The organism is Sandarakinorhabdus sp. DWP1-3-1 (assembly GCF_049896705.1).
In the GTDB taxonomy this organism is placed as follows: domain Bacteria; phylum Pseudomonadota; class Alphaproteobacteria; order Sphingomonadales; family Sphingomonadaceae; genus Sandarakinorhabdus.
In genome coordinates this window covers 219,365-275,404 of sequence record NZ_JAFCUV010000002.1, presented here as the reverse complement: position 1 = coordinate 275,404, position 56,040 = coordinate 219,365, and the positions used below count along the sequence as shown (strand labels likewise).

Annotated in this window: 56 protein-coding genes (2 of these 56 only partly in view); 41 read left to right on the top strand and 15 right to left on the bottom strand. The window is 67.3% G+C overall.

Annotated elements, in window-relative coordinates:
• From topA to plsY, 3 genes are all read right to left on the bottom strand, one after another.
• Window positions 1-1,154, bottom strand: partial view of a type I DNA topoisomerase gene (gene topA / locus ACP7AI_RS10695; RefSeq protein WP_426167145.1) — the 5' portion only. 1,450 nt of this gene lie to the left of the window's left edge; the window shows 1,154 of its 2,604 coding nt (coding positions 1-1,154); it begins with the start codon at window positions 1,152-1,154; its stop codon lies off the left edge, out of view.
• Between the two features lie 85 nt (window positions 1,155-1,239).
• The gene (dprA, locus tag ACP7AI_RS10690; protein ID WP_426167143.1) at window positions 1,240-2,340 is read right to left on the bottom strand and encodes a DNA-processing protein DprA; all 1,101 of its coding nucleotides are present in this window, start codon (window positions 2,338-2,340) and stop codon (window positions 1,240-1,242) included.
• Between the two features lie 7 nt (window positions 2,341-2,347).
• Window positions 2,348-2,929, bottom strand: coding sequence for a glycerol-3-phosphate 1-O-acyltransferase PlsY (plsY, locus tag ACP7AI_RS10685; protein ID WP_426167141.1), 582 nt, complete (start codon window positions 2,927-2,929; stop codon window positions 2,348-2,350).
• Between the two features lie 88 nt (window positions 2,930-3,017).
• Here plsY and ACP7AI_RS10680 point away from each other — a divergent pair, with 88 nt between their 5' ends.
• The 16 genes from ACP7AI_RS10680 (at window position 3,018) to hmgA (ending at window position 21,204) form a co-directional block, all read left to right on the top strand.
• Complete coding sequence (locus ACP7AI_RS10680; protein WP_426167139.1) at window positions 3,018-4,625, top strand: amidohydrolase family protein; 1,608 nt, start codon at window positions 3,018-3,020, stop codon at window positions 4,623-4,625.
• 78 nt (window positions 4,626-4,703) lie between these two features.
• A complete protein-coding gene (locus ACP7AI_RS10675) occupies window positions 4,704-5,516 on the top strand; it encodes a class I SAM-dependent methyltransferase (RefSeq protein ID WP_426167137.1) in 813 nt (270 codons plus the stop codon).
• A gap of 50 nt (window positions 5,517-5,566) precedes the next feature.
• Entirely contained in the window at window positions 5,567-7,225 is a 1,659-nt protein-coding gene (locus tag ACP7AI_RS10670; protein WP_426167135.1) for an NAD+ synthase, read from the top strand.
• 309 nt (window positions 7,226-7,534) lie between these two features.
• Complete coding sequence (locus ACP7AI_RS10665; RefSeq protein WP_426167133.1) at window positions 7,535-9,784, top strand: hypothetical protein; 2,250 nt, start codon at window positions 7,535-7,537, stop codon at window positions 9,782-9,784.
• A gap of 57 nt (window positions 9,785-9,841) precedes the next feature.
• Window positions 9,842-11,173 carry a glutamate--tRNA ligase gene (locus tag ACP7AI_RS10660; protein WP_426167131.1) on the top strand — a complete coding sequence of 444 codons (1,332 nt, stop codon included), beginning with the start codon at window positions 9,842-9,844 and terminating at the stop codon, window positions 11,171-11,173.
• 109 nt (window positions 11,174-11,282) lie between these two features.
• Entirely contained in the window at window positions 11,283-11,945 is a 663-nt protein-coding gene (locus ACP7AI_RS10655; RefSeq protein ID WP_426167129.1) for a TonB family protein, read from the top strand.
• A 110-nt stretch (window positions 11,946-12,055) separates the two neighbouring features.
• Complete coding sequence (locus tag ACP7AI_RS10650) at window positions 12,056-12,454, top strand: hypothetical protein (RefSeq protein ID WP_426167127.1); 399 nt, start codon at window positions 12,056-12,058, stop codon at window positions 12,452-12,454.
• Window positions 12,455-12,487: 33 nt separating this feature from the next.
• On the top strand, window positions 12,488-13,435 hold the full coding sequence (gene ribD / locus ACP7AI_RS10645; RefSeq protein WP_426168309.1) for a bifunctional diaminohydroxyphosphoribosylaminopyrimidine deaminase/5-amino-6-(5-phosphoribosylamino)uracil reductase RibD: 948 nt from the start codon (window positions 12,488-12,490) through the stop codon (window positions 13,433-13,435).
• Window positions 13,436-13,444: 9 nt separating this feature from the next.
• Window positions 13,445-14,053, top strand: a complete 609-nt coding sequence (locus ACP7AI_RS10640; RefSeq protein ID WP_426167125.1) for a riboflavin synthase — start codon at window positions 13,445-13,447, stop codon at window positions 14,051-14,053.
• A gap of 66 nt (window positions 14,054-14,119) precedes the next feature.
• On the top strand, window positions 14,120-15,418 hold the full coding sequence (ribB, locus tag ACP7AI_RS10635) for a 3,4-dihydroxy-2-butanone-4-phosphate synthase (RefSeq protein ID WP_426167123.1): 1,299 nt from the start codon (window positions 14,120-14,122) through the stop codon (window positions 15,416-15,418).
• 116 nt (window positions 15,419-15,534) lie between these two features.
• The gene (gene ribH, locus ACP7AI_RS10630; protein WP_426167121.1) at window positions 15,535-15,954 is read left to right on the top strand and encodes a 6,7-dimethyl-8-ribityllumazine synthase; all 420 of its coding nucleotides are present in this window, start codon (window positions 15,535-15,537) and stop codon (window positions 15,952-15,954) included.
• Window positions 15,955-16,046: 92 nt separating this feature from the next.
• The gene (locus ACP7AI_RS10625; RefSeq protein WP_426167119.1) at window positions 16,047-17,924 is read left to right on the top strand and encodes an AI-2E family transporter; all 1,878 of its coding nucleotides are present in this window, start codon (window positions 16,047-16,049) and stop codon (window positions 17,922-17,924) included.
• Window positions 17,925-17,934: 10 nt separating this feature from the next.
• Complete coding sequence (locus ACP7AI_RS10620) at window positions 17,935-18,414, top strand: MarR family winged helix-turn-helix transcriptional regulator (protein ID WP_426167117.1); 480 nt, start codon at window positions 17,935-17,937, stop codon at window positions 18,412-18,414.
• A gap of 38 nt (window positions 18,415-18,452) precedes the next feature.
• Window positions 18,453-19,547 carry a 4-hydroxyphenylpyruvate dioxygenase gene (hppD, locus tag ACP7AI_RS10615; protein ID WP_426167115.1) on the top strand — a complete coding sequence of 365 codons (1,095 nt, stop codon included), beginning with the start codon at window positions 18,453-18,455 and terminating at the stop codon, window positions 19,545-19,547.
• A 15-nt stretch (window positions 19,548-19,562) separates the two neighbouring features.
• Window positions 19,563-19,934, top strand: a complete 372-nt coding sequence (locus ACP7AI_RS10610) for a DUF1801 domain-containing protein (RefSeq protein WP_426167113.1) — start codon at window positions 19,563-19,565, stop codon at window positions 19,932-19,934.
• Between the two features lie 16 nt (window positions 19,935-19,950).
• Window positions 19,951-21,204, top strand: a complete 1,254-nt coding sequence (gene hmgA / locus ACP7AI_RS10605) for a homogentisate 1,2-dioxygenase (protein ID WP_426168306.1) — start codon at window positions 19,951-19,953, stop codon at window positions 21,202-21,204.
• Here hmgA and ACP7AI_RS10600 read toward each other — a convergent pair.
• Window positions 21,201-23,465 carry a patatin-like phospholipase family protein gene (locus ACP7AI_RS10600; RefSeq protein WP_426167111.1) on the bottom strand — a complete coding sequence of 755 codons (2,265 nt, stop codon included), beginning with the start codon at window positions 23,463-23,465 and terminating at the stop codon, window positions 21,201-21,203. The genes hmgA and ACP7AI_RS10600 overlap by 4 nt on opposite strands.
• A gap of 120 nt (window positions 23,466-23,585) precedes the next feature.
• Here ACP7AI_RS10600 and ACP7AI_RS10595 point away from each other — a divergent pair, with 120 nt between their 5' ends.
• The 6 genes from ACP7AI_RS10595 to ACP7AI_RS10570 are packed head-to-tail and all read left to right on the top strand — an operon-like array spanning window position 23,586 to window position 30,073.
• The gene (locus tag ACP7AI_RS10595; protein ID WP_426167109.1) at window positions 23,586-24,251 is read left to right on the top strand and encodes a pyrimidine 5'-nucleotidase; all 666 of its coding nucleotides are present in this window, start codon (window positions 23,586-23,588) and stop codon (window positions 24,249-24,251) included.
• Window positions 24,248-25,084, top strand: a complete 837-nt coding sequence (locus tag ACP7AI_RS10590) for a 2,3,4,5-tetrahydropyridine-2,6-dicarboxylate N-succinyltransferase (RefSeq protein WP_426167107.1) — start codon at window positions 24,248-24,250, stop codon at window positions 25,082-25,084. The genes ACP7AI_RS10595 and ACP7AI_RS10590 overlap by 4 nt, the downstream gene beginning before the upstream one ends.
• Window positions 25,085-25,133: 49 nt before the next feature.
• Complete coding sequence (locus tag ACP7AI_RS10585; protein WP_426167105.1) at window positions 25,134-26,555, top strand: M20/M25/M40 family metallo-hydrolase; 1,422 nt, start codon at window positions 25,134-25,136, stop codon at window positions 26,553-26,555.
• Window positions 26,552-27,976 carry a M20/M25/M40 family metallo-hydrolase gene (locus ACP7AI_RS10580; RefSeq protein WP_426167103.1) on the top strand — a complete coding sequence of 475 codons (1,425 nt, stop codon included), beginning with the start codon at window positions 26,552-26,554 and terminating at the stop codon, window positions 27,974-27,976. The genes ACP7AI_RS10585 and ACP7AI_RS10580 overlap by 4 nt, the downstream gene beginning before the upstream one ends.
• Window positions 27,973-29,379, top strand: coding sequence for a M20/M25/M40 family metallo-hydrolase (locus ACP7AI_RS10575; protein ID WP_426167101.1), 1,407 nt, complete (start codon window positions 27,973-27,975; stop codon window positions 29,377-29,379). The genes ACP7AI_RS10580 and ACP7AI_RS10575 overlap by 4 nt, the downstream gene beginning before the upstream one ends.
• Before the next feature lie 46 nt (window positions 29,380-29,425).
• Window positions 29,426-30,073, top strand: a complete 648-nt coding sequence (locus tag ACP7AI_RS10570) for a YjbE family putative metal transport protein (RefSeq protein WP_426167099.1) — start codon at window positions 29,426-29,428, stop codon at window positions 30,071-30,073.
• A 10-nt stretch (window positions 30,074-30,083) separates the two neighbouring features.
• Here the strand turns inward: ACP7AI_RS10570 and ACP7AI_RS10565 are convergent, their stop codons facing one another.
• Both ACP7AI_RS10565 and ACP7AI_RS10560 read right to left on the bottom strand, forming a co-directional pair.
• The gene (locus ACP7AI_RS10565) at window positions 30,084-31,049 is read right to left on the bottom strand and encodes a quinone oxidoreductase family protein (protein WP_426167097.1); all 966 of its coding nucleotides are present in this window, start codon (window positions 31,047-31,049) and stop codon (window positions 30,084-30,086) included.
• 1 nt (window position 31,050) lies between these two features.
• Window positions 31,051-31,737, bottom strand: a complete 687-nt coding sequence (locus ACP7AI_RS10560) for a dienelactone hydrolase family protein (RefSeq protein ID WP_426167095.1) — start codon at window positions 31,735-31,737, stop codon at window positions 31,051-31,053.
• A gap of 91 nt (window positions 31,738-31,828) precedes the next feature.
• On the opposite strand from ACP7AI_RS10560, the gene ACP7AI_RS10555 reads away from it, so the two are divergent.
• From ACP7AI_RS10555 to ACP7AI_RS10530, 6 genes are all read left to right on the top strand, one after another.
• Window positions 31,829-32,065, top strand: coding sequence for a DUF6489 family protein (locus ACP7AI_RS10555; protein WP_426167093.1), 237 nt, complete (start codon window positions 31,829-31,831; stop codon window positions 32,063-32,065).
• Window positions 32,066-32,087: 22 nt separating this feature from the next.
• On the top strand, window positions 32,088-33,386 hold the full coding sequence (gene mnmE / locus ACP7AI_RS10550; protein ID WP_426167091.1) for a tRNA uridine-5-carboxymethylaminomethyl(34) synthesis GTPase MnmE: 1,299 nt from the start codon (window positions 32,088-32,090) through the stop codon (window positions 33,384-33,386).
• A 79-nt stretch (window positions 33,387-33,465) separates the two neighbouring features.
• Entirely contained in the window at window positions 33,466-35,304 is a 1,839-nt protein-coding gene (mnmG, locus tag ACP7AI_RS10545; RefSeq protein WP_426167089.1) for a tRNA uridine-5-carboxymethylaminomethyl(34) synthesis enzyme MnmG, read from the top strand.
• Window positions 35,301-35,918, top strand: a complete 618-nt coding sequence (rsmG, locus tag ACP7AI_RS10540) for a 16S rRNA (guanine(527)-N(7))-methyltransferase RsmG (RefSeq protein WP_426167087.1) — start codon at window positions 35,301-35,303, stop codon at window positions 35,916-35,918. The genes mnmG and rsmG overlap by 4 nt, the downstream gene beginning before the upstream one ends.
• A complete protein-coding gene (locus tag ACP7AI_RS10535) occupies window positions 35,915-36,691 on the top strand; it encodes a ParA family protein (protein ID WP_426167085.1) in 777 nt (258 codons plus the stop codon). Before rsmG ends, ACP7AI_RS10535 begins: the two co-directional genes overlap by 4 nt.
• The gene (locus tag ACP7AI_RS10530; protein ID WP_426167083.1) at window positions 36,692-37,561 is read left to right on the top strand and encodes a ParB/RepB/Spo0J family partition protein; all 870 of its coding nucleotides are present in this window, start codon (window positions 36,692-36,694) and stop codon (window positions 37,559-37,561) included.
• Here ACP7AI_RS10530 and holA read toward each other — a convergent pair.
• From holA to ACP7AI_RS10510, 4 genes are read right to left on the bottom strand one after another with little or no spacing between them, the layout of a single operon-like run.
• On the bottom strand, window positions 37,558-38,529 hold the full coding sequence (holA, locus tag ACP7AI_RS10525) for a DNA polymerase III subunit delta (protein WP_426168304.1): 972 nt from the start codon (window positions 38,527-38,529) through the stop codon (window positions 37,558-37,560). The two genes, ACP7AI_RS10530 and holA, sit on opposite strands and share 4 nt — an antisense overlap.
• A 50-nt stretch (window positions 38,530-38,579) precedes the next feature.
• Window positions 38,580-39,095, bottom strand: coding sequence for an LPS assembly lipoprotein LptE (lptE, locus tag ACP7AI_RS10520; protein ID WP_426167081.1), 516 nt, complete (start codon window positions 39,093-39,095; stop codon window positions 38,580-38,582).
• Window positions 39,085-41,619 (bottom strand): leucine--tRNA ligase, encoded by a 2,535-nt coding sequence (gene leuS / locus ACP7AI_RS10515; protein WP_426167079.1) that lies wholly within the window; start codon window positions 41,617-41,619, stop codon window positions 39,085-39,087. Before leuS ends, lptE begins: the two co-directional genes overlap by 11 nt.
• Window positions 41,620-41,630: 11 nt before the next feature.
• On the bottom strand, window positions 41,631-42,047 hold the full coding sequence (locus tag ACP7AI_RS10510; protein ID WP_426168302.1) for a DUF3576 domain-containing protein: 417 nt from the start codon (window positions 42,045-42,047) through the stop codon (window positions 41,631-41,633).
• 235 nt (window positions 42,048-42,282) lie between these two features.
• Between ACP7AI_RS10510 and ACP7AI_RS10505 the strand changes: the two genes are divergently transcribed.
• Both ACP7AI_RS10505 and ACP7AI_RS10500 read left to right on the top strand, forming a co-directional pair.
• Window positions 42,283-43,083 carry a hypothetical protein gene (locus ACP7AI_RS10505; protein ID WP_426167077.1) on the top strand — a complete coding sequence of 267 codons (801 nt, stop codon included), beginning with the start codon at window positions 42,283-42,285 and terminating at the stop codon, window positions 43,081-43,083.
• A gap of 2 nt (window positions 43,084-43,085) precedes the next feature.
• Entirely contained in the window at window positions 43,086-43,754 is a 669-nt protein-coding gene (locus ACP7AI_RS10500) for a YggS family pyridoxal phosphate-dependent enzyme (RefSeq protein WP_426167075.1), read from the top strand.
• Between the two features lie 32 nt (window positions 43,755-43,786).
• Here the strand turns inward: ACP7AI_RS10500 and ACP7AI_RS10495 are convergent, their stop codons facing one another.
• Genes ACP7AI_RS10495 through hemC form a run of 3 tightly spaced genes read right to left on the bottom strand, consistent with a single transcriptional unit; the run spans window position 43,787 to window position 46,496 of the window.
• Complete coding sequence (locus ACP7AI_RS10495; RefSeq protein WP_426167073.1) at window positions 43,787-44,890, bottom strand: hypothetical protein; 1,104 nt, start codon at window positions 44,888-44,890, stop codon at window positions 43,787-43,789.
• A gap of 20 nt (window positions 44,891-44,910) precedes the next feature.
• Complete coding sequence (locus ACP7AI_RS10490) at window positions 44,911-45,567, bottom strand: uroporphyrinogen-III synthase (protein WP_426167071.1); 657 nt, start codon at window positions 45,565-45,567, stop codon at window positions 44,911-44,913.
• A 5-nt stretch (window positions 45,568-45,572) separates the two neighbouring features.
• Window positions 45,573-46,496, bottom strand: coding sequence for a hydroxymethylbilane synthase (hemC, locus tag ACP7AI_RS10485; RefSeq protein WP_426167069.1), 924 nt, complete (start codon window positions 46,494-46,496; stop codon window positions 45,573-45,575).
• 100 nt (window positions 46,497-46,596) lie between these two features.
• On the opposite strand from hemC, the gene hisB reads away from it, so the two are divergent.
• From hisB to ACP7AI_RS10450, 7 genes are all read left to right on the top strand, one after another.
• A complete protein-coding gene (gene hisB, locus ACP7AI_RS10480; RefSeq protein ID WP_426167067.1) occupies window positions 46,597-47,211 on the top strand; it encodes an imidazoleglycerol-phosphate dehydratase HisB in 615 nt (204 codons plus the stop codon).
• Window positions 47,204-47,815, top strand: a complete 612-nt coding sequence (gene hisH, locus ACP7AI_RS10475; protein WP_426167065.1) for an imidazole glycerol phosphate synthase subunit HisH — start codon at window positions 47,204-47,206, stop codon at window positions 47,813-47,815. Before hisB ends, hisH begins: the two co-directional genes overlap by 8 nt.
• Complete coding sequence (hisA, locus tag ACP7AI_RS10470) at window positions 47,812-48,528, top strand: 1-(5-phosphoribosyl)-5-[(5-phosphoribosylamino)methylideneamino]imidazole-4-carboxamide isomerase (protein ID WP_426167063.1); 717 nt, start codon at window positions 47,812-47,814, stop codon at window positions 48,526-48,528. The genes hisH and hisA overlap by 4 nt, the downstream gene beginning before the upstream one ends.
• On the top strand, window positions 48,525-49,286 hold the full coding sequence (gene hisF / locus ACP7AI_RS10465; protein ID WP_426167061.1) for an imidazole glycerol phosphate synthase subunit HisF: 762 nt from the start codon (window positions 48,525-48,527) through the stop codon (window positions 49,284-49,286). The genes hisA and hisF overlap by 4 nt, the downstream gene beginning before the upstream one ends.
• A complete protein-coding gene (locus ACP7AI_RS10460; RefSeq protein WP_426167059.1) occupies window positions 49,283-49,603 on the top strand; it encodes a phosphoribosyl-ATP diphosphatase in 321 nt (106 codons plus the stop codon). Before hisF ends, ACP7AI_RS10460 begins: the two co-directional genes overlap by 4 nt.
• 70 nt (window positions 49,604-49,673) lie before the next feature.
• Entirely contained in the window at window positions 49,674-50,408 is a 735-nt protein-coding gene (locus ACP7AI_RS10455; RefSeq protein WP_426167057.1) for a histidine phosphatase family protein, read from the top strand.
• Window positions 50,405-51,292, top strand: coding sequence for an NAD(P)H-hydrate dehydratase (locus ACP7AI_RS10450; RefSeq protein ID WP_426167055.1), 888 nt, complete (start codon window positions 50,405-50,407; stop codon window positions 51,290-51,292). The genes ACP7AI_RS10455 and ACP7AI_RS10450 overlap by 4 nt, the downstream gene beginning before the upstream one ends.
• On the opposite strand, the gene ACP7AI_RS10445 is transcribed toward ACP7AI_RS10450, so the two are convergent.
• Together ACP7AI_RS10445 and hemE are read right to left on the bottom strand one after the other, a co-directional pair.
• Window positions 51,289-51,735 carry a CopD family protein gene (locus tag ACP7AI_RS10445; RefSeq protein ID WP_426167053.1) on the bottom strand — a complete coding sequence of 149 codons (447 nt, stop codon included), beginning with the start codon at window positions 51,733-51,735 and terminating at the stop codon, window positions 51,289-51,291. The genes ACP7AI_RS10450 and ACP7AI_RS10445 overlap by 4 nt on opposite strands.
• Window positions 51,735-52,778: a uroporphyrinogen decarboxylase gene (hemE, locus tag ACP7AI_RS10440; protein ID WP_426167051.1), complete on the bottom strand. Its 1,044-nt coding sequence runs from the start codon at window positions 52,776-52,778 to the stop codon at window positions 51,735-51,737. The genes ACP7AI_RS10445 and hemE overlap by 1 nt, the downstream gene beginning before the upstream one ends.
• Window positions 52,779-53,172: 394 nt before the next feature.
• On the opposite strand from hemE, the gene ACP7AI_RS10435 reads away from it, so the two are divergent.
• The 4 genes in view from ACP7AI_RS10435 to coaE are tightly spaced (each overlapping or abutting the next) and all read left to right on the top strand, a layout consistent with a single transcriptional unit that may run on beyond the window.
• A complete protein-coding gene (locus ACP7AI_RS10435; RefSeq protein ID WP_426167049.1) occupies window positions 53,173-54,039 on the top strand; it encodes a pyruvate, water dikinase regulatory protein in 867 nt (288 codons plus the stop codon).
• Window positions 54,036-54,629: a Maf family protein gene (locus tag ACP7AI_RS10430; protein ID WP_426167047.1), complete on the top strand. Its 594-nt coding sequence runs from the start codon at window positions 54,036-54,038 to the stop codon at window positions 54,627-54,629. The genes ACP7AI_RS10435 and ACP7AI_RS10430 overlap by 4 nt, the downstream gene beginning before the upstream one ends.
• Window positions 54,626-55,498 (top strand): shikimate dehydrogenase family protein, encoded by an 873-nt coding sequence (locus tag ACP7AI_RS10425; RefSeq protein WP_426167045.1) that lies wholly within the window; start codon window positions 54,626-54,628, stop codon window positions 55,496-55,498. Before ACP7AI_RS10430 ends, ACP7AI_RS10425 begins: the two co-directional genes overlap by 4 nt.
• A protein-coding gene (coaE, locus tag ACP7AI_RS10420) for a dephospho-CoA kinase (RefSeq protein WP_426167043.1) crosses the window boundary here: on the top strand, window positions 55,495-56,040 show its 5' portion. The gene runs 39 nt beyond the window's last position; the window shows 546 of its 585 coding nt (coding positions 1-546); the start codon lies at window positions 55,495-55,497; the stop codon falls past the right edge of the window. Before ACP7AI_RS10425 ends, coaE begins: the two co-directional genes overlap by 4 nt.

Here is a 56,040-nt window from a genome sequence, read left to right as displayed (position 1 = left end):
AAACGCGCGCTGGCCATCTGGCTGGCGACGGTGCGCTTCCAGATCAGCGCATACAGCTTGTCGGCATCGCCGGCGGGCGTGCGCGAGGGCCGCGCGAACAGATCGGTCGGGCGGATCGCCTCATGCGCTTCCTGGGCATTCTTGGCCTTGGTGGCGTAATGGCGCGGCTTGTCCGGCAGCACATCGGGGCCGTTGCCATAGTCCTTGGCGATGACCTCGCGCACGGCGGTGATCGCCTCGCCGGCGATCTGCACGCCGTCGGTCCGCATATAGGTGATGCGGCCTTCCTCGTAGAGCCCTTGCGCCACCCGCATCGTGTGGCTGGCGGTGAAGCCGAGCTTGCGCGCCGCCTCCTGCTGCAGCGTGCTGGTCGTGAACGGCGCATAGGGGTTGCGGGTCGCCGGCTTGGTCTCGACCGCCGAAACGGTGAACTTGCCATTGGCGACGGCATCCTTGGCCCTCAACGCCTGCTGCTCGTTGGACAGGTCGAAGCGATCGAGCTTCTTGCCGTTGAAGAAACTCAGCCGCGCCGGAAAGCTCGTGCTGTTCGGCGCCGTCATCTGGGCGTCGACCGTCCAGTATTCGCGGGCGTCATGCGCCTCGATCTCGCGCTCGCGCTCGACGATCAGGCGCAGCGCCACCGATTGCACGCGGCCCGCGCTTTTTGCCCCAGGCAGCTTGCGCCACAGCACCGGCGACAGGGTGAAGCCGACCAGATAGTCGAGCGCCCGCCGCGCCCGATAGGCATCGATCAGCGCGGTATCGAGTTCGCGCGGCCGCGCCATCGCGGCGGTCACCGCGCTCTTGGTGATCTCGTTGAAGGTGACCCGGCTGGCGCCGCCCTTGGGCAGCGCCTTCTTGCCCTTCAGCCATTCGAGCAGATGCCAGGAAATCGCCTCGCCCTCGCGATCGGGATCGGTGGCGAGAATGACATTGTCGGCACGCTTGGCGGCGTCGGAAATCGCCTTCAGCTGCTTGGCGCGGTCGCCCGACACCTCCCACAGCATCGCGAAATCATGGTCGGGATCGACCGAGCCATCCTTGGGCGGCAGGTCGCGAATATGGCCAAAGCTGGCCAGGACCTCATAGTCCGACCCCAGATACTTGTTGATGGTTTTTGCCTTTGCAGGCGATTCGACGATGACGAGCTGCATGGCGGCCTGGCTGATCCCTTGTGTGTACGCGCGAGGGTGACGGGGCAGCAACGAGGCCGTCAAGCCGCATCGTCGGGTGCGACTTTCAGGCGAGGCCGACCCGGCCACCGGCGTGACGGACCAGGCCGCCGCCCAATTCCAGGTCGAGCAGCACCGTTGCCACCAGCGGTGCCGGCAGCCCGGACAGGCGCACGATCTCGTCGATGGCGACCGGCGTCGGCGACAACAGCGCAGCGACGGCGTCGCGTTCGGCGTCCCCGGCATCGGCGGGCAGGTCGTCGTACAGCGGTGCCGCCTCCGCCGCCTTGAAGCGCAGGCCGAGTTGCGGCCCGCCGCCGAACGCCGACAGCGCCTCGATGACATCGGCGGCGCCTTGCACCAGCGTCGCGCCCTCGCGGATCAGCAGATTGCACCCCTGCGCCCGCGGATCGAGCGGCGAGCCCGGAATGGCCATGACCTCGCGCCCGGCTTCGGCCGCGATGCGCGCGGTGATCAGGGAGCCGGACTTGGGGGCACCCTCCACCACCAATGTGCCCGCCGCCAGCCCAGCAATGATGCGGTTGCGGCGCGGGAAATGCCGGGCCTGCGGCTCCACGCCCGGCATTTGTTCGGCAACGATCAGGCCTTTTTCGGCGATTTCGGCCATCAGCGCGGCGTTTTCGGGCGGGTAGACGACATCGACGCCGCCGGCGACGACGGCGATCGTGCCGCCCGCCATGGCCCCCTGGTGCGCCGCCGCGTCGATGCCGCGCGCCAGCCCCGACACAACGACAAGGTCGTGATCCGCCAGTTCGGCCGCGAGCGTGCGTGCGAAGCGTGTGCCGGCGGCGCTGGCGTTGCGCGCGCCGACGATGGCGACGGCCGGCCGCTCCAGCAGGCCCAGGTCACCGCGCGCCGACAGCACCGGCGGCGCCGTTTCCTGCGACGCCAGCAGCGCCGGATAGGCGGCCGTCCCGATAAAGATCATTGTCGCGCCGATGGCGTCGAGCGCCGCCAGCTCGGCTTCGGCCGCCCCGGCGCCGGCGACGACCAGCGCGCGGCCACCCTTGCGGGCGAGATCCGGTAGCATTCGCAATGCCGTGTCCGCATCGCCGAAGCGCGCGATCAGCTGGCGATAGGTCACCGGCCCGATGCTGTCGGTCCGGATCAGCCGCAGGCGTGCGACGGCGTCGACAGGAAGCGTCATCCGGCGATCACTTCTGGCCGATCCGGCCTTCGGTGCCCGCCCGCAGCCGGGCGATGTTCTCGCGGTGCCTGGCGATCAGCACGATGGCCAATGCAGCCAATGCCAGCCCCCAGGCCGCGCCGCCCAGCGCCCAGCCGGCCCCCGCCGCGACCAGCGCCGACATCATGCCGCCGACCGATGAATAGCGCGTCGCCAATGCCGCCCCCAGCCAGCCGAGCACTGCCGCCAGGCCCGCCAGGGGCACCGCAGCGAGCGCGATGCCGAGCAGGGTCGCCACCCCCTTGCCGCCGCGAAACTTCAGCCAGATCGGGAAACAATGGCCGACAAAGGCCGCACAAGCCGCCCAGATCGCTGCGCTCTCGCCGGCAAAATGCCGCGCCAGCAGCACCGCGACCGCGCCCTTCCCGGCATCGAGCACCAGCGTCGCCGCGGCGAGCCCCTTGTTCCCGGTACGCAGCACATTGGTGGTGCCGATGTTGCCCGACCCCACTGTGCGGATATCGACGCCGATCATGCGCGTCAGCAACAGCCCGAACGGGATGCTGCCGAGCAGATAGCCGACCAGGCCCCAGAGCACGCTGTCCCCCATGGCGAGGGTTTAGCCGCAGGCACAACAGTTTGAAAGCCCGGCGAACGCCCCTATGCTGCCCCGGCAGACGATCGGGGGACGGCACCACATGGCATTTCGGCACTTTCTGATCGGCGCGGTGGCCGCCATCACCGCACTGCCGGCGCTCGCCGCCGGCATGCTGCCGACCCCGGCGCGTACGGCCAGCGAGGCCGCGGGGCCCTATCCGCTCCTCGTCATCCGCGGCGCCACCATCGTGCCGGGCAACGGCGGGCCACCGGAAGGCCCCGTCGACATCGTCATCCGCGACGGCCGTATCGCCGAACTGCGCCGCGCCGGCACCCCCGGCCTGCCCATGGCCACCAACCGCGCCCCGGCCGGCGCCACGCGCGAGATCGACGCCACCGGCATGTATGTCCTGCCCGGCTTCGTCGACATGCACGGCCACAATGGCGACCCCGACAAGGCGGCCGACCCCAGCTATGCCTATCGCCTGTGGCTCGCCCATGGCGTCACCACCGTGCGCAGCGTGCCGATGTTCGGCAGCGATGTCGGCCGCGCGCTTTCGGACAAGCGCCGCAGCGCCGCCGGCGAGATCACCGCGCCGCGGCTCTTCCTCTACCAGACGCTTGGCGCCGGCGCCGATGCCGGCTGGACCGGCGGCACCGTCGACACCCCCGACAAGGCCCGCGCCTGGGTGCGCTGGGCCGCCGGCGCCGGCGTCGACGGCATCAAGTTCTTCAACCGCCCCCCCGAAACGCCGGCGATCGACCGCGCCGCCATGGCCGAGGCGAAAAAGCTCGGTCTCGGCACCGTCGCCCATCTGTCGCAGACCAATGTCGCCGAATTCAACGCCCGCGACGCCGCCGCTGCCGGGCTCGGCACCATCACGCATTTCTATGGCCATTTCGAATCGCTGCTGAAGGATCGCCGCATCCAGTCGGCGCCCGCCACCTACAACTATAATGACGAACAGATGCGCTTCGGCGGGATCGCCGAGATCTGGAACCAGATCCACGAGCCCGGCGGGGCCGAATGGCTGGCCTATCTGGACGCGCAAAAGGCCAGCGGCGTCACCTTCGACCCGACCTTCAACATCTATTCCGCCAGCCGCGACCTGATGCGCGCCAAGAACGCCGACTGGCACGCTGCCTACGCACTGCCGTCGATGACCGCCTATTACGAATCGAACCGCGACAACCACGGCTCCTATTTCTTCGACTGGACCACGGCGAACGAGGTGACCTGGCGCAACTACTACAGCCGCTACATGCGGCTGGTGAACGACTACAAGAACATGGGCGGCCGGGTCACCGCCGGCAGCGACCCCGGCTTCATCTGGCAGCTGTGGGGCTTCAGCTATATCCTGGAGCTCGAGATGCTGCAGGAAGCCGGCTTTTCCCCGCTCGAGGTTGTCCAGTCCGCGACGATCAATGGCGCCCGCACGCTGATGGAGCCCAAGGGGCTGGAACCCGATTTCGGCCTGATCCGCGTCGGCATGCGCGCCGACCTGGTGATTACCCCCGAAAACCCGCTGCAGAACCTCAAGACACTCTACGGCACCGGGTTTCCGCGGCTGAACGAGGCGACGCAAAGGACCGAACGCGTCGGCGGGGTGCGCTGGACGATCAAGGACGGCATCGTCTTCGACGCACCGGCGCTGCTCGCCAGCGTGCGGGCGCAGGTGGCGCGCGAGAAGGCAGCGCCGGTGAAGTGACCGGTTGGCGGTCGCCCGCAGCCACGCTAACATTGGCAAAAAGGTCGCGCTCCCGTTCCGATGGCGAGGATCTGCACGATGGCGACCAATCCGAACAAGGCACTTTGGGAAAAGGGTGATTTCACCCGTCTCGCGGCCAACATGCGCGGCAGCGGCGAAGCGTTGGTGGCGACGCTGGGTATCACGCCCGGCCTCAGGGTGCTCGATCTCGGCTGCGGTGACGGTACCACCGCGCTGCCGGCGGCACGGCTGGGCGCCGATGTGCTGGGCGTCGACATCGCCAGCAATCTCGTCGCGGCCGGCAACGCCCGCGCCGCTGCCGAGGGTCTCGGCAACCTGCGATTCGAGGAAGGCGACGCCGCCGACCTGGCCGGCCTGGCCGATGCGAGCTTCGACCTCGTCGTCAGCATCTTCGGCGCCATGTTCGCCCCGCGACCTTATGATGTCGCCGCCGAGATGGTGCGGGTGACCCGGCCGGGCGGCCGCATCGTCATGGGCAACTGGATCCCCGGCGATCCGACCCTGGTGGCCCAGGTGCTGCGCATCAGCGCGGGCTATACCCCGCCGCCGCCGGAAGGTTTTGTCAGCCCGGTGACCTGGGGCAGCGAAGCCGAGGTGACGGCGCGCTTCGTCGCCGCCGGCGTGCCCGCCGACCGGATCATGTTCGAAAAGACCACCTATGTGTTCGATTTTCCCGGTCCGCCGGTGGATTTCGTTGCGGTGTTCCGCGACTATTACGGGCCGACGATGAACGCCTTTGCCGCCGCCGGCGACCGGATCGGCGACCTGCAGGCCGAACTGGAGGCGCTGTTCACCGCCCAGAACCGCGCCACCGAGCCCGACCGGACGCTGACGCATGCCACATTCCTGAAGGTCGACGTGCGCCGCTAGCGGCGTTGCCGCCGGTTGCCCCCGGCGGCACCCACCCCTAAACCGGGGCCATGAGCCACAGCCTTGCCATCGGCCTTGCCCAGTTGAACGCCGGGGTCGGCGACCTCGACGCCAACACCGATGCCATATTGGCCGCGCGGGCCCAGGTTCCCGGCGCGGACCTGCTGGTGACGCCCGAACTGTCCGTCGTCGGCTATCCCCCCGAAGACCTGGTGCTGAAACCAGCGCTCGTCGCCGCCGCCATGGAGCGGGTCCAGCGCCTGGCCGCCGCCACCGCCGATGGCGGCCCGGCGCTGCTCGTCGGCGCGCCGCTCGCCGAACATGGCCGGCTGTTCAACGCCGCCTTCATTCTCGACGGCGGCGAGATCGTTGGCGTGACCCGCAAGCACGACCTGCCCAACTATGGCACCTTCGACGAAAAGCGCGTGTTCAGCGCCGGGCCCTTGCCCGGGCCGCTGCCGTTCCGCGGCGCCCGGCTCGGCGTGCCGATCTGCGAGGACATCTGGACACCCGATGTCACCGAGTGCCTCGCCGAGACCGGCGCCGAGATCCTGATCGTCCCCAACGGCTCGCCCTATGAAACCGGCAAGGATGATCGCCGCCTGTCGCTGTCGGTCGCCCGCGTCACCGAAACAGGGCTGCCGCTGCTCTATCTAAACCGCGTCGGCGGCCAGGACGAACTCGTCTTCGACGGCGCCAGCTTCATCCTCAACGCCGATCGCAAGCTGGCGCTGCAGCTTCCCGATTGGGAGGAGCGCGTCGTCACCACAACCTGGACGCGCAGCCTGATCGGCCATCACTGGACCTGCGAAACGGGCGAGATCGCCGCCCGCGACGAGGACCCGGCCGATATCTACCACGCCATGCTGCTGGCGTTGCGCGACTATGTGAATCGCAACCGCTTCCCCGGTGTCGTCCTCGGCCTGTCCGGCGGTATCGATTCGGCACTGTCGGCCGCCGTCGCCGTCGATGCGCTCGGTGCCGACCGGGTGTGGTGCGTGATGATGCCGTCGCCCTACACCAGCCAGGACAGCCTGGAGGATGCCGCCGAATGCGCGCGCCTGCTCGGCTGCCGGCTCGACACCGTCGGCATCCAGCCGGCAATGGCGGCATTCGACGCGATGCTGGCGCCGCTGTTCGCCGGCCGCGCGCCCGATATCGCCGAGGAGAATATCCAGTCGCGCATCCGCGGCCTCAGCCTGATGGCGCTCAGCAACAAGTTCGGCCCCATGCTGCTGACCACCGGCAACAAGTCGGAGATGAGCGTCGGCTATGCCACCATCTATGGCGACATGGCCGGCGGCTATTCGGTGTTGAAGGACGTCTACAAGACGACGGTGTTCAAGCTGTCGGAATGGCGCAATCGCCACCATCCGCGCCTGTCGATCGGCCCCAGGGGCCCGGTGATGCCGCAGCGGGTCATCGACAAGCCGCCGACCGCGGAACTGCGCGACAACCAGAAGGACGCCGACAGCCTGCCGCCCTATGACCTGCTCGATCGCATCCTGATCGGCCTTGTCGAGCACGAACGCAGCGCCGCCGACCTCGTCGCCGACGGCGTCGACCCGGCCATCGTCGGCCGCATCGAACGCCTGCTCTACATCGCCGAATACAAGCGCCGCCAGGCCCCGCCCGGGGTCAAGATCGGCGGCCGCAACTTCGGCCGCGACCGGCGTTACCCGATCACCAACGCGTTTCGGACGGCGTGATCCGCGATCGAGGTCTCGCACAGGCCTGGTGAAGCCGGCCTGCTGCGCCCACCGCAAAGTCGCTGCCGGTTGCGTGCAGCACCCCTGCCGCGAGTCCGCCGCAAGATCAACGATGTCAAAGAGCGGACTGTCTCGTTTCTAACCAATAAGGTTCTTGTAGGACAGCAAAATCCGCATCTGCCCAATAAGACGTTGTTAATGTTTGTTAAACTTCCTGGCCTGGTTTCCTGCCGGCCTTTTCGGGTGTATAGTCAGCCGTAACGATAACAGAATCGAGTCGCGCCCACGTCTTTTCCCAAGGAGGAAAACATGGCCAGCGATCCAAAAAAGTCCCTCAGCGTGCCGATCGTCATCCGGCTGCCCGAAGCCGGCGAGGACACGCTCAAGCAACTCCAGGCCGTCCTGTACGGCCGCACCGGCAGTGCCCTCGGCACCGCCAGGCTCGAGGTCGGCCGCGATGGCGATAGCCTCATTGCCAAGGGCACCATCAATGTGCCCGAGGCGGCTCTCGGCCAGACCGCGCGACTGACCGTGGCGCCGCTGCTCGATAGCGACAACAAGGCACCGCCGCTGTCGCGCGCCAAGCTCGAAAAGCAGCTCGCTGCCTATACCGAACCGCTGCGCCTCGATCGCCAGCGCCCGCAGATCGAGTTGGCCATCGCCCGGCCCTATTGGCAGCCATGGCCACGCCTGTGCTTCTGCTGGGTGCGCGGTCGGCTGGTCAAGCGCGTCACCTTGCCCAACGGCAGCACCATCGACTTGCCGATCTGCAACGCCCGCGTCACCGTCTGCGAGGTCGACCGCTGGTTCGACTGGATCACCCGGCTGCCCGACCGCGACATCCTGCGGCTGCGCGACGACCTGCTCGATATCGTCGCCGGCCCCAGGAAGCCGCCGATCCCCGAGCCCGACCCGGAGCCGTTTCCCGGCCCCTTTCCCGGCCTCGCCATCAATCCGGCGTCGCGCGCATCGATTGTCGGCACGGCGGCCAAGGCCATCAGCCCGCGCCGCCTGCCGGCGACCGCGCGATCGCTGAGCGGCGTCACCATCGACGATTTCCGGCGTGACAAGCTCGAAGTTCCCGAATGGAACCGACTGGCGCAGGGTCCTGCCCCGCTTGCTCGGCAATGGCTGGTCGCCGACGCGCTCTACTGGCGGCCCTGGCTGTGCGAACTGGCCTGGCTGGAACCGTGGTTCCTGACCTTCAAACAGTGTTTCGCCACGGTGCCGACCGATGAGAACGGCCGCTTCAGCGCGCTCTACATCCATGCCTGCAATGGCGACCAGCCCGACATCTATGTATCGGCCGAACAGCTGATCGGTGGGACCTGGACAACGATCTACCAGCCGTCGGTGCGCTGCCACACGCACTGGAACTATGTCTGCGGCAGCGAGATCACCGTCGTCGTAACCGATCCGCGCGCCCAACCGTGCGTGCCCGAGCCGCCCGTCGAGCCACCGTCGGGCGTCGAGCGCTGGGTGCTGCCGCACGCCATCGGCGGCACCTTCATCGGCGGCACTGCCGGCGTGGGCATCCCCGCCGGCTGGGTGCGGCCCGATGGGCTGACGAATTACGGCAGCTTCGTCGATGCGCCCTTCGGCAGCGTCCTCGGCTTTCGCCAGCAGCATGCCCTCGGCATCCCCGATGCCGGCATCTATTACTATCGCTGGTCGTGGCGGCGCGGCAGCAGCGGCGACTTCACCGCGATGACCGAGCCGGTCAGCCGCAACTATGTCCGCGACGTGCCGGGCCCGGGCCTCGCCTTCCCGACCGTCCAGCTCGGCCCGACGCTGGGCGATCGCTTCCGCTTCCGCACCCAGGTCTTCAGTCCCGCCGACTGGGGCGTCGACACCAGCACCGATCCGGCCGGCACCCAATATTACTGGCCGATCGACGGTGCCGTCGGCGACATCTATTCGGCGCGCTGGGTGACGCCGGGTACCGGCGACGCGGTGGCGGCGCCCGGGCTGGCCGACAGCTACCAGGTCAAGCTGGAGGTGTTCAGCCAGGCCAATGTGCTGGTCGCGCCGGGGCCGGCAACCTTCCAGTTCCTGCTGCCGACGAGCATCGAGGCGGACGGCACGATCAACACCCGCGTCGCGGCACCATCCGAAATCGACGGCGGCGGACTGGTATTCACCGTTGTCGTCGACAACAGCCGCTGCGACGCGAGCATCGATCCGCCGGTGCTGTCGGCGGGGATGGCAGACGATGACTGCGGCTTCCTGCGCTATGCCGATGGCGCGTCGCTGCTGCTGGAATTCGCCGCGACCCACCCCAACGACCGCGCGGTGTTCAGCTTTAGCGTCGTGCGCGGCATCACTTATGTCGCGGCGGCGAGCACCAGCGGCGAGGTCGCGGCCAGCGCGCCGCCCTATGCCCTGGCGGCCGGCGCGTACAGCCACGACTTTCCGGTCGCGACCCTGCTCGAAAGCTGTCCGAGCGCGGCGTTCGCCGCCGACCTGTACGTCACCGCCAAGGCGACCAACGGCAATTCGCGGCTGCAGGAATACGACCGGTCGGCGCTGCGGGCCTTCGCGCTGGCCGAAGGCGGCTGAGCGGGGCGGCTGGACAAGGCTGGACAGGCGGTCATCCCATGTTGCTAAGGCAGTGGGATGACCGTCACCCGTTTCGCGCCCTCGCCCACCGGTCGGCTGCACGCCGGCAATATCCGCACCGCGCTGGTCAACTGGCTGGTGGCGCGCCAGGCCGGCGGCCGCTTCGTGCTGCGGTTCGACGATACCGACGTTGCCCGGTCTACCGAGGCATCGGCCGCCAGCATCCGCGACGACCTCGCCTGGCTGGGTCTCGCGCCCGATATCGAGGTCCGCCAGTCCGATCGCTTTGCCCTCTACGACGCGGCGCTGGCGCGGCTTGCCGCCCTGGGCCGGGCGTATCGCGCCTATGAGACGCCCGAGGAACTCGACCTGAAGCGCAAGGTGCAGCAGCAGCGCGGGCTGCCGCCGGTCTATGACCGCGCCGCGCTGGCGCTGACCGAGGCCGACCATGACGCGAAAACCGCCGCCGGCATCGCGCCGCACTGGCGCTTCCGGCTCGACATCGACGCGCCGATCCGCTGGCACGACGGGGTGCGCGGCGACTGCCATTACGATCCCGCCGCGCTGTCCGATCCCGTGGTGCGCCGCGCCGACGGCACCTGGCTGTACATGCTGCCATCGGTCGTCGACGATATCGACCTCGGCATCACCGCCATCGTCCGCGGCGAGGACCATGTCACCAATTCGGCCGTGCAGATCCAGATGTTCGAGGCGCTCGGCGCCGCCGTGCCGCAGCTCGCGCATCTGGCGCTGCTGACCGGCGCCGATGCGGCGCTGTCCAAGCGCATCGGATCCGAAGGCGTCGACGCCTGGCGCGCCGCGGGTATCGAGCCGCAGGCGGTGGTGGCGCTGCTCGCCCGCATCGGCACGTCGCAGCCGGTGGAGGCCGTCGCCGACATCGCCGCGCTGCTGCCGGGCTTTGCCCTGACGCACTTCGGCCGCGCGCCCGCGCGGTTCGATCCCGCCGATCTCCAGGCGCTCAACGCCCGCACGCTGCACCTGATGCCGTTCGCAATGGTCGCCGATCGCCTGCCGCCCGGCATGACAGAAGCGGCTTGGCTTGCCGTGCGCGGCAATCTGGCGACGGTTGCCGAGGCCGCGGCGTGGCAGGCGGTCATCGCCCGCGCCGTATCGGCACCGGCGGACCCCGACGATCGGGCCTTCATCGCCGCCGCCGCGACCGAACTCGCGGCGCAGCCCTGGGGTGACGACATCTGGTCGCGCTGGGTAGCGGCGCTGAAGACCGCGACCGATCGCAAGGGCCGCGGCCTGTTCCACCCGCTGCGCCATGCCCTCACCGGGCGCGACACCGGCCCCGAAATGGCGGCGCTGCTGCCGCTGATCGGGCGCGATGCCGCCCTTGCCAGGCTGAATGCTGCAATTGCGTAACAACCCCCTATCATAATCGACAGGGCCATGAGACGATGGCCGCGCGCCGCGACACGGCCGAAGCTGCCGGCACGGCGTGCAACCTGACGATTCGGGAGGATCGAAAACCATGTCGCACGGCACTTATCTCGACAGCTGCCGCCATCCGGCGGGTCTCGCCGTTACCATCGCGCTGCACGCCGGCCTTGCCGCCATCGGGCTGTTCGCCGTGTCGACGACGCTGGCGCCGACGCCCCTGCCGCCGATGATCATCACCGATCATCCCGATCCGGTTCACGCGCCGCCGATCCCGACGCCGCCCGATGCCCGGGACATCGTCGTGCAGCCGACCCTCGCCGCACCGATCTTCACCGTCGAGGTCACGCCGCCCGACACCGTCCGCCGCGATTCGCCGATCGACGAGCCGGTGATGCTTGACGGCAGCAACGGCAATGCCGCCGGCGATATCGCCAATGCCCGGCCGGTGACACCCGCCGGCCCGACCGTCATTGCCCGGCTCGACACGCGCAGCAGCGCCCAGCCGCCCTATCCCGCGGCGGCGCGGCGGATGGGCGAGGAAGGCAGCGTCATCGTCCATGTCCGCATCGGTCGCGATGGCCGGGTGCTGGCGGCGTCGCTGGGGCGTTCCTCGGGCTCGCCGCGGCTCGATGCGGCCGCGGTGGCCCATGCCCTGGCGCACTGGCGCTTCAGCCCGGCGCTCGACGCCGGCGTGGCTGTGGCAGCGGAGCGCGACATCACCGTTCGTTTCCGCCTGGACGAGGCGTCAGCCTGACGCTTGCGTGGGCGTCAGCCTGACGCTTGCGTGGGCGTCAGCCTGACGCGGGGCAACGGCCCGGCTGGCATCCGGCGGGGTGCGCCCCTATGTTCCCTGCCGGAGGTCCTATGTCGTTTCTCAATCCATCCGTTGCCGATGCGCGGCGCCGACGCCTGATCGTCGGCGGATCGGCGCTGTTGATCACGACGATCGGGATGGTCGCCTTCGCACTCGAATCGCGCTGGGGATATTCGGCGCCGACGCTCAACGTCATCTACATGCAGAATTGGGCCGGGGACCGCAGCCGCGCCGACGCGCTTGCCGATGCCAGGGCGACGGTCGCCGCGCAGGAGGCGAAAAAGGCCCAGTCGCGCGCCTATATCGCGACCTTGACCGGCAAGGCGAAGCTGGACGCGCAGAAGCAATATGATGCCTATGTCGCCGGCAACGGTGCGCAGCAGGAAATCCCCTATGTCGCGGCCGCTGCGCCCGTGCCCGTCGTGGCCGGCGAGCCGCCGGTCCAGTAGGGCGTGACCAGCCCTGCCGACGACGCGCGGCTGATGGGCGCCGCCCTGGCGCTGTCGGATCGCGGCGTCGGCAACACCGGCCTCAACCCGCCGGTCGGCTGCATCATCGTCGCCGGCGGCCGCATTGTCGGCCGCGGCCATACCAGGCCCGGCGGCCGGCCGCATGCGGAGGCGGTCGCACTGGCAGAGGCCGGCAATGCGGCGCGCGGGGCGACAGCCTATGTCACGCTGGAACCCTGTGCGCATGCCAGCCCGCGCGGCGGCGCCTGCGCCGATGCGCTGGTCGCGGCCGGCGTCGGGCGCGTCGTCATCGCCGCGGGCGACCCCGACCCGCGCACCGATGGCGCCGGCGCGGCCAGGCTGCGCGCTGCCGGCATCGCCGTCACGGAAGGCGTGCGCGCCGATGAGGCCCAGGCGGTCATGGCGGGGTTCTTCAGCCGCCTGCGCCGCAATCGCCCGCACATCACGCTGAAGCTGGCGGTGACGCTGGATGGTTCGGTCGCCTTGGCCTCGGGCGTAAGCAAGTGGATCACGGGGGAACGAGCGCGGGCGCACGGTCACCTGGAGCGGGCGCGGCATGACATGATCGTCGTCGGCCGCGGCACGCAGGATGCTGACAGTCCAACGCTGAATGTCAGACTGTCCGGGCTGGAAGGCCGCGCGCCGATCGTGGCGGTGATGAGCGCCACCGAGGGCATGCCTGGTGACGTGCGGTGGATCGCCAGCCCCGGCGCGCTCGCCGCTGTCACCGACGCCAATCTGGTACTGGCCGAAGGCGGGGCAGGACTCGCGACCAGCCTGATCGCCGCCGATCTCGTCGACCGGCTGCTGCTCTATCGCGCGCCGATCCTGATCGGCGGCCGCCCGGCACTGTCGGCGATCGGCCTGCCCGACCTGGCACCGGCGCACGGCCGCTGGCGCGCCGGGCCGATCATCGACCTCGCGCCCGACCGGCTTGAGACCTACACCCGCATCCGTTAGGCCACAGACATGTTCACCGGCATCATCACCGACATCGGCCACATCAAGGCCATCGAGCCGCGCGGCGACCTGCGCGTGGTCATCGCCACGACCTATGATACGGCCGGCCTCTCGCTCGGTGCTTCGGTGGCATGTTCCGGCGTCTGCCTGACCGTCGTCGCTAAGGCCGAAGGCGAATTCAGCGTCGATGTGTCGGGCGAAACGCAAAGCCGCACCGCGGCCGGACAGTGGGTCGCCGGGCGTCGGCTCAACCTCGAACGCGCGCTGAAGGTCGGCGATGAACTCGGCGGCCATATCGTCACCGGCCATGTAGACGCCGTCGGGAGGATCGAAAGCGTCGAGCCGGTCGGCGATTCGACCCGGATCACCATTGGCGTGCCAAAGGACATCGCACCGTTCGTGGCCGAGAAAGGCTCGATCAGCCTCGATGGCGTGTCGTTGACCGTCAACAGCGTGGTCGACACCGCCGACGGCGCGCGGTTCACGATCAACATCATCCCGCATACGGCGCAGTGGACGACCTTCGACACGATAAAGGCAGGCGACGAGATCAACATCGAGATCGATGTCCTCGCCCGTTATCTGGCCCGCATGAAACAAGCGGTCGCTGCCGCGTAACGATGGCGCATTGACATTGCGATGTGACAGGCAGATTTATCGTCACATCCTGATGTGAGACTCGCCATGACCGCCACATTGACCGATCGCCTGCGCGCCCTTGTCGCCGATGGCAGCGAGACCAAATCGGGCCTCGCCCGCGCCGCGGGACTGCACGCTAACTCACTGCGCAACCTCGACGATGCCGACTGGAACCCGACCGCCGATACTTTGCGCAAGCTGGAGGCCTATCTGCAGGACCGCGAGACCGGCCCGGCGCTGGCCACCGTTCACGAAATCATCAACGAGGCCAAGAACGGCCGCATGTTCATCCTCGTCGACGACGAGGACCGCGAGAACGAGGGCGACCTGGTGATCCCCGCGCAGATGGCGACGCCCGACGCGATCAACTTCATGGCCCGCCACGGCCGTGGCCTCATCTGCCTGACACTGTCGTCGGACCGGGTGCGGACGCTCGGCCTGCCGCTGATGGCGCAGCATAACGGCACACGCCATTCGACCGCCTTCACCGTGTCGATCGAGGCCCGCGACGGCGTCACTACCGGCATTTCGGCCGCCGACCGCGCCCGCACCATCGCCGTCGCCGTCGATGCGTCCAAGGGCCCCGAGCATATCGTCTCCCCGGGCCATGTCTTTCCGCTGGTCGCCCGCGACGGCGGCGTGCTGGTTCGCGCCGGCCATACCGAGGCCTCGGTCGATGTCGCGCGGCTGGCGGGCCTCAACCCGTCGGGCGTCATCTGCGAGATCATGAACGACGATGGCGAGATGGCGCGGCTGCCCGAACTGATCGTCTTTGCGAGGAAGCACGGCCTCAAGATCGGCACCATCCAGGACCTGATCGCCTATCGCCACGCCCATGACCGGCTGGTCAAGCTGGTCGCCGAAACCGAGATCGACAGCTGGCACGGCGGCCGCTGGCAGGCCAAGACCTATGCCAACACGGCCGAATATGGCGAGCACATGGTCCTGCAGAAGGGCCGCGTCGAACCCGGCAAGCCGACGCTCGTCCGTGTCCATACCCAGTCGATGTTCGCCGACCTGTTCATGGAGGCCAACGACCGCGCCGGACAATTGGCCCGCGCCATGGATGTCATCGGCCAGGAAGGCGCCGGCATCATCGTCATCATCCGCGATTCGTCGCCGACCGCCATATCGACCCAGATGAAGGCCAAGGACGAGGGCCAGCCGTTCCAGCTTCGCGATTACGGCATCGGTGCCCAGATCCTCAGCGACCTCGGCGTGTCCGACATGATCCTGCTGACCAACCAGCACCGCAACATCGTCGGCATCCAGGGCTATGGCCTCAACGTCGTCGGCGAACGCGCCATCCCGCCGCATGCGATGTCGGTCGCCGTGGCGGCCTAGCTCCCCTCCCGCCTGCGGGAGGGGCTGGGGGAGTCCCGCCCGCAATTTCGCAACCGCCGTCGAAGTCCCCGACCCCCGACCCCTCCCGCAGGCGGGAGGGGAGAAGAGAGTTTTCCATGACCCACCTCCTGATCGTCGAAGCCCGTTTCTACACCGCCATCGCCGATGCGGCGCTGGCCGGCGCCACCGCGGCGTTGCAGGCGGCCGGCGCCACCTTTGACGTCATCACCGTGCCGGGCGCCCTGGAGATACCCGCCGCCATCGCCTTTGCCGACGCCGGCGGCGATTATGACGGCTATGTCGCACTTGGCTGCGTCATCCGCGGTGAAACCTATCATTTCGAAGTCGTCGCCGGCGAAAGCGCCCGGGCGATCATGGCGCTGACCCTCGACGGTCTCGCCATCGGCAACGGCATCCTGACCGTAGAGAACGAGGCCCAGGCCTGGGCCCGGGCGCGCCAGACCGAAAAGGACAAGGGCGGCGAAGCGGCAAAGGCGGCCCTTGCGATGATCGCGCTAAAGGCGAAATATGCGTGAGATCACCGGCCCGGGGGAACATCGCCGACCGGGGAGCGTAACGATCACCGGCGGCTGAGGCAGCACTGGCAATTCGGGGCGGAGACGGATCGATGTTCGACAGCGGTGACGCCGTGCCAAGGCGTCCGCCTGCATCGCCGATCGACGGCGGCGCCGATACGCCGGCGGTGACGCGCCTGCTGCATCTCGCCACCGGCGTCGCCGCGGTGGCGACGCTGTATTTCGGCAAGACCGTGCTGGTGCCGATCACGCTGGCCATCCTGCTGGCCTTTGTCCTCGCCCCTGTCGTCAACCTGCTGCGCCGCCGTCACCTGCCGCGCCCGATCGCCGTCGCCATGACCATGGCGCTGGCGCTCGGCCTGATCGGCGGGCTGGGCGTCATCGTCGTCGGCCAGGCCGCCACGCTCGCCGACGACGCACCGCGCTATGCCCGCACCATCGAGGCCAAGGTCGAATCGGTGCGCGACTATGCAGCGCGGCGCACCGCCTCCTTCACCCGCGAATTCGAATCGAAGACCCGGTCGACCGGCGCCCGCAAGGCAGCGCAGGAGCGCAGCCGCGCCGTCACCACACCCAAGACACCGGGCACCGCGCCGGTTCCGGTGGAGGTCCACCAGCCCGAGCCGTCGCCGTTCGCGCTGGCCATGGCGGTGATCACGCCGATCCTCGCCCCGCTCGAGGTCTTCATCATCGTCATGGTGATTACCACCTTCATCCTGTTCGAGCGCGAGGACCTGCGCGACCGCTTCATCCGCGTCTTCGGATCGTCGGACCTGCATCGCACGACGCTCGCCATGGACGATGCCGGCGCCAGGCTCAGCCGCTATTTCCTTGCCCAGCTGGCGGTCAACACCGCGTTCGGCACGATCATCTGGGCCGGGCTGTTCGTCATCGGCGTGCCGTCGGCGGGGCTGTGGGGCATCGTCGCCGGGCTGTTGCGCTTCATCCCCTATATCGGGCCTTTCCTTGGCGCGGCGCCGCCGCTGGCACTGGCCGCGGCGATCGATCCGGGCTGGACGGTCGTCGGCCATGTCGCGCTGCTGTTCGTCATCGTCGAACCGATCATCGGCTATGTCGTGGAGCCGCTGCTCTACGGCCGCTCGACCGGCCTGTCGCCGATCTCGGTGCTGGTCGCGGCGCTGTTCTGGACCTGGGTCTGGGGCCCCGTCGGGCTGGTGCTGTCGACACCGCTGACCCTGTGCCTCGTCGTTCTCGGCCGCCATGTCGCGTCGCTGGAATTTTTCGACGTGCTGCTCGGCGATCGGCCGCCGCTGACGCCGCTGGAAATGTTCTACCAGCGCATCCTCGGCAGCGATCCCGAGGAAGCGCTCGATCTTGCCGAGGTGCTGATCGAGGACCAGCCGCTGCGCGAATTCTACGACCGCACCGCGCGCGCCACGCTGCTGCTTGCCGCCGCCGACCTGCGCCGGGGCGCGATGACCGTCGACAAGGCCCGCCACATCGCCGACGCGACGCTGGCGATGGTGCATTATTTCGAGGATCACGACATCGCGCCGCCACCCACGGGCAGCCGCCCACCGGCCAGCTGGGGCCGCGACGATGCGGTGATCTGCGTCGCCGGTCGCGGCGCCTTCGACATCACGGTGGCGGCGATGGCGGCGCAGTTGCTGCGCCGGCGCGGTTTCGGCGCCGTCCATGTCTCCGGCGCCGACCCGACCGCACTCGCCAATGATCCGCGCCTGCCCGCCGCCGGCATCGTCTGCCTTGTCCATCTGGGCCTTGTTGGCAATCCGGCGCATCTGCGCTTCCTTGCCCGGCGCGTCACGGCGCTGGCACCGGGCGTGCCGATGATCGTCGGCTGCTGGCAGAACGACGAGGCGGTGCACGCCGAAGCGCTGGGCGCCGCCCGCAACGTCGACAGCCTGTCGGCGATGGTCACCGCCTGTGTCACGCTGGCGAACGCGACCAATCTGGCCCCGACGCCGGCGGTCCGCGCGCTTCCGGGATGAAGCCGACCGGTTGCGCCATCGTTTCGCCTGGCGCACGCTGGCGGGCATGACGCGCTTTCGTCTCGCCGATTTCCTGCCCTACCAGCTGTCGGTCGCCTCCAACGCGGTGTCGCGCGCCGTCGCCACCGGCACCGGCTATGAAAGCCGGTTCGGGTTGACCGCGGCCGAATGGCGGGTGCTCGCCGCGGTCACCGCCGCCGGCCAGCCAAGCCAGGTCGAACTCGGCGAGGCCACCGGCATGGACAAGATGACGATCAGCCGGGCCGTCGCGGGCCTGTCGACCCGCCGCCTGATCGATCGCGTGCGCGACACCGGCGACCGGCGCACGCTGCGACTCAGCCCCACGGCGGAGGGTCGCCGCATCCACGACATCGTCGCCCCGCAGGCGTTGGAGGTCGAAAAACGCCTGCTCGCGACGCTGTCGCCGGGGGAGGCCGAGGCGCTGCGCACCGCGCTTGCGCACCTGCTGCAGGCTTGTGCCAAACCGTAACATCTGTTACCAATAGGCGGTCAATCCGGGAGTTTGCCATGACCGTCGAAGCCGCTGTTAGACCCAAGACCCAGCCCCGCCCCAACGACCTCGGCCTCGACGGCTTCGAATTCGTCGAATTCACCAGCCCCGAGCCGGAGGCGCTGGCCGGGCTGTTCGTCGCGATGGGCTTCACCCATGTCGGCACCCACCGGTCGAAGAATGTCCGCCGCTATGCGCAGGGCAGCATCAACTTCCTGCTCAACATGGACACGACGGGCCAGGCCGCCGAATTCCGCAACGCCCATGGCCCGTCCGCCAATGCCATGGCGTTTCGCGTGGCCGACGCCAGCGCGGCATTCGCCGAGGCGGTGCAGCGCGGCGCCACGCCGGTGCACGGGCCCGTGGGGCCGATGGAGCTCAACATTCCCGCCATCGAGGGCATCGGCGGTTCGAACCTGTATCTGGTCGACAAGGCCGGCGAACACGAAATCTACGACATCGATTTCCGGCCCGTTCAGGGCGCCACCGCCGACGATCGCAGCGTCGGCCTGCACACGCTCGACCATCTGACGCACAATGTGAATCGCGGCCGCATGGCGCATTGGGCCGAATTCTACGAGCGCATCTTCAATTTCCGCGAGATCCGCTATTTCGACATCGAGGGCCAGTCGACCGGCCTGTTCTCCAAGGCGATGACCGCGCCCGACGACAAGATCCGCATCCCGCTCAACGAGAGCCAGGACGAGCACAGCCAGATCGAGGAGTTCCTGCGCGCCTACAAGGGCGAAGGCATCCAGCATATCGCGCTGGCGACCGACAATATCTTCGAAACCGTCGACAAGCTGCGCGCCAACGGCATCCGTTTCCAGGACACGATCGAAACCTATTTCGATCTGATCGACAAGCGCCTGCCAGGCCACGGCCATGACGTTGAGGAAATGCGCAAGCGCCGCATCCTCATCGACGGCGCCCCCGAAACCGGCGGCGGCATCCTCCTCCAGATCTTCACCGAGAACATGGTCGGGCCGATCTTCTTCGAGATCATCCAGAGGAAGGGCAACGACGGCTTCGGCGAGGGCAATTTCAAGGCACTGTTCGAGTCGCTGGAACTCGACCAGGTGCGACGGGGCGTCATCCCCGGAAAGGCTTGACACTTGAAGGGGGCGATGGCCGTCGACGCCTACATCGCCGGCCTTGATGCTCCGACGGCGGCGGTTGTGACACGGCTGCGTACGCTGGCGATGACGGCGGCCGAGGGCGTCACCGAGCACGTCAAGTGGAATGCCCCCAGCTTTTGCGTGGCCGGGGACGACCGCATCACCCTGGGCCTCGAACGGGCCGGCGGCGTCCGCATGGTGCTGCACCGCGGGGCCAAGGTGAAGGATAGCGCGGGCTTTGTCTTTGCGGACCCTGCGGGGCTGGCAAGATGGCCGGCGGTCGATCGCGGTGTCGTGACGATCCGGGATGCAGCGGCGCTGGAGGCGATGGCGCCGGCGCTGGCCGACGTGATGGCGCGCTGGCTGGCGGCAACGGCGTGAGGATGCAGCGATGAGCATGACCGGTTTCGGCAACCATTTCGCCACGGAAGCCATTCCCGGCGCGCTGCCCATCGGCCGAAACAGCCCGCAAAGGCCGCCGTTCGGCCTCTACGCCGAACAGCTCAGTGGCACCGCCTTCACCATGGCACGCGCCGAGAACCGCCGCTCCTGGCTCTACCGCCTGCGCCCGTCGGCCAACCATGGCGCCTTCACGCTGGCACTCGATCCGGCCGGCAACCGCACCTTGCCGGCCAGCCCAAACCGGCTGCGCTGGGACCCGCGACCCATCCCCGACGCGTCCACCAGTTTCCACGATTCGATAATGCCGATCCTGTGGAACGGCGACCCCGAAGCCCTGACCGGCGTCACCCTGTCGACCTATGCCGCGACGCAAAGCATGGGCAACCAGGCGTTCTTCTCCGCCGACGGCGAGATGCTGATCATCCCCGAGCATGGCCGGCTGCACATCGTTACTGAAATGGGCCTCATCGACCTCGAACCGCTCGAGATCGCCATCATCCCGCGCGGGGTCCGCTATCGTGTCGAACTGCCCGACGGCGCCGCGCGCGGCTATGTCACCGAAAACCACGGCGCGCCCTTCCGCCTGCCCGATCTCGGCCCCATCGGCAGCAACGGCCTCGCCAACCCGCGCGATTTCGAATCACCCGCCGCCTGGTTCGAGGATCGCGACGAACCCTTCGAGCTCATCCAGAAATTCGGCGGCAAGCTGTGGACGACGCAGCTGGCGCACTCGCCCTTCGATGTCGTCGCCTGGCACGGCAACCTGGCGCCGGTGAAATACGACCTTCGCCACTTCAATACCATCGGCACGGTCAGTTTCGACCACCCCGACCCGTCGATCTTCACCGTCCTGACCAGCCCCAGCGACACACCCGGGCGCGCCAACGCCGATTTCGTCATCTTCCCGCCGCGCTGGATGGTCGCCGAGGACACGTTCCGGCCGCCCTGGTTCCACCGCAACCTGATGTCGGAGGCGATGGGCCTGATCACCGGCGCCTATGATGCCAAAGCCGGCGGCTTCGCGCCGGGCGGGCTGTCATTGCACAACATGATGAACGCCCATGGCCCCGACGCCGCCAGCTGGCGCGCCGCGACCGAGGCGGAACTGAAGCCCCACAAGATCGACGGCACCATGGCTTTCATGGTCGAAAGCTGCTGGCCGTACCGCGTCACCGATTGGGCGATGGCGCGGGCCCAAAGCGACTATGACACCGCCTGGGACGGCTTCCCCAAGGCCGTGCTCCCCTAGAAAATGCGCCCCAGCACCAGGTAGATCGAGCCATTGCCCTCGCTCAGGCCATAGGCAAGCCAGGCCGGGCCGATCGGCGTATCGGCGGCGACGAAAAGGCTGGCTGCGGTGCGCAGGCTGCCGAGCGAGATGTCGTCGCGCGATGTCCAGACATTGCCGACCTCCAGCGAGCCGCCGAGGTACACCGGCAAGTCGAGGATTGGCGCCCGCTGGCTGAGCCGGTAATAGCCGACCGCCCGACCGAACAGCAGCTGCGGCCCGATCAGCGAATTGCGCTGCAACCCCGACAGGTTGAGAAAGCCGCCGAGCTGGAAATCGCCGATGAAGTCGCCACGCGCCCGCGATGTCGTCGCCAGCCGGCCGCCGAGGACAAGCGTGGCGCGGTCCCAGCTGATCGGTTTCTGGACGGTCAGGGAGATATTGTCGCGGGCGAACGCACCGCCGAACGCGGTGACATGGTCGATGACCTGGACCTGCGCGAACAGGCCCGAGCGCGGAAAGGTAAGCGAATCGAGCGTGTCGACGGTGAAGCCGACCCGCCAGTCGACGTCGCGGTTCCATCCGGGATCGATGCCGAAGCTGTTCGCCTCGTCGCCGGGGTTGAGGCCGCCGAAACGCACGCCGGCGCGCAATTCCCCCCAATTACCGAACAGCAGCCCGCCATCGACACCGACGCCCAGCCGCGACACCTGCAGCGAGGCCAGCGTCTGCTGCGACCCCTGCTGGATGACCAGCGACGAATACCGCTGGTAGTTGGCGATCGGCTCGACGAACACATTGCCGAACTGGCGGTAGAGGCTGGTTTCGAACAGCACATCGTTGCCGACCCGGGCAAAGCCGCGCCATTCGGCCCCGGTGCCGAGGAAATCGCGGTCGGTATACCCCAGCCCCAGGTCGAAGGTCGCCGATTTGCCGAAGTTGCTGGCGAGGATCAGCCCGGTCTGGAAATAGCGCCTGGTGCCGCGCGCGCCCTCGGCGTTGACGACCAGCGTGTTGCGGCCATCGGCGATATCGATGCGATAATCGACGCGATCGAACTCATCGAGCTTGAAGATGGCGCCGACATCGTCGCGCATCCTGGCGCCGTCGAGCATGTCGCCCGGTCGCGCCTGCACCAGTGCGCGAATCTCGTCCACCGGCACCTTGCTGTTGGTCGCCACCTCGACCCGGTCGATGCGGATCGGCGCCGGATTGGCACGCGCCCGCCGCGCCGCCAGATAGGCCGCCCACTCGGCCTCGCCAACCGACAGTGCCGCCAGACGGTCGCCCAGGCTCGCCGCCGCGGCACGGCCGCGCTCGATGGCAAGGTCGGACTGATTGAAGGCCGTCACCGACAGGCCGGTGATATCCGGATCGATCAGCACGTCGCGGCCGGCCATCGAATCGCGCTGGCGCTTGATGGCATCATAGCCGAGCAGCAGCTGCATCTGGGTGAACACGTCGAGCGCGCTGTTGATCTTGTCCGCCGACGACTTGGGCGGATCGCCGACATCGACGGCGATGACCACATCGACACCCATCCGGCGCGCCACGTCGATCGGCAGGTTGTCCGAAATGCTGCCGTCGACGAGCAGCAACCCCTCGCGCTTGACCGGCGGGAAGCCGGCGGGGATCGACATGCTGGCGAACACCGCCGTCGACAGATTGCCGCTGTCCATCACGACATGCTTGCCAGTGACGATATCGGTGGCGACGGCGCGGAACGGGATCGGCAGGTTGTTGAAATCCTCGGTCGCCCGCCACGGCGCCAGCAGCTCCTGCACCGTCGCGAACAATCGCTGGCCGCCGAGCGCACCGCGAGGCAGCACCGGCTTGCCGTCCTCGAGGCCCAGCCGATAGTTCAGCAACAGGTCGCGCACCTCGCGCTTGCGGCGGAACGACAGGTCGTTGCGGCTCGGGCTGTCGTTGAACACCGTCACCCAGTCGATGCCGTCGGCGATCGCCCGGATCTGCGCGGCGTCGTTGCCGATGGCGTACATGCTGCCGACGACGGCACCCATGCTGGTGCCGGCAATGACGTCGATCGGGATGCGGCGGCGCTCCAGCTCCGCGATGACGCCGATATGGGCAAAGCCCTTGGCCCCGCCGCCGCCGAGCACCAGGCCGATGCGCGGCCGATTGGTGGCGGCGAATACCGGCGGCGCCGGCCGGGTGGCGCCGGGATCGGGCGGCGGGCCGGGCTGGTCGGCCTGCACCGCGCCGCTCGCCAGCATGGCGGCAACCACCAGCAGCGTGCGCCAGCCCCACTGCAATATCGCCATGACCATGCTCCCACCCGCCAGTCGCTCGTAGCGGTGGCGGACCGACTTGGAAAGCGCGCCGCCCCCCTGCCCAGCGCCAGGCAGGTGACGGCGCCGCCGCGGCACGCTAACAGCACCGCCATGTTCGACCATATCGACAGCTGGATCTTCGACCTCGACAACACGCTGTACCCGGCGAGCGCCAGCCTGTTCCCGCAGATCGACGCGCGCATGGGCGCCTATATCGCCCGGCTGCTGGCCTGCGACCCGGCCAAGGCGTACCGGGTGCAAAAGGGCTTTTTCCATTCGCACGGCATGACATTGCCCGGCCTGATGGCCGAACACGGCGTCGATCCGCACGAATTCCTCGCCGATGTCCATGATGTCGACATCGATGTCGTGGCGCCAAACCCGCAGCTCGCCGAGCTCATCGCCCGGCTGCCGGGGCGCAAGTTCGTCTTCACCAACGCCGACGCCCCCTATGCGGAACGCGTGCTGGCCCGGCTCGGCCTGTCGAACAGTTTCGACGCGCTCCACGACATCCATGCGCTCGGCTATGTGCCCAAGCCGCAGGTCCCGGCCTATGCCCATATGTGCGCCGCCTATGCCATCGACCCGACCCGCGCGGTGTTCGTCGAGGACATGGCGCGCAACCTGGCGCCGGCCAAGGCGATCGGCATGACCACCGTGTGGATCGACAACGGCTCTGAACAGGGCCCCGGCGACGCGCGCGACCATATCGACCATATCATCCCCGACGTCGCCACCTGGCTGGCCATCGTCGTTGCGTCGCTGGAGGGCAAATGAGCATCGAAACCATCATCAACGACGCCTGGGAGGCGCGCGACACGCTGTCGACCGCAACCGCTGGCGACGTGCGCTCCGCCGTCGACGCCGCCCTCGCCGGCCTCGATGCCGGCGAACTGCGCGTCGCCCAACCCGACGGCGCCGGCGGCTGGACCGTCAACCAGTGGCTGAAAAAGGCCGTGCTGCTGTCGTTCAAGCTCAATCCCAACGCCCCCATCGCCGGCGGCCCCGGCGGCAGCCACTGGTGGGACAAGGTCGCGTCGAAATTCGACGGCTGGGGTGAAAACCGCTTTGCCGAGGCCGGTTTCCGCACCGTCCCCGGCGCCATCGTCCGCCGCGGCGCCTATATCGCGCCTGGCGCCGTCCTCATGCCGAGCTTCGTCAACATCGGCGCCCGCGTCGGCAAGGGCACCATGGTCGACACCTGGACCACTGTCGGCAGCTGCGCCCAGATCGGCGAGAACGTCCACCTGTCGGGCGGCGTCGGCATTGGCGGCGTGCTCGAGCCGCTGCAGGCCGGCCCTGTCATCATCGGCGACGGCGCCTTCATCGGCGCCCGCGCCGAAGTCGCCGAAGGTGTCGAGGTCGGCGAAGGCGCGGTGCTGTCAATGGGCGTCTATCTCGGCGCCTCGACCAAGATTATCGATCGCGCCACCGGCGAGGTCCATATCGGCAAGGTGCCGCCCTATGCCGTCGTCGTGTCGGGCACCATGCCCGGCAAGCCGCTCCCCGACGGCAGCCCCGGCCCCGGCCTCTACTGCGCCGTCATCGTCAAGACCGTCGACGCCCGCACCCGGTCGAAAACCGGCATCAACGAGCTGCTGCGCGACTGACCTTATTGCCACTTGCCCCGGCGATCGCTTTGCCGCCACATTGCGGCAAGTGATCGAGGGGACCGTCAACTTGCGCCAATTGCTCTGCGCCGCGCTGGCCGCGGCTGTATTTTCCATGCCGGCCGTCGCTGCCGAACGACCCGGCGAAGCCGCCTTCCGCGCGCTCTACAAGGATCTGGTCGAGACCAACACCACCCACAGCATCGGCGACTGCACGCTGGCGTCGAAGCGGATGGCGACGCGGTTGAAGGCAGCGGGTTTTGCCGACGCCGATCTCAACGTCTTCGTGCCCGAGGGCCTGCCGCTCGACGGCGGCCTGATCGCCACCTTTGCCGGCAGCGATCCCAAGCTGGGCGCCGTCATGCTGCTCGCCCATCTCGATGTCGTCGAGGCCAAGCGCGAGGACTGGACGCGCGACCCCTTCACGCTGGTCGAGGACGGCGGCTATTTCTATGCCCGCGGCAGCGCCGACGACAAGGCGCAGGCGGCGATCTGGACCGACACGCTGGTCAGGCTCAAGGCTTCGGGCGCCAAGCCGAAGCGCACCATCAAGCTGGTGCTCAGCTGCGGCGAGGAATCGCTGCCGCGGATCAACAACATCCGCTGGCTGATCGAAAAGCATCCGGATTGGTTGAAGGCCGATTTCGCGCTCAACGAAGGCGGCGGCGGCGCGCTGAAGCCCGATGGCACGCCGCTGGCGCTCAGCTTCCAGGCCGGCGAGAAGGTGACGCAGAACTTCCAGATCGTCGCCACCAATCCCGGCGGCCATTCATCGGTGCCGCGTCCCGACAATGCCGTCTACGCACTAGCAACGGCGCTCAATCGCGTCGGGTCCTATGAATTCCCGATCCGTTTCAACGATGTGACGCGCCAAACCTTTTCGGCGCTCGGCAAGATGACGCCGGGCCCGATGGGCGAGGCCATGCTGAAGCTCGTCGCCAACCCCGACGACAAGGCCGCCGACGCTGCCGTGTCCAGGGACCCACGCTTTCATTCCATGCTCCGCACCACCTGTGTCGCGACGCGGATCGAGGGCGGCCATGCCATTAACGCCCTGCCACAGCGGGCGACCGCCGACATCAATTGCCGGATGTTCCCGACCGACAGCCCGGCCGATGTCGGCGCGCAGCTGAAGGCGGCAATCGGCGATGCCCCCGTCACCATCGCCCCGATTCCGCCGGTCAATCCGGTCAACGCGCCGCCGCCGCTGAAGGGCGAAGTCTATGACAAGGCGGTCGCCGTGGCCGCGAAGCATTTCCCCGGCGTGCCGATGGTGCCGTCGATGAGCACCGGTGCCACCGACGCGCGCTTCCTGATCGCCGCCGGCCTGCCGACCTATGGCGTACCGGGCCTGCTCAGCGACGGATCGAGCAACGCCCATGGCCTCAACGAGCGGATTTCGGTCGAATGGCTGATGAAGGGCCGCGACTATCTGTTCGACCTGGTCAAAGCCTATGCGGGCGTGAAGTGAAAGCCGTCCTGATCGCGGCGCTGGTCGCCGCCGCACAAGTTGCCGTCACGCCGGTTGCCGCCGCCGACATCCGCCCCGACCAGGCCGCGTTTCGCGGGCTCTACAAGGACCTGATCGAGACCAACACTGCCTTTTCCAACGGCAGCTGCACGGTCGCCGCCGAGAAGATGGCGGCGCGGCTGAAGGCGGCCGGCTACAAGGACAGCGAAATCCGGCTATTCAGCGTGCCCGAGCATCCGCGCGAGGGCGGTCTGGTCGCCGTGCTGCCCGGCACCGACCCCAGGGCCCGGGCCATCCTGCTGCTCAGCCATCTCGACGTCGTCGAGGCCAAGCGCGCCGACTGGACCCGCGATCCGTTCGTGATGGTCGAGAAGAACGGCTATTTCTACGGTCGCGGCGCATCGGACGACAAGGCGCATGCCGCGATCTTCACCGACGCGATGGTGCGGATGAAAAGCGCCAGGCCGCTGCGCCGCACGCTGAAACTGGCGCTGACCTGCGGCGAGGAAGGCGGCAACGGCGATGTCTTCAACGGCGCCGAATGGCTGGTGAAGAACCACAAGGACTGGATCGACGCCGAATTCGCGATGAACGAGGGCAGCGTCGGCATCCGTGACAAGGACGGCAAGCCGGTGTCGCTCGGCATCCAGGCCGGCGAGAAGATCTACCAGGACTTCCACATCGAGGCGACCAACCCGGGGGGCCACAGCAGCCGGCCGCGGCCCGACAACGCCATCTACAGCCTCAGCGCCGCGCTCTCCCGCATCGGCAGTTACGAATTTCCGGTCCAGCTGAGCGACACCACCCGCGCCTATTTCACCGAAACCGCAAAACTGACCGGCGGCGAGGCCGGGGCGGCGATGCTGCGATTGCTGGCCAACCCCGCCGACAGCGACGCCAACGCCATCGTTTCGCGCGATCCGACCTATCATTCGATGCTGCGCACCACCTGTGTCGCGACGATGCTCGACGGCGGCCATGCCCCAAACGCCCTCGCCCAGCGCGCCGGCGCCAACATCAACTGCCGGATGTTCCCCGGCGACCCCATCGAGAACGTCCGCGCCCAGCTGCTGAAGGCCGCCGCGGACCCCTCCATCACCATCGTTCCGACCGGTGAAATCAGCCCGACACCGCCGCCACCGCCGCTGACGCCGCTGGTCTATGGCACCGCCAAGGCCATCGCCGCCAAGCATTTCCCCGGCGTGCCGATGCTGCCGGCGATGACGACCGGGGCCACCGACGGCCGCTTCCTCAACGCCGGCGGCATTCCGACCTATGGCGTGCCGGGTCGGTTTTCCGAACCCGAAGGCGGCGGCGTCCACGGCCTCAACGAGCGCAAGTCGGTCGCCGGCCTGTATGCCGAGCGCGATTACCTGTTCGACCTGATCACCGCCTATGCCTCCGCCAAGGACAGCAAATGACCCTGAAAGCCCTTCTGCTCGCCGCCGCCCTGGTCGCGCCCGCTGTCACCGCCGCCCAGCCGACGACGCTCCGCCCCGACCAGCAGGCGTTTCGCGAACTCTACAAGGAACTCGTCGAAACCGACACGACGCTGTCCGCCGGCAGCTGCACGCTTGCCGCCGAACGGCTGGCCGCGCGGCTGAAGGCGGCGGGCTACAAGGACGGCGACATCACCCTGTTCGCCGAAGCCGCCCACCCCAAGGAAGGCGGCATGGTCGTTGTCGTGCTTGGCAGCGACAAGAAGGCCAAGCCGATCCTCCTGCTCGGCCATCTCGACGTCGTCGAGGCCAAGCGCGCCGACTGGACCCGCGACCCGTTCGTGATGGTCGAGGAAGACGGCTATTACTATGGCCGCGGCACCTTCGACGACAAATCCCAGGCGGCGATCTGGACCGACACGCTGATCCGCTACAAAACCGCCGGAAAAACCCCGCGGCGCACCCTGAAACTGGCGCTGACCTGTGGTGAAGAGACCACCAACGCCTTCAACGGCGCCGATTGGCTGGCGAAAAATCGCCCCGAGCTCATCGCTGCCGAGTTCGCCATCAACGAAGGCGGCGGCGGCCAGTATGATAAGGCCGGCAAACCGCTCGCCCTGGGCGTCCAGGTTGGCGAGAAAACCGTCCAGAACTTCCAGCTGCAGGCAACGAATCGCGGCGGCCACAGCAGCGTACCCCGCCCCGACAACGCCATCACCGACCTGTCACGCGCCATTGTCGCCGTGAATACCCATGAATTTCCGGTCCAGTTCAACGATACGACGCGCAGTTTCTTCACGCTGATCGCCAAGGCGACCCCGCCACAGGTCGGCGAGGCCATCACCACGCTGCTCGCCAACCCTGCCGATGCCGCCGCCAACGCCATCGTCAGCCAGGATCCGACCTTCCATTCGACCCTGCGCACCACCTGCGTCACCACGCTGGTCGACGCCGGGCACGCCAACAACGCCCTGGCGCAGCGTGCCACCGCCAACGTCAACTGCCGGATGTTTCCCGGCACCGACCCCGAAAAGACCCGCGCCGATCTTGCCGCCGCCATCGGCAACCCCGGTGTCACCATCACCCTGACCCCGCCAATACGCCCCGTTGCCGTGTCGCCGCCGCTGAATCCCGCCGTGATCGGCCCGATGAAGACGCTCGCGGCCAAGCATTTTCCCGGCGTACCCATGGGTGTCACCATGTCGACGGGGGCAACGGATGCCATCTTCCTGTCGCCGATCGGTATCCCGACCTATGGTGCACCGGGCCTGTTCATCGATCCGGACGGCAACGGCATGCACGGTTTGAACGAGCGCATCCGCATCAATTCGCTGATGCAGGGTCGCGATTATCTCGACGATCTCGTCCACACCCTTGCCGATTGATGCTGCAGGGCTGGCGCATCGCGTCTCGCACCCCTAATTGGCCTCCATGGACATAGCGTCGCTTCTCACTCCGGCCGCCCTGTCGGCCTTTGGCCAGGTCGTATTGATCGACGTTGTGCTTGCCGGCGACAACGCGATCGTCGTCGGCGCCCTCGCCGCCGGCCTTCCGGCCGAGCAGCGCCGCAAGGTCATCATGATCGGCATCGTCGCCGCGCTGGTGCTGCGCGTCGCCTTTGCGCTGCTGGTCACGCAGTTGTTGCAGCTTGTCGGGCTGATTCTCGCCGGCGGACTGCTGCTGTTGTGGGTGGCCTGGAAGATGTGGCGCGAGATTCGCCACGACCGCGCCGTCATTGACGGCCCCGGCAGCGATGATTTCGCTGCCCATGGCGTCCCCAAACCCGCCAAAAGCTTTGCCGCGGCGGCCTGGTCGGTCGCACTTGCCGATGTCTCCATGAGCATCGACAACGTGCTCGCCGTTGCCGGCGCCTCCCGCGACCACCCCGAAATCATGGTGATCGGCCTCGTCCTGTCGGTGGCGTTGATGGGCATTGCCGCCAATCTGATCGCCAAATACATCGAGCGCTATCGCTGGATCGCCTATGTCGGCCTCCTCGTCATCGTCTATGTCGCCGGCAAGATGATCTGGGAGGGCTGGCACCAGGTCGCGCCCGTCGTCACGCCGCTGCTGAGCTAGGGCCGGAACCTCAGGGAATCAGCACCGTCGACCCGGTCGTGCGCCGGCTTTCGAGGTCGCGATGCGCCTGGGCGGCGTCCTTCAGGGCATAACGCTGGTCGATATTGACGGTGATGGCGCCCGATCCGATCATCTCCAGCACGCGGCCGCCATGGTTCCGATAGTCGTCGGGGCCCAGATAATAGTCGAACATCGTCGCCCGCGTGGTGAACAGCGAGCCTTTCCGCGCCAATATGCCAAAGTCGACCGGCCCCACCGGCCCCGAGGCATTGCCGAAACTGACCAGCAGACCACGCCGCGCGAGGCTGTCGAGCGACATGTCGAACGTCGCCTTGCCCACGCCATCGAGCACGACATCGACGCCGCGCCCCCCGGTCAGCGCGCGGACCTGCGTCGCCATGGTCTCGTCCTGCACCAAGCCATGGTCGGCGCCATGGCCCATGGCGATCGCCACCTTGTCGGGCGTGCCGGCAACGGCAATGACATGCGCGCCAATGGCTTTCAGCCACTTCACCAGCAGCTGCCCGACGCCGCCGGCCGCCGCCGGTACCAGCACCCATTGCCCCGCCTGCACCCGCGCGCAGCGCTCGATCAGGAACTCAGTCGTGCAGCCCTTGAGCATGCCGGCGGCCGCCGCCTCGTCGCTGACGCTGTCGGGCAGCACCACGACGCGGTCGGCAGCGATGTTGCGATGCGTCGCATAGGCCCCGATCGGTCCCCAGCAATAGCCGACGCGGGTGCCCGGCTGCAGCGTGACGCCTGCCCCGACGGCCTCCACGACCCCGGCCGCCTCCAGCCCCACGCCACTCGGCAGGGGCAGCGGATACAGTCCGGTCCGATGATAGGTGTCGATGAAGTTCAGCCCGATCGCGGTGTGCCGCAGCCGGATCTCACCCGGGCCCGGCGCCGGCACCTCGTTTTCGACGAGTTCCAGCACGTCGGGACCGCCGACAGCGGCGAAAGTTATGGCCGACATGCTAGAGATTCTCCTCGAAAAACGCCGCCGTGCGGGCATCTGCCTGCTGCGCCAGGGCCTCGACCCGCGACGATCCGACGGCGCGGGCAAAGGCATGGTCGGCAGGATAGTCGTAAAGCGTCACGCGCGGGTGCTGGTCGAGCTCGGCATGGACCTTCGCCTGGGCCTCGGGTGGTACGAAATGGTCCTGCGAGGCGATGTGGAGCAGCAACGGCCGTGCAATGGCATGGGCCTCGCCCAGCTTGCCGTCGATGCCGACGCCATAATAGCCGACCGACGCATCGCTATCGGTGCGGGTCGCGCACAGGTAAGCGAGGAAGCCGCCCATACAGTAGCCGACGACACCGACCTTTTCGCAGCCCGCGTGGCGCAACGCCCGGATGCTGGCTTCGATGTCGGCGATACCCTTGTCGACGTCGAAGCCCTGGTACAGCCCGAACGCCTGCTGCATCTCATCCGGCACATCCGGGTCCAGCTCGATGCCTGGCCGCTGCCGCCAGAACAGATCCGGCGCGGCGGCGCGATAACCGGCGGCAGCCCAGCCATCGACCATCGATCGAATGCCCGGGTTGATACCGAAAATCTCCTGGATGACGATGATGCCGGCGCGGGATCCGGGCGCGCCCGCGGTATAGGCATTGAATGTCCCGGCGCCATCGAGGGCGGCGATCTCCAGCGTGTCGGCCACGGTTGTGCTCCTTGCGATTCTGCTGCCTCGGACGCTAAACTCCGTCCCAAAGGCTGCCAAGCGGCAACCCGAACAGGAAAAGGCCGCCGCCATGAAGGTCAGCTTCGACATCGAATGCACGCCGCAGGAGGCCCGGGCCTTTTTCGGCCTGCCCGACCTGACGCCGGTGCACGATCTTTACCTCGACAAGCTGAAGGCGACGATCACCGACGGCGTCACCCCAGCCGATTTCGAGAAGATGACGCGCGCCTGGATGCCCGGCATTGCCGATGGCTTCGAGCAGTGGCAGAAACTTTTCATCGCCGCGATTCCCAAACCGCCACAATGACTTGCCACCTGATTGCGGCGCCGTGAGCAGCACCGCCACCATCGTTGCCCTCGCATCGGGGCGACCACCCGCCGCCATCGCCGTGATTCGTGTTTCGGGCCCCTTGGCTTGGTCAGCTGGCGGGGCGTTGATCGGCGGTAATCTTCCAGAGCCTCGACGTTTGTCGCTGCGTCGGCTCACCGATCCGGCCGATGGCAGCATGCTCGACATGGCGATGGTCGCAGTGTTTCCCGGGCCGGCGACGGCGACAGGCGAGGATCTGGCGGAACTGCACCTGCACGGCGGTGCCGCGGTGATCGATGGCGTACTTGCTGCCCTGCTGGCCATGCCTGGCGTTCGCCTTGCCGAACCCGGCGAATTCACCCGCCGGGGTTTCCACAACAATCGGCTGGACCTGACGCAAGTCGAAGGCGTTGCCGATCTCATTGCAGCCGAAACCACGGCGCAACGAACCCAGGCCCTGGCGCTGACGGGCGGAGCACTCAGCCGCGCCGCCGACGCCTGGCGCAGCCGCTGTATCGATGTGCTGGCCGATGCCGAAGCTGCGCTCGATTTTGCCGAAGAAGAAGCCGATGTCGCCGAACGCTTGCAGATCGTCGCACAGGCAAGACTGCGCGATATGGTCGACGAGATAAGCGTGCTGGTCGCCGATGCATCTCGCGCAGCGCGTGTCCGCGACGGCCTGACAATCGCCGTGACAGGCCCGCCAAACGTTGGAAAGTCGAGCATCGTCAATGCTTTGGCAATGCGCGAAGCGGCTATCGTCTCACACCTTGCAGGCACGACCCGTGATCCGATCGAGGTCCCGCTCGATCTCGGTGGTGTGGCAGCAACATTGATCGACACGGCCGGCCTGCGCGAGACCGACGATTTCGTCGAAGCCGAGGGCATCCGGCGGGCACGCGCACGCGCCATTGCGGCCGACCTGGTGCTGCATATTTCAGATGGTACCTGCACCTTGGAGTCGAGTTCCGGGCTGCAGGTCGTCAACAAGGCGGATCTCGGGACAGTCGGGCTGCCCGGCGCGCTTCTCGTCTCGGCCGCGCGGGGCGACGGCATTGCAGACCTGCGGTCGCATTTGGTCGATTGGGCCCAATCGGCCGTTCGGCCAGGCGAGCCGGCGTTGCTGTCGCACGCCCGTCATCGCGAGGCCTTTGCGGCTGCAGGCCTGGCCCTGGCTGAGGCTGCCGAGGCGGACGACCCGGTGTTGCGGGCGGAGGGCCTGCGCCATGCCGCAGTCGCCTTTGGCAGTGTGGCCGGACGCATCGGCGTCGACGATATCCTCGACCGCATTTTCTCGCGCTTCTGCATCGGGAAATAGTAACGGCTCGGCTTGGCATAAGCCACGCATCACGGTTCCACGTGGAACATTCCGACAAGACGCGCTAAAGCCCGCTGGTATGGAATGCTATGATGTCCTCGTCATCGGCGCCGGCCATGCCGGTTGCGAGGCTGCCGCCGCTGCGGCGCGGATGGGCGCGCGCGTGGCGTTGCTGACATTGAACGCAAACGACCCGGGCATCTTGTCGTGCAACCCGGCAATCGGCGGCATCGGCAAGGGCCATCTCGTCCGCGAGATCGACGCCCTTGATGGGCTGATGGGGCAGGTCGCCGATTTGGCACGCCTGCAATCGCGCGTTCTCAATCGCTCGAAAGGCCCTGCCGTGCACGGCCCACGCGCGCAGGTCGATCGGCAACGCTATCGGGAGGCTATGGCCGCCAGCTTGGCAAGCCTACCCCGTCTGTCGATCCTGGTCACTGAGGCCCGTAACCTAGTTATCAAAGACGGCCGCGCGGTTGGTGTCGAGACCACGACAGGCCAAGTCAGAGCCCACGCCGTTGTCATGACCACGGGCACGTTCTTGGGCGGCGTCATGCATCTGGGGGACCAACGAACAAGTGGTGGCCGCGCCGATGCCGTCGCGTCATCACTCGGTGATGCCTTGCGAGTGCTCGGGCTACCTGTTGCACGGCTCAAGACAGGCACACCTGCACGCCTCGATGGCCGCACAATCGACTGGGCGCGCGTCGAGTGGCAGCACGGCGATGACGCTGCTGTGCAACTCGGGACGGGGGATTTCGCCTCAACGCCGTCATTGCCTTGTGCGGTCACGCGAACTAACAGCCGCACGCATCGGGTTATCTCCGACAATCTTACAAAATCGGCGCTTTATGGTGGCCATATTGAATCACAAGGCCCGCGCTATTGTCCGTCGATCGAAGACAAGGTGGTCAGGTTCGGTGATCGTGACGGACATCAGATCTTTCTGGAGCCGGAAGGCTATCGCGACGTCACAATCTATCCAAATGGCTTGTCGACATCCTTGCCCGCCGATGTGCAAGCCGAGTTCATAGCCACCATTGCAGGCCTTGAGCGTGCCCAAATCCTGCGCCCGGGCTATGCGATCGAGTATGACCATGTCGACCCACGTGCATTGGCGCCCACATTGGCGGTCAACGCGATCCCCGGGCTTTATCTGGCCGGACAGATCAATGGCACAACCGGTTACGAAGAGGCCGCGGCCCAGGGCTTGATTGCCGGTTCCAATGCCGCCGCGAGCGCACTAGGCATGCCGGCACTCATTGTTGACCGGGCTGCCGCCTATATCGGCGTGATGATCGACGACCTGACCACGCATGGCGTGTCTGAACCTTACCGCATGTTCACCTCGCGTGCCGAGTATCGGCTGCGGCTGCGGACCGATAACGCCGCCGAGCGGCTGACGCCCTTGGGCATTTCGGCTGGACTGGTATCGAGGGAACGTCAGCTGCGCTTCGACGCCGCTTCCACGCTGCAGAATAGGGCGCGGAGCCTGCTTGCCAGTTGTAAGGCCTCGCCCAGCGTGATGGCTGCGGCGGGTGTAGAAGCCAGGCAAGACGGCGTGGTGCGATCGGCATTTGAATGGCTACGCTTTCCGGCTGTCGATCATGAGGTCGCCGTCCGGGTTTGGCCAGAGCTGGCCGAGATCGGCGAGTCGTGCTGGGCGTCGCTTGTCGTCGATGCGAACTATGCGCGCTACTTGAAACGACAAGACCAGGATGTCGCGAGCTTCCGACGCGATGAGAGTGTCGCGATCGTCAGCAACATTGACTACGACGAAGTGCCAGGTCTCAGTCACGAGATGGCCGAGCGCCTTGGCGCGGCGCGCCCGGCTACACTCGGCGCCGCCAGCCGAGTGCCTGGCGTGACGCCCGCCGCTCTGGTTGCACTGTTGCCGTTCACGCGGCGGGCTGCATGATCGATGCGCGGGCGGCCTTTGCATCGCAGTTCGATGTTCCACGTGAAACACTGGATCTTTTCGACACTTATGCGGATCTGCTGACGGAATGGCAGACGCGCTTCAATCTGGTCGGGCCAAGCACGTTGCCAGTGCTCTGGAGTAGGCACTTTGCCGACTCGGCACAGTTGCTGCAGCTTGCCGGACCCGGGAAATCATGGCTCGATGTAGGCGCTGGCGCAGGCTTTCCGGGACTCGTAATCGCCCTGCTCGACCCGACTGCGCGTGTGACTCTGGTGGAATCAATTGCCAAGAAGTGCCGGTTTCTCACCGAGGTTGTGCAGCATGCCGGGCTCGAGCAGCGGGTGATGATCGAAAACCGTCGCATCGAAAGCCTGCCCAGTTCCAAATTCGACGTCATAACGGCGCGCGCCTTGGCAGGTCTGAGCCAGTTATTCGAATGGTGCCTGCCCTACGCCGGGTCAGGTTCGCGGTGGATCTTGCCCAAGGGTGTCCGGGTGCATGATGAAGTTGCGCTTGCCTTGCGTGGCTTTGCGTTTGAACATGCGCTGGTTCCCAGCCTCACCGATGCCGACGCCCGCATCGTCGTCGCCACAGGAGTGAAGCGCCGATGATCATCGCTGTTGCCAACCAAAAGGGCGGCGTCGGCAAGACGACAACGGCAATCAATCTGGCAACGGCTTTGGCCGCCGCCGGACAGAGCGTGCTCGTGGTTGACATCGACCCCCAAGGCAACGCTTCAACGGGCTTCGGCATCGATCGCCGATCGCGCAGCGCGTCGACCTATGAAGTGCTGCTTGGCCAGATCGCCGCCGAAGAAGCGGTCCTGCCTACCCGCATCCCGGGGCTCTCGATCATGCCGTCTACACCGGCACTTTCGGGTGCCGAAATCGAGCTCGTCGACATCGATCGTCGCAGTCATCGCTTGGCGGATGCGCTTGGCAGCCTCGGCCCTTATGATCAGATCCTGATCGACTGCCCGCCATCCCTGGGTCTTCTTACCGTCAACGCTTTTGCAGCCGCCGATGTCGTCCTAGTGCCGCTGCAATGCGAATTCTTCGCGCTGGAGGGCCTCAGCCAGTTGCTGGGCACGATCGAGCGCGTGCGCGGCAATCTCAACCCCCGCCTGTCGCTGCTCGGCATCGTCCTGACCATGGTTGATCGCCGTAACCGGCTGACCGACCATGTCGCTGCCGATGTTCGCGCGGTGATGGGCGACAAGGTGTTCACCACGGTTATCCCGCGCAACGTCCGGCTCTCCGAGGCGCCGAGCCACGGCTTGCCGGCGTTGCTCTACGACAGTCGCTGTGCGGGCTCGGAAGCCTATGTCGCCCTGGCGCGTGAACTGCTCCAACGTACCAGACCTCTCGCCGAAATGGTTGCGTAAATGGCTGTAACGAAACGCCCTTCTGGATATGGCCGTGGACTTTCGAGTTTGCTTGAGGAGGCTCGCAGCATCGAAGGTGCCAATCCGGGCGGCGTCGCCCGGCTAGCAATCTCGGACATTGCAGCGAACCCGCTGCAACCGCGCCGGACGTTCATCCCCGAGGCGATGGACGAGCTTATCGCGTCGGTTCGCGCTCATGGCGTGCTGCAACCGATCCTCGTCCGCCCGGTCGCCGATGGCCGCTACGAGATCATCGCCGGTGAGCGCCGCTGGCGTGCTGCGCAAGCCGCCGGTCTGCACGAAATGCCGGCCGTGGTGCGCCCTCTCGACGATCGTGCCGCCTTCGAGATTGCGCTCATCGAGAATATCCAGCGCAGCGACCTCAATGCCATCGAGGAGGCCCGGGGCTATCGCCGGCTCATCGATGACTTCGGCCATACCCAGGCGGTGCTCGCTGGGATCGTCGGCAAGTCGCGGAGCCATGTCACCAACCTATTGAGATTGCTGGAACTTCCAGAGATGGTGCAGATGCTGGTCGAAGGTGGCCAGCTCGCCATGGGTCATGCCAGGGCGCTTGCGGGCTCACCAATGGCCGAGGCGCTGGCCAAGCGCGCTGTCGCCGAGGGCCTGTCGGTGCGGGCGGTGGAGCAACTCGCCTCTGCTCAGGCAAAGACCGGGCCCCGCTACGCGTCGTCGCCCGCCAGGGCCGCGGCCAACGATCCCAACATAGATGCACTGGAGGTGCAGATCGCCGAAGCGCTTGGCATGCCGGTCGCGTTGGCTGTTGCCGCCGGCGGCGGCAGCGGCAGCATCACGATCCGGTTCGCCAGCCTCGACCAGCTCGACTGGCTGTGCAGCAAGTTGAGCTAACGCCGACCCGCTGCGGCGCGCCGTGACAGCGTCAGGATCGCCGCGTCGGCGAGTGTCTCTCCGAGGCTGCCCGATGTCTTGATGGCACGTTCTGCCGCCAGGAGTGCAGCCAGCCCCTGCACCAGCGCTGGCGTCGACCAGAGCTGCAACTCGGCGGCGACCGCCTCTTTTTCCCTCCAGAATATCGGCGGCCGTGCGCCATCGACGGCGCTTTGGACACTTGCACCACCGTCGACCATGCCGCGCAGCCCGAGCAGCATCGTCAGCCGGCGCTCGAGGGCACGCAGCACTATGATTCCTGCGCCCGGTAAACGGCCGAGCAGATCGACCGCCTGGGCAGGGCGGCCACCGGTCACCGCGGCGACGAGAGCATATTGGTCACCGTCGCCAGCTCCGACGCCGATGGCGGCAATGTCAGCGATTTCGGCGGGTTTCGGCCGGTCGACGGCGCTGTCGAGATAAAGGCTGAGCTTTTCAAGCTCGCGGCGAATGATCATGCGGTCGCCGCTACCCGCCTCGAACAGCGCGACTGCAGCCTCACGGCTGGGCCGCAGGCCGAACTCCGCGCCGATTTCAGTGGCGAGTCGCAAGGCGTCACGCAGCGAGGGCTCATAGCTGACCAGCGCCGCGACGCCGGCGGTCCTCTCGGCCCAGGCGACGAGCTTCGAGCCCTTCTTGAGCGCGCCGGCAGTCGCGACAACGGGGTTGCCGGCCGGCGCCGCGAACAGCGCTACCAACGCGTCCAGCCCATCCTCGGTCAATCCGTCGACACGCACCAGCGTGCGATCGCCAAACATCGACATGGCCCCTGCAGCGGCAGATAGCGCCTGCGGATCCTTGGCCAGCGTGGCACCATCCACGGTCTCGACGGCCATCGGATTAGTCGGGTCGGCGAACTGGCGCGCCAGCTGATTGGCAAAGTCACGCGATGCCGCCTCGTCCTGGCCATACAGAAGGACAAGCCGCACATCGTTCGACCAGCGGCGAACCAGCCCCTGGATACGGACCGTGTCAGCCTTCACTTGGCGGCAGCAAGGCCCGCGGTGGGCGCCGCGGTCCGGGCGTAGAGCGCCAGCCGCGCCGCGATCTGGCGGGCAATTTCCGTGGAAAGACGTTCCAGCGCCGTCGTCTCGGCGGCGACGACGGCAAAATTGGAGCTGACCCGGTCGATACCGGCGTCCGAACCCGCCGTGGCATCGACGACGACGGTGTTGGTGCTCGCCTCGACAAGGCGATAACGGGCCCGCAGGGTGCGGCGCTCGCGCGCTACCGAGTTATCGCCGCGGACGCCGAAGCCGACGATCTGGTCGTCGAGCTCGACTTCGAGGCGGTATCGCGCCACCTCGGTCGGCTGGCCCAGTCGGTCGAGCAGTGCTTCGCGGACGAGGAACCCGGCGCGATCGGGAATCGGTGCTATGGCAACCTGCGCCGCCAGCACGGCCGGCGCGCTGGCGCTGCCACCCGAATAGACGGGTGACAGGCCGCAGCCAGCCAGCGACAGGGCCAGCGCCAGAAAAGCGGCGTTACGCAACAAGATTCACCAGCCGGTCGGGCACGACGATCACTTTCTTCGGTGCCCGGCCTTCCAACGCCCGAATGACCTTGTCGCGGCCCAGCACCTCGGCCTCCACCATGGCACGATCGGCGCCGCGGGCGAATTCGAAACTGTCCTTCAACTTGCCGTTGACCTGGATGGCGATCGTCACCGTGTCGTCGACGAGCAACGATGGGTCGGCAACCGGCCAGGGCGCATCGACGATCAGCCCGGGCTGCCCGAGCAACGCCCAGGCCTCCTCGGCGAGATGCGGCACCATCGGGGCGCACAGGCACAGCAACGTCGTCACGGCTTCGCTGCGGGTCGGCGACGCCGGCGCGCGTTCGATGGTGCTGACCAGCTCGTACAGGCGGGCAATGGCCTTGTTGAACTGCAGCTTGTCGATGTCGGCGGTAATCGCGGCGATGGTCTTGTGCAGCGCTCGCGCCAGCCTGGGATCGGCGTCGAGCACGCCGGCCGGCGCTTCGGCAACATCCTCGGCAAGCCGCCAGACGCGCTGGACGAAACGCCAGGCACCGTCGATCCCGGCATCCGACCAGGCGAGGTCGCGTTCGGGTGGCGAATCGGACAGCACGAACCAACGGACGGCATCGGCACCATAGGTTTCGAGATAGGCGTCGGGGTCGATGACGTTCTTCTTCGACTTCGACATCTTGATGACGCGACCGACCTCGACCGGTGCACCGTCGACCTTCAGGACGGCACCCGACCCCGAGCGATCGACCTCATCAGGGCTGAAATACAGCGGCGCATGGCCCTCGCCCTGCGGGCGCGAATAAGTCTCGTGCGTGACCATGCCTTGGGTGAACAGGCCGGCGAATGGCTCGGTGACGTTCAGCCGGCCGATATGCGCCAGCGCCCGCGTCCAGAACCGCGCATAGAGCAGATGCAGGATGGCATGCTCGACGCCGCCGATATACTGGCCGACCGGCAGCCATTGTTCGGCCACCGCCGGATCGAACGGTCGATCGTCGGGCGAACTGGCGAAGCGGATGAAATACCAGGACGAATCGACGAAGGTGTCGAGCGTGTCGGTCTCTCGCCGGGCACCCTTGCCGCAAGTCGGGCAGTCGACCTGGCGCCAGGTCGGGTGACGATCGAGCGGGTTGCCGGGGGTGTCGAAGCTGACGTCTTCGGGAAGGACGACGGGCAGCTGCGCCTTGGGCACCGGTACGACGCCGCAATCATCGCAATGAATGATCGGGATCGGCGTGCCCCAATAGCGCTGGCGCGAGACGCCCCAGTCGCGCAGCCGCCACACGGTGGTGCCGGTGCCCCAGCCCTCGGCCTCCGCGCGGGCGATGACGGCGGCCTTGCCGGCTTCGACGTCCATGCCGTCGAGGAATTGCGAATGCACGAGCACGCCGGGGCCCGTATACGCCTCGTCCTGAACCGGCGTTTCGGCCTCGCCTTCCGGCGCGACGACGCGGGTGACCGGCAGCTGGTACTTGCGGGCGAAATCGAGGTCGCGCTGGTCGTGCGCCGGGCAGCCGAAGATGGCACCGGTGCCATAATCCATCAGAACGAAGTTGGCGACGAACACTGGCAGCCTGATCGCCGGATCGAGCGGATGGATGACACTCAGACCGGTGTCATAGCCCTTCTTCTCCTGCCCTTCGATATCGGCGGTGGCGGTGCCGCCGGCACGGCAATCGGCGATGAAGGCGGCGAGACCCGGGTTGCTCTCGGCAAGGGCCGTGCTGATCGGATGGTCGGGGGCAAGCGCGGCAAAGCTGGCCCCGAACATCGTGTCGGGCCGCGTGGTGAACACGTCGAACTTCGTATCGCCGCCATCGACCTGGAAGGTGAAGCGCATGCCCTGCGACTTGCCGATCCAGTTCTCCTGCATCAGCCGGACCTTTTCGGGCCAGTTCTCGAGCGTCCCCAGCCCGTCGAGCAGATCCTCGGCGAAATCGGTGATCTTGAGGAACCATTGGCTCAACCGGCGCCGCTCGACGATGGCACCGGAGCGCCAGCCGCGACCGTCGATGACCTGTTCATTGGCCAGCACGGTCATGTCGACCGGATCCCAATTGACGGCCGATTCCTTGCGATAAACGAGGCCGGCGGCGAGCAGGTCGAGAAAAAGCGCCTGCTCCTGCCCGTAGTATTCGGGCTCGCAGGTGGCGAGCTCGCGGCTCCAGTCGAGCGCGAAGCCCAGCCGCTTCAGCTGCGAACGCATCGCCGCGATGTTGGCGCGGGTCCAGCCGCCGGGATGCACGCCGCGTTCCATGGCGGCATTTTCGGCCGGCATGCCGAAGGCGTCCCAACCCATCGGGTGCAGGACCTCGAAACCCTGGGCCCTCCGCGTGCGGGCAATGACGTCGCCCATGGTATAGTTGCGGACATGGCCGGTGTGGATGCGCCCGGATGGATACGGAAACATCTCCAGCACATAGGTCTTGGGCTTGGGCGAAGCGTCATCGGCGGCAAAGCTTTGCGCCTTGTCCCATGCCGCCTGCCAGCGCGCTTCGGCACGCTCGTGATCGAATTTGGTCGCCATGGCGGCGTGCGTCAGCCGTCGTACTGGGCGCGGCGCAGGTCGCGGGCGCGGCTGAGGATGGTTTCCTCCAGCTTTTGCACGGTTCCGGCGCGCACCGGCGCGTCGATCCAGCCGCTGCCCGCAAGAGTCTGGCGGATCGCAGTGACCTTGATCGCATCGGCACGCAATTCGGTGTCGAGGATCGCCACCGTGACCTTCACCCGTTCATTGGCGCTCTGCGGTGTCGAATACCAGTCGGTGATGATCACCCCGCCGTTGGAATCGACCTGGGCCAGCGGCATGAAACCGATTGTGTCGAGCGAGGCGCGCCACAGATAGGCATTGACGCCGATCGTCGTTACCCGGGCCGGGGCCTCGGTGGTGCGCGGCTTGTCCTTTTTGCCACAGGCCGCAAGCGGGGCCACCAGCACCAATCCGATCATCAACATTCCGACGCGCCGCATCGACGACCCTTTTCAAACCAATCCGTGGCAGGGCTTATAGGCGCGGCGAGGCGATTGCGCCAAGTCTTACGGGTCGGTGACGATCGATCACCGAAAAACGCTGGAAATGGCGAAAACTGTGCATATCTGACCACAGTGGCATGCAATTATTCTGCCGGCAGACTGACGGAGGAACATAGGGGTCTGTGCGGCATTGCAAGCCACTGATAGGAACGAGGCCATGATTCGCGCAGCCGATTCGTCGGGGCCATACGCCCCCATCGCTGCACCTGCCGCCACCAGGGCGTTGCCGGGCCTGGGCGCTCGCGCGCTCATCGTTCTTCTGGCGACCATGCTGGCGGCGCCGACGCTGGCGGCCCAGTCGACCGGCAAGTCGGTCGGCAAGCCGGAAAAACGGCGCTTCAGCTTCGAGACGCCGCTGACGCCGTTCCAGCCGCCGGTTACCGACGTGTCGCGGTTCAGCTTCACGGCGTCCGGCACCAGCGCTGCGACCGCGCGGATGCAGACGGTCGAGCGGGCGTTCCGCTTCACACCATCGGGCCAGAGCGACAATCGCAAGGCGCTTTCGCTTGGCGTGGCAACCCGTGTCGCGGCGGCAAGTTCGGATCATTCGCGCGCTGCACCGACGGCGGACGCGATCGCGGCGCTGCCGACGGCATATAGCGTCGACGTCTCGCTCGCCTGGAAGGGTTTTGCCGTCAACAGCGGCTACAGCGCCATCCAACCCAGTCCGACGGCATTGCTGTCCGGCGGCCGGCGCGAGGCCGTCGATGTCGGCGTCAGCTATCGCGGCGCCAACTGGAAGACGAGCCTGATGGGCACCGCCGAACAGGGCTCCATGCTGATGTTTGCACCGCTCGAGCGCCGTTACTCGGTCGAGCTTGGGGGTGCCTATCTGGTCCGTCCGCGCCTGTCGGTAACCGGCGGCGTCCGCTACAAGCTGGCGCCGGTGGCACCGTCGTTACTGGATCCGGATCGTGCCGACCAGTCGGTGTATCTCGGCACCAACATCGCATTCTAGGCATGATCGACACCGGATCTGCCGCCGACCGGCTGGCGGCGGTCCGCGACGCCGTGGGGCGTGTCGCGCGCACTGCCGGGCGCGACCCCGGCAGCATCGAACTGATCGCAGTCAGCAAGACCTGGGACGCCGACGCCATTCGTCCGCTGATCGCCGTGGGCCAGCGCAGCTTCGGTGAGAACCGGGTGCAGGAGGCTGAAGCAAAATGGCCCGGGCTGATGGCTGGCACTCCTGGCATCCGCCTGCATCTGGTCGGCCAACTGCAATCGAACAAGGCTGTCGAGGCCGTGGCGCTGTTCGACGTCATCCACTCCGTCGACCGTCTTTCGCTGGTCACGGCGCTGGGCAAGGCCGTCGCGGCGGCGGGCAAACGCCCGGACTGCTACCTGCAGGTCAATGTCGGGGCGGAGCCGCAAAAGGGCGGTTGTGCGATCGCCGACATCCCGCTGCTGCTGGACGCCGCACGCAAGGCCGGGTTGCCGGTCATCGGCCTCATGTGCGTTCCGCCGGCCGATATCGAGGCCGCGCCGTTCTTCGCCCTGCTGGCAAAGCTCGCTACCGACAATGGCCTGGCGGGGCTCAGCATGGGCATGTCGGGGGATTTCGAGACGGCGGTGCTGCTTGGGGCGACCGCGATCCGGGTAGGCAGCGCCTTGTTCGGCGCACGCTGATGCCCGCGCGGCTGTAAACCAAGCCCCAGCGCCTAGAACGTCCAGTCCGGCAACCGCAGGCGCGGGAAGCTGATCGTCGGCAGGTCGATACTGATCTTGTCGCCACGCAACGCGGATGCTGCCGAAGCGGGAACCGCATCGGGTCGCACCGTGACAGCTTCGGCAGGTGCCAGGGCGGTCGTCGTTTCCAGCGTGCCCAGGGCCGCATTGCCGATCTGCCAGCGATCCGCTGCCGACAGCCAGTTGGCGAGTGCCGCCGGGCGTGGCGATTGGCGCCGCAGGAGCGCAACCGCGCCGGCGATGTCGCCTCTTTCGAGCGCGGCACCGGCCTGGTCGACGATCGAATCGCTGGCCGGGCGGGACACGGCATCGGCGATGGTGGTTGTCAGCGCGTCCCACCAGCTCAAGCGTCCATCGGCCGCCGGACGGCCGCCGATCACGGGACGCAACGCACCAAAACTGCGCCGGAGCGACGCGATCGTTACCGGAGCCGCGCCAAGCGCGATGACCTGCTGCACCGCCTGCGGATAGCGCGCCTCGAATGATCGGCGCAGCACGGGATCGAGCGCACCCAACGGCCGCCCGCTGTCGATCGCACGACGGACCAGCACCAGGGTCAGCATGCCTTGGGCACGATCGGCGGCAGTGATCGCGGTCGTCGCTGCCACTTCGCCACGGGCGCGCTCTGCGGCCACCGTTGCCTGCAAGGCGGCCATGTCGGCAGCCAGCTTGTCGATGCGCTCGGCGTCACGCGCGATCTGGTCGGTGCTGGTTTCGATCTTGGCTTCGGTGCGCGCCAGCCGCTCCACCGGTGCCGCCGCCGAGGCGACCCCGGCGCGGGCTTCGAGCTGCGCCAGGCGCGCCTGCAAGGTGCTGACCTCGGCTTCTGCAACCGTGGCGGTCGGCAGGATCTCGGCCGCAAACGGCAGCTGTGACCGTATCGTCGATTCGAACAGCGGATTGGCGAGCATGCCGGCCACGAACACGAACAGCCCCCCGGCGATGACCCAGGGCAGGCTGCTGCGTGACCGCGCCTGTTGCGACGGCCGCGGGGCGCTCGACAACCGGGCACGCAGGCGCTCGGTGGCATCCAGGCTGGCGCGGTCGACTTCACCGCGATCGAAAGGCGCGTCCATTTGGTTCCTCTTGCCGGGCCTTATTGGCACGAGACGCCGGTGGCCGCCAGCAATGCCTCTTCATTCGGCGCCGCTGCCGCCACGGCGATGCGCCAACCTGGCCCGGCGGCAGTCAGGACTTCGGGACTGATGGCGGCAATCGACAGCCCATCCCGCGCCTTCCCGATTCGGTCGCATTCGGCACCGAAATGCCCGGCGGTGCGACTGCTGTAGAGCAGCACCCAGTCGACCGCCGGCACGGCCGGCAGCGGCTGCAGAACGGCCCGATAGACAATCGCCGTGGTGACATGCAGGCCCGGCGGCAAGGTGACCGGTGTCCGGTCCTCGCCGGCGAGATGGAGAACCTGGCCCATGCCCGTTGCCGCCAGTTGATCGACAAGGGCTTGGACATCACCCTCGGCAGTCCGCACATCGTGCCAGCCCGAAGCCTGTGCCGCCGCTGCCGTCGCACTGCCGACGGTGAAGCACGGCAGGCCCTGCAGTTTGGCATCGGCGCCGGAAAGCCGGGCAGCCGCCGCGCTGGTCAGCATGACAGCATCGTGAGGGCCATCCGGCGGTGTCCATGGCACCGCCTCGATGGCGAGCAGGGGCGTGAGCACGACATCATGGCCCGCATGGCGCAAACGCGCTGCCGTCGCCTCGCCGCCGGGACTGGGCCGGGTGACGAGAAACTTCACTGCGGTCAGGCGCCGGGCGGATCGAACAGCGCGCGCAAGGCCGGGCCTGCGTCGTCGAGCATGTCGGCGGCGAGCGCCGCGACCAGCGCCGGCGCCTCGGCGCTGCTCGCTTCAAAGCTGCCTTCCTCGATCTCGGTGCCGTCCTCGGTCATGATCTCGGCGCGGAACGTCACCCGACCGTCGGCAACGACCGCCAGCGCCGCCACCGGGCTGTGGCAGGTGCCGCCCAGAGCTGCAAGGAAGCCGCGCTCCAGGTCCACCGCTTCATGGGTGGCGGCGTCGTCGATGGCGGCGAGCAACGCCAGGCTGGCCTCGTCACCAAGGCGCGCCGTGATGCCGACCGCCCCCTGGGCGCTGGCCGGCAGCATCGTGTCGATGGGCACCGTCACGCCGACGGCGACGCCGAGCCGGTCGAGCCCGGCGGCCGCCAGCAATGTCGCATCGATGACGCCGCTTTCGACCTTGGCCATGCGCGTCGCGACATTGCCGCGCAGCATCTCGATCTTCAGGTCGGGCCGCATGCCGAGCAGCTGCGCCGCCCGCCGCGGACTCGAGGTGCCGACCCGCGCGCCCTGCTGCAGCGCATCGATGCTGTCGGCGCCGAGCAGCCGTTCGCGCACATCTGCGCGCGGCAGCATCGCGACCAGCGCGATGCCGTCGCGAAGCTGGGTCTCGACGTCCTTCATCGAATGCACGGCGCAATCGATGCGGCCATCGATCAGCGCCGCGTCCAGCTCCTTGGTCCACAGTGCCTTGCCGCCGATCTCGGCAAGCGGCCGGTCCTGGACACGATCGCCGGTCGTCGAGATCACGACGATCTCGGCAACATCGGGCGCCCAGCCGTGCGCCGCGGACAGCGCCGCCGCCGTCATGCGAGCCTGCGCCAATGCAAGGGGCGATCCCCGGGTACCGAGCTTGAAGGTCTTCATGGTTGCGCTTGTGAAATGCGGCACGGGTGTTGGCAAGATGCCGCACGACGTGGCGCCCGAACTTGCCCCATGGTCCGCGATGCTCTAGCGGCAGCGCACCATGGGCAGAATCGCAACCGTCAGCCGCTCCACCAAGGAAACGGCGATCGAGGTGACCGTCAATCTCGACGGCACCGGTGATTATCGTGTCACCACCGGGATCGGCTTTCTCGACCACATGCTCGAACAGCTGTCGCGCCACTCGCTGATCGACATCACTTTGTCGGCCAAGGGTGACCTGCACATCGATGCCCATCACACCACCGAAGACAGCGGCATCGCACTCGGTGAGGCGGTGGCCAAGGCGCTCGGCGATCGCCGTGGCATAACCCGCTATGGCGATGCGCTGATTCCGATGGACGAGACTCTGACCCGGGTGGCGCTCGACATCTCCGGCCGCCCCTATCTGGTGTGGAAAACGGCGTTCAGCCAGCCGCGACTGGGCGAGATGGACACCGAACTGTTCAAGGAATGGTTCGCCGCCTTTGCCGGATCGGCGGGCATCACCCTGCACATCGAAACGCTGTACGGCGTCAACAATCACCATATCGTCGAAAGCTGCTTCAAGGGCGTGGCGCGGGCGTTGCGCGCGGCCGTGGCGATCGAACCGCGCAAGGCCGACAGCGTGCCCTCGACCAAGGGCACTCTTGGTGGTGCGCCCCTGACCGATGTCTGATCGCGTCGCCGTCGTCGACTATGGCGCAGGGAATCTTCGGTCGGCGGCGCGGGCGCTGGCTGCTGCGGGTGCCGCAAATGTCGATGTCACCGCCGATCCCGCGCGTATTGCCAGCGCCGATCGTATCGTGCTGCCCGGCGTCGGCGCCTTTGCCCAGTGCATCAACGCGCTGCGGGGCGCCACCGGCATCGAGGCGGCGCTGTCGGATGCCGTGCGACGTCGCCAGGTGCCGTTTCTCGGCATCTGCGTCGGCATGCAGTTGCTGGCGACCGAGGGGCACGAGCACGGCATCCACCAGGGGCTGGGCTGGCTGCCGGGCACGGTGACACGTCTGCAGCCCGACGATTCGGACTTGAAGATCCCGCACATGGGCTGGAACCATGTCACGGCGGTCAATGACAGCGGCATGGCGCAAGGCGACGCCTATTTCGTGCACAGTTATCGCTTCGACCCCGACGATGCCGCCGATGTCCGTGCCACCAGCGACCATGGCGGCGTGTTTCCGGCGATCGTTGCCCGCGGCAACATCACCGGCGTGCAGTTCCACCCGGAAAAGAGCCAGACCTATGGCCTGGCGTTCCTGAAAGCCTGGCTAACTGCATGATCGTCTTTCCCGCCATCGACCTGAAGGGTGGCCAGTGCGTGCGCCTGGCAGAGGGCGATATGGATCGCGCCACCGTCTATAACGAGGATCCCGGCGCCCAGGCCCGGGCCTTTGCCGATGCCGGCGCTACCGCGCTCCACGTCGTCGATCTCGATGGTGCCTTTGCCGGTGAAAGCCGCAATGCCGCCGGTGTCGCAGCGGCGCTGGCGGCGTTCCCGGGCCGGGTCCAGGTCGGCGGCGGTATCCGGACCCGCGCCAATGTCGAGGCGTGGTTCGAACTCGGCGTCTGGCGGGCAGTGATGGGCACGGCGGCGCTGGAAAATCCGGCGCTGGTGCGCGATGTTGCCCGCGCCCATCCCGACCGCATCGTCGTTGCGGTCGATGCCCGCGACGGCATGGTGGCGACGCGCGGCTGGGCGGAACGCTCGACCGTATCGGTGGCGGAGCTGGCGGCGCGCTTCGCCGATGCCGGCGTTGCGGCGCTGTTGTTTACCGATGTTGGGCGCGACGGGATGCTGAAGGGGGTCAACCTCGAGGCGACGATCGCGCTGGCGGCGGTCAGCCCGGTGCCTGTGATCGCTTCGGGTGGCGTCGCCGGCATGGCTGACATTGCCGCGCTGGTCGGCCAGCCGAACATCGAGGGCGTCATCACCGGCCGCGCGCTCTATGATGGCCGACTCGATCTGCGCGAAGCTCTGGCTGCTGCGGCATGAGTCTCGCGGTCAGGGTCATCCCTTGCCTCGATGTCGCCGGAGGGCGTGTCGTCAAGGGCGTCAATTTCGTCGCGCTGCGCGATGCCGGCGACCCCGTCGAAGCGGCGCGCGCCTATGATGCCGCCGGCGCCGACGAGCTGACCTTTCTCGACATCACCGCGGCGCATGAGGATCGCGGCACGTTGCTGCACATCGTCGAGGCCACGGCCGATGCCTGTTTCATGCCGCTGACCGTCGGCGGTGGCGTCCGCAGCGTCGAGGATGCCCGGGCGCTGCTGCTGGCAGGCGCCGACAAGGTGGCGGTGAATTCGGCGGCAGTCGCCCGACCGGCGCTGATCGGCGAACTGGCGATGCGCTTTGGTGACCAGTGCGTCGTCGTGGCGGTCGATGCCAAGGCCGTCGGCGACGGACGATGGGAGATCTTCACGCATGGCGGCCGCCGCGAAACCGGCATCGATGCGGTGGAGTATGCGATCGAGGCCGCACGGCTCGGCGCCGGCGAAATCCTGCTGACCAGCATGGATCGCGACGGCACCCGCAGCGGCTATGACCTAGCGCTGACCCGGGCGATCGCCGACGCGGTGCCGGTGCCGGTGGTGGCCAGCGGCGGAGTCGGCAGCGTCGCCGATCTTGTCAGCGGTGTCACGCAAGGGCATGCCAGTGCCGTGCTTGCCGCCTCGATCTTTCACTTTGGCCAGGCATCGGTCGCCGATGCCAAGGATGCGCTGTCGGCCGCCGGCATCCCGGTGCGGCGATGAGCGAGGACAGGTTCGACCGGCTGATTGCCCGCATCGCCGCCAATCGCGACGCCGACCCCGCAACATCCTATGTCGCCAAGCTGACCGGCAAGGGTCGCGCCAAGATTGCCCAGAAGCTCGGCGAGGAAGCTGTCGAGACGGTGATTGCCGCGATGGGGGACAACAGCACCGCGATCGTTGGCGAGGCCGCTGACCTGATATTTCACCTGGCGTTGCTCCTCGTCGACGCGGGGCTCGACTTTGACGACATCCGCGCCGAGCTCGAGCGCCGGGAAGGCGTTTCCGGGCTGGTCGAAAAGGCTTCGCGCCAAGACTGAGCGCAGCGGCTGTTGAACGGGCGCCCGGCCTGAGCGTTTGGACCTCGACACCGTTTCGAGGGTCCCAAGAATGCCACCAGCCTGGCCCGAGCGGCTCTGGATCGTCCGCCACGGCCAGAGCGCCGGCAATGTCGCCGCCGATCTCGCCGAAGCCGCCAACGCGTCGCGGATCGCGCTCGACATGCGTGATGCCGATGTACCGCTCAGCACACTTGGCATGACCCAGGCGGCAGCGCTGGGCAGCTGGTTCGGCGGCCTCGCGTCCCCACCTGAAGTGGTGCTGGTCTCGCCGTTCCTGCGGGCCCGCCAGACCGCCGAAGCCATAGCAGGCAGCATCGACGCCTGCCACCTTGCCAGTGACGAGCGCCTTCGTGAGCGCGAATTCGGCATCCTCGATCGCCTGACCCGCTCCGGCGTTGCGGCTCTGCATCCCGATCAGGCGGCAGCGCTGACGATGCTGGGGAAATTCTATCATCGCCCACCCGGCGGCGAGAGCTGGACCGATGTCATCCTGCGGCTGCGCGCGTTGCTCGACACCGTCGGCCTCCACCATAGTGGCCAGCGCATCGTCATCGTCGCCCATCAGGTCGTCGTGCTGTGCTTGCGCTATATTCTCGAATCGCTCGACGAGGCGGCCATTCTCGCCGTCGATCGTGCCGGCGACGTCGCCAATTGCAGCGTCACCGAATATGACTTCATGGTCCATGCCGACGGGCGCAGCCGGCCTCGCTTGCTGCGGTACAACGAGGTGCCGGCCGCAGCGCCGGTAACAACCGCCGCCGACAAGCCGGTGGCCGCCGGATGAGCGATCCCGTCCTGATCGATCGCACGCTGCTGCGCACGCTGCCGCTGCCGGCGCACGACGGGGAAGTCGACAAGGACGCGCGCGGCCGCGCGCTCATCGTCGGTGGCTGCCGCGAGATGCCTGGCGCGCTGCTGCTTTCGGGTGTCGCTGCCCTGCGCGCCGGCGCCGGCAAGCTGCAGTTGGCGACCGCGGCACGTATAGCCCAGGCGCTAGCCATGGCCATTCCAGAGACCTTTGTCATCGGCTTGGCGGAAGACGATGTTGGAGCCGTTGCAGCTTCGGCGGGCGCAGTGCTGGCTGAACGCGTGGCGCATTGCGATGCGCTGCTGATCGGGCCGGGCCTTGCTGCCGGCGATGCTGCAGCGGCCCTTGCCGTCAACCTGCTCAAAGGCGCCGACGCGGTCGCCGTCATTCTCGATGCCGCTCCGTTGGCCGGGATTGCGCGAGTCGAGGCCCGGCTGCAGACCCTGACGCAGCCGGCGATCCTGACGCCGCATGCCGGCGAAATGGCCAGCATGATGGCGATCGACCGTGCCGAGGTGCTCGCCGATCCGATTGCCATGGCCACGCGTGCCGCCCGCCGCTTCAACGCCATCATCGTTCTAAAGGGCAGCACCACCATTGTCGCCGCACCCGACGGCCGACTGTTTCATTATCACGGTGGTGGCGTCGGCCTCGCGACTTCGGGCTCCGGCGACACTTTGGCAGGACTGGCGACAGGCTTTGCCGCCCGTGGCGCCGAGCCTTTGTCGGCGGCGGTATGGGCGGTCTTTGTGCATGGCGAGGCCGGACGGCGTCTCGGCCGCCGCATCGGCCGGGTCGGTTTCCTGGCACGCGAAATCCTGGACGAGGTGCCCGGCGTCATCGGCGCCATCGAAGCCTAGAATGGTTTGACGATCACCAGGATGACGACGGCGATCGTCACCAGCGACGGTATCTCGTTGACCAGCCGCAGTGTTTTTTCCGCGTAGGGGCGGTTCCCCCTGGCAAAAGCCTTGGCGGCGCCGATCATCCAGCCGTGAAAGCCCGACAGGCCAAGGACAAACAGTAACTTCAGCCACAGCCAGAGCGGCCAGCCGAGGTGGAAGCCCAGCGCGAGGCCGAGGACCCAGACGATGGTGACGCCGGGGTTGAGGATGATGCGTTTCAACCGGTTGCAGCGGTCGGCCCAGAGCCCGTTCTCCGACGCATCGGCGGGCAACGGGTGCCAGTAGACGAGGAAGCGCGGCAGCATGAACATGCCCGCCATCCAGAAGATGACGAAGATGACGTGGATGGCCTTGACCCACAGATAGGCGTTGCCCAGCCAGCCGATGGCGAAATCCATCAGAACGGCTTGCGCAGCATCGCCATCAACTGCTCGACATGGGCGATCGGCGCATCAGGCAGGATGCCATGCCCCAGGTTGAAGACATGCGGTCGGGAATCGAAGGCAGCCCGGATGCGATTGACCGCCGTCGTCAACGCCTCGCCGCCCGAGATCAACGCCAGCGGATCAAGGTTGCCCTGCACCGGCATGCCCGGCGGCAGCATCGCATCGGCCCAGGCCGGATCGATGGTTTCGTCAAGGCCGACCGCATCGACGCCGGTTTCGGCGGCATAAGCGGCGAGCTTGGCACCGGCACCCTTGGGAAAGCCGATGATCGGCACATCGCCGTGGCGCACCATCAACCGGCCGACGATGTCGGCCGTCGGCGCGATCACCCAGCGTTCGAACTGCGCCGGCGACAGGGTGCCGGCCCAGCTGTCGAACAGCTGGACGGCCTGGGCACCGGCCTCGATCTGGCCGGACAGATAGTCGACGGTGACGGCAATGATCTTGTCGATCAGCGCCTGAAAGCCTTGCGGATCGGTATAGGCCAGCCGCCGGGTTTCGGCCTGGTCCTTGCTGCCATGTCCGGCGACCATATAGGTGGCAACGGTCCAGGGACTGCCGGCAAAACCGAGCATCGTGGTCTGGGGGCCAAGCTGGGCCTTCACCTTGGCGACGGTGTCGTATATTCGGGCCAGATATTCGGGCTTGGCGACCAGCGCATCGAAGCGGGCGTCCGACAGCGGCGGCGTCAGCTGCGGCCCTTCGCCGGGACCAAAGGTCAGGCCCTGGCCGATGGCGTGCGGCACGATCAGGATATCGGAAAACAGGATCGCGCCGTCCATGCCGAACCGGCGGATTGGTTGAAGGGTGATCTCGGCCGCCGCATCGCTGTCATAGACGAGCTGGAGAAAGCCGCCCTTTTCGGCCCGCAGTGCGCGGTATTCGGGCAGGTAGCGGCCCGCCTGGCGCATCAGCCAGACCGGCGGGGGATCGCGGCGCTCGCCTTTCAGCACAGCCAGCAGCGGCGGATCGGCAATCGTCTTGGGCGTGATCATGGGATTGTCTTTCACGGGCCGGGCACGGCGGGTCAAGGGTGTTCGAAACGGCGCGGCAACCACGCATCAAAACAGTTTAATCGAATCTTGATGACGGTGTTTGATGGGCCTGTGGATAGCGTTGATGCATTGTCTCCCGGGAACCATCCACAGTTCAAGCCGCTGGCAATCCGGTGACTCGGCGCGAGTCGCTCGACTTGTCCCCGTTATCCACAGGACCGCCTGTGGAGTCTTCAACCTGCGGACGGAATCACGGCGGCGGTCGTGAAAGTCGGCGAGATTGCCCAAAATCCCGCTTGCCCGCCGATACCGCCCGGGCTTAACCCCGATAGCCCATGTTTATCCCCAGTTCTGACCCCAGACAATTTTGGTCGCGACCGCCGGTAGCGTCGCAATGAGCGGCGATCGCGCCAAGCTTCACCTGCATCTCGTCAGCGATTCGACGGGAGAAACCCTTGAATCGATTGCCAAGGCCGGGCTGGCCCGCTTCGAAGGCGTCGAGGCGATCAAGCATTTCTGGCCGATGGTACGGTCGGAGGGGCATCTCGATCGGGTCATCGAGGAAATCACCCGCAAGCCCGGCCTCATCATCTACACGCTGGTCGACGGCGGCGTCCGCGAGCGGCTCGAGCAGCGTTGCACGAGCCTCGGGCTGCCGATCGTCTCGCCGCTCGATCCGACGATCGGCGCGCTGTCTGAACTGCTCGGCCAGGTCGCGACCCGGCGTCCGGGTCGCCAGCATGTCATGGATGCCGCCTATTTCCAGCGCGTCGATGCCATCAACTACACGATGGTCCATGATGATGGTGCCGGACACGACGACTGGGAGGAAGCCGACATCGTCCTCGCCGGCGTGTCGCGAACCTCGAAGACGCCGACCTCGATCTATCTCGCCAATCGCGGCTACAAGACCGCCAATATTCCGATCGTGCCGCAATCGCCGCCGCCGGGGCTGCTGTTCGGGCTGAAGAGTCCGCTGGTCGTCGGCCTGACCACCGCCCCCGATCGGCTGGTCGCCATCCGGCGCAATCGCCTTCTAACGCTGGGCCAGGCGCCCGACACCGATTATGTCGATCTCGGCGGCATCGAATCCGAACTCGCCTATGCCCGGCGGCTGTTCGCCGACCACGATATCCCGGTCATCGACGTGACCCGGCGATCGATCGAGGAAACCGCCGCAGCCATCATCAACCTGGTTCAGGCGCGTGCCGACAGGGCCAGCGACACCAAGGCCGCCGCCATCGGGTCCGATCCGAATTGATCATCCTGGCCAGCCAGAGTGCCGCGCGCCGGGCGATGCTGGCGGCGGCCGGCGTCGCGCACCAGGCCATGCCGGCGCATGTCGATGAAGAGGGTGTGACCGCTGCGCTTGAAGCGGAAGCGGCATCGCCGGAACGCATTGCCGACGCACTGGCGGAGTTGAAGGCGATCAAGATCTCGCGGACCCATCCGGGCATGCTGGTGCTCGGTGCCGACAGCGTCGCGGTTGCTGCCGATGGTATCCTGCTTGCGAAGCCGGAGACGCGGCCGCGCGCTGAAGCGCAGTTGCGTCAGCTCGCGGGCACGACGCACCGCCTGATCTCGGCGGCTGTCGTCGCAGAGAACGGCATCGCCGTGTGGCGCGCCGGCGGCGCCGCGCGGTTGACGATGCGGCCATTGTCGGATGCCTTCATTACCGATTATCTCGACAAGGAAGGCGACGCCGTGCTCGGCTGCGTCGGCTGTTACCGGATTGAAGGGCTGGGGGCGCAATTGTTCACGCGGGTCGACGGCGACCAGTTCACCATTCGCGGCCTGCCGTTGCTAGCGCTGCTCGATTACCTGCGCGTCCGCGGGGTGCTCGCGGCATGAACGCGAAGCCATCGGCGCCGCGCCTCAATCTCGGCGAAACACCCTATGCCGAGGTCATTGGCGACCCGATCTACCAGTCGAAATCGCCGGTCATCCATAATTTCTGGCTGCACAAGGCCGGCGTTCTCGGCGAATATCGGGCCACAAGGGTGCGCGCCGACGGCCTCGCCCGCTATCTTGCCGAACGCCGCGACGACCCGGCGTGGCGCGGCTGCAACGTCACCATCCCGCACAAGATCGCCGCGCTTCCGCTCGTCGATTCGGCATTGCGGACGGCGCAGAAGGTCGGCGCCACCAATTGCATCTACCGTTCCGGCAAGGGTCTGATCGGGGAGAACAGCGATGTCGAGGGGGTGCTGCACGGTATCGACGCCGCCTCGGGGCAGCGCGACGCCGGCGTCACCTGCCTGATCGGTGCCGGCGGCGCGGCGCGGGCGGCACTGCACGCGCTCGATATCGCCGGCATGCGCGAGCTGCGTATCATCGTGCGGCGGCCGGAACGTGCGCAGGACCTGCTCGACGGCTTTGGTCTCGCCGGCAGCATCCACCGGTTTCAGGACGCCGCGGCGGCATTGCGCGATGCCGACACGGTGATCAACGCCAGCCCGCTCGGCATGACCGGGCAACAGCGCATGCCAGCGGACGTGCTCGATGCCCTGCCCTTGACCGATGCCGCGGCATTGGTTTTCGACATGGTCTATGCGCCGCTCGAAACCCAGCTGCTCGCCGAGGCCGCGGGGCATGGCCGTCGCACCGTCGACGGGCTGACGATGCTGATCGGCCAGGCCGACCTGGCGTTCCAGCTTTTCTTCCAGGCACCGGCACCGCGGCAACATGATGCCGAACTGCGAGCATTGCTGACCGCATGATCATCATCGGCCTCACCGGCTCGATCGGCATGGGCAAGTCGACTGTGGCCGCGATGTTCCGGTCCCTCGGTGTGCCGGTGTTCGATGCCGATGCGGAGGTGCGCCGGGTGCAGGGCCCTGGCGGCCGCGCACTGGCGGCGATCGAAGCGGCTTTTCCGGGCACCACCCACGCCGGTGGGCTGCATCGCGAGCGGCTGGGCGCCCATGTCTTTGGCAATCATGCCGGTTTGAACCAGCTCGAATCGATCCTTCACCCCCTGGTCGCCGAAGCGCAGTCGACGTTCCTCGGGGCGCATCGCGGCAAGGACGCGGTCGTGCTCGATGTGCCGCTGCTGTTCGAAAAGGGTGGTTGGCGGCGCTGCCACCTGGCGATCGTGGTCAGCGCGCCGGCGCGGGTGCAGCGGGCGCGGGTGCTGGCGCGTCCGGGCATGACGCCGGCAAAGTTCGCTGCCATCCTCAAGACCCAGATGCCCGACCGTGAAAAGCGCCGGCGCGCCGATATCGTCATCGAGACCGGGCGCGGCCGGCGCCACACGCTGCTG

Bases quoted from the DNA above. Each gene is read 5' to 3' on its own strand.
- dprA (WP_426167143.1), bottom strand. From the start codon at position 2,340: ATGACGCTTCCTGTCGACGCCGTCGCACGCCTGCGGCTGATCCGGACC.
- plsY (WP_426167141.1), bottom strand. From the start codon at position 2,929: ATGGGGGACAGCGTGCTCTGGGGCCTGGTCGGCTATCTGCTCGGCAGC.
- ACP7AI_RS10680 (WP_426167139.1), top strand. From the start codon at position 3,018: ATGGCATTTCGGCACTTTCTGATCGGCGCGGTGGCCGCCATCACCGCA.
- ACP7AI_RS10675 (WP_426167137.1), top strand. From the start codon at position 4,704: ATGGCGACCAATCCGAACAAGGCACTTTGGGAAAAGGGTGATTTCACC.
- ACP7AI_RS10670 (WP_426167135.1), top strand. From the start codon at position 5,567: ATGAGCCACAGCCTTGCCATCGGCCTTGCCCAGTTGAACGCCGGGGTC.
- ACP7AI_RS10665 (WP_426167133.1), top strand. From the start codon at position 7,535: ATGGCCAGCGATCCAAAAAAGTCCCTCAGCGTGCCGATCGTCATCCGG.
- ACP7AI_RS10660 (WP_426167131.1), top strand. From the start codon at position 9,842: ATGACCGTCACCCGTTTCGCGCCCTCGCCCACCGGTCGGCTGCACGCC.
- ACP7AI_RS10655 (WP_426167129.1), top strand. From the start codon at position 11,283: ATGTCGCACGGCACTTATCTCGACAGCTGCCGCCATCCGGCGGGTCTC.
- ACP7AI_RS10650 (WP_426167127.1), top strand. From the start codon at position 12,056: ATGTCGTTTCTCAATCCATCCGTTGCCGATGCGCGGCGCCGACGCCTG.
- ribD (WP_426168309.1), top strand. From the start codon at position 12,488: ATGGGCGCCGCCCTGGCGCTGTCGGATCGCGGCGTCGGCAACACCGGC.
- ACP7AI_RS10640 (WP_426167125.1), top strand. From the start codon at position 13,445: ATGTTCACCGGCATCATCACCGACATCGGCCACATCAAGGCCATCGAG.
- ribB (WP_426167123.1), top strand. From the start codon at position 14,120: ATGACCGCCACATTGACCGATCGCCTGCGCGCCCTTGTCGCCGATGGC.
- ribH (WP_426167121.1), top strand. From the start codon at position 15,535: ATGACCCACCTCCTGATCGTCGAAGCCCGTTTCTACACCGCCATCGCC.
- ACP7AI_RS10625 (WP_426167119.1), top strand. From the start codon at position 16,047: ATGTTCGACAGCGGTGACGCCGTGCCAAGGCGTCCGCCTGCATCGCCG.
- hppD (WP_426167115.1), top strand. From the start codon at position 18,453: ATGACCGTCGAAGCCGCTGTTAGACCCAAGACCCAGCCCCGCCCCAAC.
- ACP7AI_RS10610 (WP_426167113.1), top strand. From the start codon at position 19,563: ATGGCCGTCGACGCCTACATCGCCGGCCTTGATGCTCCGACGGCGGCG.
- hmgA (WP_426168306.1), top strand. From the start codon at position 19,951: ATGACCGGTTTCGGCAACCATTTCGCCACGGAAGCCATTCCCGGCGCG.
- ACP7AI_RS10600 (WP_426167111.1), bottom strand. From the start codon at position 23,465: ATGGCGATATTGCAGTGGGGCTGGCGCACGCTGCTGGTGGTTGCCGCC.
- ACP7AI_RS10595 (WP_426167109.1), top strand. From the start codon at position 23,586: ATGTTCGACCATATCGACAGCTGGATCTTCGACCTCGACAACACGCTG.
- ACP7AI_RS10590 (WP_426167107.1), top strand. From the start codon at position 24,248: ATGAGCATCGAAACCATCATCAACGACGCCTGGGAGGCGCGCGACACG.
- ACP7AI_RS10575 (WP_426167101.1), top strand. From the start codon at position 27,973: ATGACCCTGAAAGCCCTTCTGCTCGCCGCCGCCCTGGTCGCGCCCGCT.
- ACP7AI_RS10570 (WP_426167099.1), top strand. From the start codon at position 29,426: ATGGACATAGCGTCGCTTCTCACTCCGGCCGCCCTGTCGGCCTTTGGC.
- ACP7AI_RS10565 (WP_426167097.1), bottom strand. From the start codon at position 31,049: ATGTCGGCCATAACTTTCGCCGCTGTCGGCGGTCCCGACGTGCTGGAA.
- ACP7AI_RS10555 (WP_426167093.1), top strand. From the start codon at position 31,829: ATGAAGGTCAGCTTCGACATCGAATGCACGCCGCAGGAGGCCCGGGCC.
- mnmG (WP_426167089.1), top strand. From the start codon at position 33,466: ATGGAATGCTATGATGTCCTCGTCATCGGCGCCGGCCATGCCGGTTGC.
- rsmG (WP_426167087.1), top strand. From the start codon at position 35,301: ATGATCGATGCGCGGGCGGCCTTTGCATCGCAGTTCGATGTTCCACGT.
- ACP7AI_RS10535 (WP_426167085.1), top strand. From the start codon at position 35,915: ATGATCATCGCTGTTGCCAACCAAAAGGGCGGCGTCGGCAAGACGACA.
- ACP7AI_RS10530 (WP_426167083.1), top strand. From the start codon at position 36,692: ATGGCTGTAACGAAACGCCCTTCTGGATATGGCCGTGGACTTTCGAGT.
- leuS (WP_426167079.1), bottom strand. From the start codon at position 41,619: ATGGCGACCAAATTCGATCACGAGCGTGCCGAAGCGCGCTGGCAGGCG.
- ACP7AI_RS10510 (WP_426168302.1), bottom strand. From the start codon at position 42,047: ATGTTGATGATCGGATTGGTGCTGGTGGCCCCGCTTGCGGCCTGTGGC.
- ACP7AI_RS10505 (WP_426167077.1), top strand. From the start codon at position 42,283: ATGATTCGCGCAGCCGATTCGTCGGGGCCATACGCCCCCATCGCTGCA.
- ACP7AI_RS10500 (WP_426167075.1), top strand. From the start codon at position 43,086: ATGATCGACACCGGATCTGCCGCCGACCGGCTGGCGGCGGTCCGCGAC.
- ACP7AI_RS10495 (WP_426167073.1), bottom strand. From the start codon at position 44,890: ATGGACGCGCCTTTCGATCGCGGTGAAGTCGACCGCGCCAGCCTGGAT.
- hemC (WP_426167069.1), bottom strand. From the start codon at position 46,496: ATGAAGACCTTCAAGCTCGGTACCCGGGGATCGCCCCTTGCATTGGCG.
- hisB (WP_426167067.1), top strand. From the start codon at position 46,597: ATGGGCAGAATCGCAACCGTCAGCCGCTCCACCAAGGAAACGGCGATC.
- hisH (WP_426167065.1), top strand. From the start codon at position 47,204: ATGTCTGATCGCGTCGCCGTCGTCGACTATGGCGCAGGGAATCTTCGG.
- hisA (WP_426167063.1), top strand. From the start codon at position 47,812: ATGATCGTCTTTCCCGCCATCGACCTGAAGGGTGGCCAGTGCGTGCGC.
- hisF (WP_426167061.1), top strand. From the start codon at position 48,525: ATGAGTCTCGCGGTCAGGGTCATCCCTTGCCTCGATGTCGCCGGAGGG.
- ACP7AI_RS10460 (WP_426167059.1), top strand. From the start codon at position 49,283: ATGAGCGAGGACAGGTTCGACCGGCTGATTGCCCGCATCGCCGCCAAT.
- ACP7AI_RS10455 (WP_426167057.1), top strand. From the start codon at position 49,674: ATGCCACCAGCCTGGCCCGAGCGGCTCTGGATCGTCCGCCACGGCCAG.
- ACP7AI_RS10450 (WP_426167055.1), top strand. From the start codon at position 50,405: ATGAGCGATCCCGTCCTGATCGATCGCACGCTGCTGCGCACGCTGCCG.
- ACP7AI_RS10445 (WP_426167053.1), bottom strand. From the start codon at position 51,735: ATGGATTTCGCCATCGGCTGGCTGGGCAACGCCTATCTGTGGGTCAAG.
- hemE (WP_426167051.1), bottom strand. From the start codon at position 52,778: ATGATCACGCCCAAGACGATTGCCGATCCGCCGCTGCTGGCTGTGCTG.
- ACP7AI_RS10435 (WP_426167049.1), top strand. From the start codon at position 53,173: ATGAGCGGCGATCGCGCCAAGCTTCACCTGCATCTCGTCAGCGATTCG.
- ACP7AI_RS10425 (WP_426167045.1), top strand. From the start codon at position 54,626: ATGAACGCGAAGCCATCGGCGCCGCGCCTCAATCTCGGCGAAACACCC.